Source organism: Bacteroides sp. 4_1_36 (assembly GCF_003466325.1).
Taxonomy (GTDB): Bacteria; Bacteroidota; Bacteroidia; order Bacteroidales; family Bacteroidaceae; genus Bacteroides; species Bacteroides uniformis.
In genome coordinates this window covers 1-57,671 of sequence record NZ_QSOX01000001.1, presented here as the reverse complement: position 1 = coordinate 57,671, position 57,671 = coordinate 1, and the positions used below count along the sequence as shown (strand labels likewise).

The window sequence follows — 57,671 nt, the reverse complement described above, 5'->3', positions numbered from 1 at the left end:
TTCCGTCTGTCGCCATAGGTATTGGGGGAGCATGCCGGGCCGGAAAGCTTTGGGCGAGCCAGTTCTCTGATGTTGTGCCATTCCCTATAGGCGGATATATTCTTGTAGGTTGTCTGTTGCTGTTGTTTATCGTTGCTACCGTGGTATTGAAGGCATGGTGCATTGCCAATGAAAATCCGGTAAAGAGCATCAAGAGCGAATAAAGTTGCCGCAACATACATCATGCGTTTGGGGTAGACAGACCATCTGTTTGGGGCGAATAGATGATGTGTTTGGGCTGAATGAATGATATATTTTCGAACAATTTGTTTGTTATAACATAAAATGCAATATTTGCAGTAGAATAAATCACTTTCACCTCGCTTTTTCGGTAATTCCTGTGGGTAATCTCTTTACATATATCCACAATGCCACCGCTGCCGTTACAAAAGCAAAGAAGTCCGATACCGGCATACATATCCAGATGCCGTCCAGCCCAAAGTAATGCGGGAATATCAGTAGTCCCGGCAACAGATACAGTAATTGGCGTGTCAGCGACAAGAAGATACTGATTTTCGCCTTCCCGATGCTTTGGAAGAAATTGCCGATGACAATCTGTGCACCTACCAGCGGGAATATGGCTACGGCAATGCGTACGCCTCTGGAAGCAATATCTATCAACTCTTCATCACTGGTAAAGATGGCAGATATGGCATGGGGGAACAATTCGCAGATAAGGAAGCCGGTACTGGTGATACATACTCCGGCAATGATGGTCAGGCGCAGGGTAGCCTTCACACGGTCGTGCTTTTGCGCACCGAAGTTATAGCCTACAATCGGTTGCATTCCCATCGTCAGCCCCAATACAATCATTACATAGAGTACCAGCAGTCGGTTGATAATGCCATATGCCCCGATGGCCATATCGCCTCCGTACTGTTGGAGGCTGTTGTTTACGATAATCACAATGACACATGCCGTGACGTTCATCAGGAACGGTGACATACCGATGGATAATATACTGCTGATGATGCGTTTCTTCATCTTCCAGAACCCCCGTTCCAGACGTACCACACTTGTCTTTTGCAGGAAATGGCTCACTACCCACACCATGCCGATGAACTGCGAGATGACCGTTGCCGTTGCAGCTCCCCGTATTCCCCAGTCAAATTGGAAGATGAAAATGGGAGCGAGGATTATGTTGCAGACTACCGTTACCATAGACGTGAGCATCGCTTTCTTGGGATATCCCGTGGCACGCATGATATTGTTTAGGCCAATCATGGTATAAGTGACGGGGGTACCCAGTAATATCACCTGCATAAAGTCGCGGGCATATGGCAACGTATCATTGCTGGCACCGAAGAAGCGCAGGATGTCATCCAGGAATATAAATGAGATGCCGCCGAATATGAATGCATTGACCAGGCAGAACATCAGTGTGTTTCCCAGGACTTCGGTAGCCCCGTCCAGGTCTTTCTGTCCCAACCGGATGGACGAAATGGTGGAACCGCCTGCCGATACCATCGTACAGAAAGCCACGACCAGGTTCATCAGAGGGAAGGTGATGGCAAGTCCGGCAATGCCCATAGGACCTACGCCATGACCGATGAAAATGCTGTCGATGATGTTGTACAACGAAGTAATCGTCATGCCTATAATGGCCGGAATGGAGTACTGCACAAGCAGTTTGCCAATACGTTCGGTTCCTAATATATGCGCGTTGTTCATTTGATATGAGTCAATTAAGGAGCACAAAGGTAAGAAATATTTGTTTGATTCGCAGATTATTCCCACCTTTGTACACTATAATGTTTTGGTATTAACAGATTTAGGTAAAAGAAAGTTTATGGACACAACAAAAGCAACCGCCGTACTTTTTGATTTTGACGGCGTGGTGGTAGACACGGAGACACAGTACAGTCACTTCTGGCATGAAATGGGAAAGCAGTATTTGGGTATGGATGATATTGAAGGCAGGGTGAAGGGCCAGACGCTGGTCTATATTTATGATACCTTTTTTCCGGGCATGGCGAAGGAACAGGCCGAAATTACCGAACGGCTGAACCGCTTTGAACAGGAAATGTCATTCGACTTTATTCCCGGAGTGCTTGACTTCATTGCCGACCTACACCGGAATGGGGTGAAGACTGCCGTAGTGACCAGCTCCAACGAAGCGAAGATGGCAGCTGTCTATCGGGTTCATCCCGAAATAAAGACTCTTTTCGACCGTATCCTTACGGCCGAGATGTTTACGGCTTCCAAGCCTGCACCGGATTGTTTTCTGTTGGGTATGGAGGTTTTCGGCACAACTCCCGACACCACATATGTATTCGAGGATTCCTTCAACGGGCTGAAAGCCGGCATGGCTTCAGGAGCTACCGTTATAGGGTTGGCAACCACCAATTCCCGTGAAGACATAGCTCCGTTGTGTCATTATGTATTGGATGACTTTCAGGGATTCACTTACGATAAATTAACTCAATTGTACAAGTAATCAGAAAAAGGATTACCTTTGCGCCGAAAATTAAATTGAGTAATTGTAAATACTATCATGGGTTATATTTCAGACGACACTCGTAAAGTGACTACACATCGCCTTATCGAAATGAAACAGAGAGGCGAAAAAATATCAATGTTGACATCATACGACTATACTATGGCGCAGATTGTGGACGGTGCCGGGGTAGACGTGATTCTGGTGGGAGATTCCGCTTCCAATGTAATGGCAGGCAATGTCACCACGCTTCCCATCACGCTCGACCAGATGATTTATCATGGCAAATCCGTGGTTCGCGGTGTGAAGCGTGCCATGGTCATTGTCGACATGCCTTTCGGCTCTTATCAGGGCAACGAACTGGAGGGATTGGCTTCCGCTATCCGTATTATGAAAGAAAGCCATGCCGACGCCCTCAAACTGGAGGGAGGCGAGGAAATCATCGGTACGGTGAAGCGTATCCTCAGCGCCGGTATTCCCATCATGGGACATCTCGGACTGATGCCCCAATCCATCAACAAGTATGGAACATATACGGTCCGTGCCAAGGATGATGCCGAAGCCGAGAAACTGGTACGCGATGCGCATTTGCTGGAAGAAGCCGGATGCTTCGGACTGGTATTGGAGAAGATTCCTGCCGCATTGGCTGCCCGCGTGGCAAGCGAGCTGACTATACCCGTTATAGGCATCGGTGCCGGTGGCGATGTGGACGGCCAGGTGTTGGTGGTTCAGGATATGCTGGGTATGAATAACGGTTTTCGTCCCCGTTTCCTGCGTCGCTATGCCGACCTGCATACAGTGATGACGGATGCCATCAGCCGTTATGTTTCCGATGTGAAGAATTTAGATTTCCCGAATGAGAAAGAACAGTACTAACAAACTCATGACACTCAATTTTTGGCGGATGTGTACGGCAAATCTGTTGCTGTTCATATCCGTCTATATGCTTTTCCCTTTGCTTCCTTTTGTGATGGGAGAGCAGTTGGGTGTTTCCGTCGGGCAGGCGGGCAGCATGTTTCTGGTCTTTGCGGTGGCCATGTTTGCTGTCGGTCCTTTCCATGCCTATCTGGTCGATGAATATAAAAGGAAACACGTGCTCCTTTACTCCGCACTCATTATGCTGGCGGCTGTTCTGGGATATGCCTTTGTGGATGGTTATACGAAATTTCTGCTGCTTGCCGCTGTGCAGGGAGCATGTTTCGGGCTGGCAACCACAGCGGGCATTACGGTGGCCATCGACATAACGACTTCCGCGCGCCGCAGCGCAGGAAACATGGTATATGCATGGGCTGCACGCTTGGGCATGCTGGTGGGTGTTGTGTTGGGCATTGGAATGTATAAGATGTATGGTTTCCGTATGGTGACCTATCTGTCCGTAGCGGCCGGACTGGCTAGCATATTTTTCGCATCGAGGGTATATGTGGCTTTCCGTGCTCCGATAGGCGTGTCGTTGTGCAATATGGACCGCTTCTTATTGCCGCGTGCATGGGTACCTGCCATCAATATGCAGTTGATTGCTTTTGTACCGGGAGCGTTGCTGCCACTGATGTTTGTGGGCGATTACTGGTCATTGGCGGCATTGGCTGTATTGGTGTTCATTACAGTCCCGTTCATGAAGATGTTCGTCAAGCTGTCGCACCATTGCCAGCGTGGAACGGCAAACACCACTTGCCATTTGTTCATGGAGGCAGGGCTGCTGGTGGGCATGGCTGTGGCTTGCCACCTGATGGACAAAGCGCAGATATACCATGTGGCGTCTGTTGCTGCTATGCTTGCCGTATTTTTCTTTGTACTTCTGACCTATCCTTATTATAAGAAGAAGCGGGTGAGGTAAGGGATAAATACAATCAATCCTATAATGGCCGCCGTTGCAGCACATACCAGTACTGCTCCGGCGGCTATGTCTTTTACTTGCCCTGCCACGGGATGCTGTTGGGGAGACACCAGGTCGACCAGCTTCTCAATGGCGGTATTGAACAGTTCGGCTGCTATCACCACTCCGATGCAGAGAATGATTATCATCCACTCCATGCGGGTAATGCCTAAAACGAATCCTGCAATGACTACCACAGCCGTAACTATCAGATGGAAGCTCAGGTTCTGTTCTTTTCCTATGCAACACCGGATACCTTTCCAAGCATATCCGAAACTGCGCAACTGCTTTTTAAAGTCGTACTTCATGGATTATAGTTGTTGCTTAATTCCTTGAAACCTGTTTCACTCCCTTTACTGTTCTCAGTTTCTTGACGAGCGCTTCCAGATGTCCCGTATCGCTCACCATGATGGTCAGTGTTCCGGAGAACAGCCCGTCATGCGAGTCAATGCCGATGCTTCTCAAAGTAATGCCCGTTTCTTTGGAAATGATGGAAGTGATGTTGGTCACGATGCCGATGTCATCGTGTCCAACTACGCGCAGGGTGATGGGGTACTGTGTACCTTGTGACTTTCCGGCCCAGCGTGCCTTCACGATACGGTAGCCGAAACGTGAGTGCAAATCACTGGCATTGGGACAATCGCAACGGTGTATCTTGATACCTCCCGTCACACTGACAAAGCCGAATACATCATCTCCATAGATGGGATTGCAGCAGCGTGCCAACTTGAAATCCAATCCTTTCAGATTTTGATCAATGACCAGTACATCTTCTTTGGTACCTATCTCTTCCGGTATGCCTTGTTGAAGGTTATAGCCTTCAGCACTGCGGTAGACAATATCGTCGCGCGTATCATTTTCCCGTCTTTGCTGTTCCTGGTATTTGTCTATAATCTCGTTGACATCCAGTTCTTCATCGGCTATGGCTTGATAGAAGTCGGTCACTATCTTGAAACCGAGGCGCTTGATGAGGCGCATCATGGTTCCTTCATCATACTCTATCTTCCGGTTCTTGAACTTGCGTTCCAGGGTTTCCTTAGCGAAGGCGTGCTGGCGTGCAGCCATTTCCTTCAATGCCTGGCGTATTTTGGTGCGTGCCTTGGAGGTGGTTACGATGTTCAGCCAGTCCTGCTTGGGCGTCTGCGTATTCGATGTCATTATCTCCACCTGGTCACCGCTATGCAGCATTTGCTTCAGCTGTACATTCTTGCCGTTCACTTTTGCACCGATACATTTGCAGCCCAGTTTGCTATGGATGTGGAACGCAAAATCGAGCACGGTGGAGCCTTTGGCAAGTTTGAACAAATCACCTTTGGGAGTAAATACAAATACCTCGTCTTCGTACAAATCCAGTTTGAACTGGTCCATCGTTTCCAGTCCGTTGCTGTCCGAGCTCTCTAAGGCTTCGCGTACGGAAGTCAGCCATTCGTCAAGACCAGATTCACCTTTCACTCCTTTGTATCGCCAATGGGCGGCCAGGCCTCGTTCGGCAATATCATCCATGCGTTCGGTACGTATTTGTACTTCCACCCATTTGCCTTCGGGGCCCATCACGGTGATGTGCAGTGATTCATATCCGTTGCTTTTAGGTACGGACAGCCAGTCGCGTAGCCTTTTCGGGTTAGGCTGGTACATATCTGTTACGATGGAGTAGGCCTGCCAACATTCCAGTTTCTCCTTTTCCAGGCAAGAGTCCAGGATGACGCGGATGGCGAACAGGTCATACACGCCTTCGAAGGGGCATTTCTGCTTCTTCATTTTCTGGTAGATGGAGTGGATGGACTTGGTGCGTCCTTTGATATGGAACTTCAGTCCGGCTTCTTCGAGCTTCTTCTGTACCGGTGCAATGAAGGCGGCAATGTACTTGTCACGCGATGCCTTGGTCTCATTCAGTTTTTCCTTGATATGGTAGTAAACGTCCTTTTCTGTGTATTTCAATGAGAGGTCTTCCAGTTCCGACTTCAATTTGTACAGACCCAGCTTATGGGCAAGGGGCGCATAGAGATAAGCCGCTTCGTTGGCTACCTGCCGACGGGCTTCATCGTTCTTGCAATCCTTTATCTGCCGCATGATGTTTACGCGGTCGGCAATCATGATGAGAATGACACGCATGTCTTCGGCGAAAGTCAGCAACAAGTTGCGGAAATTCTCGGACTCGATGGTAGGGCTTTTGGAATAAAGTTCGTTTACACGTATCAATCCCCGGATGATGCCTGCCACATCCTCGCCATAGATTTGCTCCACTTCCAAAGCGGTGCAAGTGCCGCAGCGCACGGAGTCGTGCAGCATGAGCCCCAGGATAGAAGCACGCTTCATTCCGATTTCTTCCGCTACAATGACAGCCGTCTGCATATCTTTGATGACGGGATTCAAACCGAATATATCACGCTGGATACGGTTGTTCTGTATAGTATTGACAAGATGTGTTTTCAGCTTTTTGCAGTCCCCCTTCTGGAGGGTTTCTCCGGAAAGTTGCAACAGTTTGCGGTAGAGCGAGAAGAGTAAATCTTTCTCTTTGATAGTGAAAAATTCATCAGTTTCCATAATCGTCCGTATTTTATGCTTCAAAGGTAAGTTTTTTCTTCATTTTCTTGACGGCAGTTCTGCTTTTTTTGTATTTTTGGGCATGAATTAATAAAACAAGATATTATGATAACACCGCAAGACAAAGAGTTGCTCGAAAATAAAGGCATCTCCGAAGAACAAATAACCGAACAGTTGGCTTGTTTCGAAAAAGGTTTTCCATACTTGAAGCTGTCTGCCGCCGCTTCTGTAGAAAAGGGTATACTGGCTCCGAATACGGATGAACAGAAGAAATACCTGGATGCCTGGGAGGCATATACACAAACCGATAAAGTGGTGGTGAAGTTTGTGCCTGCTTCGGGTGCTGCCAGCCGTATGTTCAAGAACTTGTTTGAATTTCTCGGGGCAGACTATGACACTCCCCAGACAAACTTTGAAAAGACTTTCTTTGAGAAAATAGAGAAGTTTGCCTTCTATGATGACTTGAATACCGCTTGCCAGAGGACTGCCGGAAAGGATATACCGACTTTGGTTGCCGCTGGAAACTACAAGGCGGTTGTTGCTGCCTTACTCGAAGGGGCCGGACTGAACTATGGTGCTCTGCCCAAAGGATTGCTTAAGTTCCATAAGTATGAAGACGGTAGCCGCACGCCGCTGGAAGAGCACTTGGTAGAAGGAGCATTGTATGCTGCCAATAAGAACGGTAAGGTGAATGTGCATTTCACGGTTTCGCCCGAACATCGTGCCTTGTTCAAGGCTTTGGTAGACGAAAAGGCTGCCGCTTATGCAAAGAAGTATGGGGTGGATTATAACATCTCTTTTTCGGAACAGAAGCCGGGCACCGATACCATTGCCGCCGATATGGAAAACAAACCCTTCCGCGACAATGGCAAATTGTTGTTCCGTCCCGGCGGTCATGGCGCCTTGATTGAAAACTTGAATGACCTTGATGCGGATATTATCTTCATAAAGAATATAGACAATGTGGTACCCGACAAGCTGAAAGGTGACACCGTATTATATAAGAAACTGATTGCCGGTGTGCTGGTAGCGTTACAGCAGAGAGCGTTTGCTTATCTGCAGTTGCTTGACAGCGGGAAGTATACACACGAGCAAATTCTTGAAGTTCTGCAATTCCTGCAGAAACAACTCTATTGCAAGAATCCGGAGACAAAGAATCTGGAAGATGCCGAGTTGGTTATATATCTGAAAGAGAAGCTGAACCGTCCGATGCGTGTTTGCGGTATGGTGAAGAACGTAGGCGAACCGGGCGGAGGTCCGTTCTTGGCATACAACAGTGACGGTACTATCTCTCTGCAGATTCTGGAAAGTTCGCAGATTGATATGGACGACCCGGAAAAGAAGGAAATGTTTGAAAAAGGTACCCATTTCAATCCGGTGGATTTGGTTTGCGCCGTACGTGACTATAAAGGACATAAGTTCAATCTTGTGAAGTATGTGGATAAAGCGACGGGGTTCATCTCCTATAAGTCCAAGAACGGCAAGGACCTGAAAGCGCTTGAACTTCCCGGTTTGTGGAACGGAGCCATGAGTGATTGGAACACAGTATTTGTAGAAGTGCCTCTGACTACATTCAATCCGGTAAAGACGGTGAATGACTTGTTGAGAGACCAGCACCAATAAGAGGATTTACTATTAGACGATTTACGATGTACGATTGGGATTGCTTTGGCTTGTGGCGGTTTATTGTCTAAAGTAACTCTAATCGTACATCGTACGTCGTCAAATCGTAAATATATAAAATTGTAAATAAAAGAATTGATGAAAAAGATTTTATTGTTAGGTTCCGGTGAGTTGGGCAAGGAGTTTGTTATTTCCGCCCAACGTAAGGGCCAGTATATCATTGCTTGCGACTCGTATGCCGGAGCGCCTGCCATGCAAGTGGCAGATGAATGTGAGGTATTCAGCATGCTCGATGGAGATGCTTTGGAACGTGTAGTACGCAAACACCAGCCGGATATTATTGTTCCGGAAATTGAGGCTATCCGTACGGAACGTCTGTATGATTTCGAGAAAGAAGGCATTCAGGTAGTGCCCAGTGCACGCGCCGTGAACTTTACCATGAACCGTAAAGCCATACGTGACCTTGCAGCTAAAGAGCTGGGATTGAAGACTGCTAAATATTTTTATGCCAAATCTTTGGATGAACTGAAAGCTGCTGCTGAAAAGATAGGTTTCCCGTGTGTGGTGAAACCGCTGATGTCCTCTTCCGGTAAAGGCCAGTCTCTCGTAAAGAGTGCCGACGAACTGGAGCATGCCTGGGAGTATGGCTGTAATGGTAGCCGTGGAGACATCAAAGAACTTATCATTGAAGAGTTCATCAAGTTCGACAGTGAGATAACACTGCTCACCGTAACACAGAAGAATGGTCCGACCTTGTTCTGCCCGCCTATCGGCCATGTACAGAAGGGTGGGGACTATCGTGAAAGCTTCCAGCCTGCCCATATTGACCCTGCCCATCTAAGGGAGGCGCAGGATATGGCAGAGAAAGTGACCCGTGCCTTGACCGGTGCCGGATTGTGGGGAGTGGAATTCTTTCTCAGCCATGAGAACGGTGTCTATTTCTCCGAACTCTCTCCACGTCCGCACGATACGGGTATGGTAACCCTGGCCGGAACCCAGAATCTGAATGAGTTTGAATTGCACTGTCGTGCGGTGCTTGGTCTGCCTATCCCTGGCATCAAGCAGGAGCGTATAGGAGCCAGTGCTGTCATCCTTTCTCCGATAGCCAGTCAGGAACGTCCCAATTATCGTGGCATGGAAGAGGTTACGAAAGAAGAGGATACTTATCTGCGTATTTTTGGTAAGCCTACTACCCGCGTAAACCGCCGTATGGGTGTAGTGCTGTGTTATGCACCTCTTGACAGTGATCTTGACACGCTGCGCGACAAAGCGAAGCGTATTGCTGATAGGGTAGAGGTATATTAATGATTAGTGATGTATGATTGGTGATTTGTTGATGAATGGATATCATTAACAAATCACCAATCGTCAGTATTAATCATTGAAAAAGAGTCCGGGATAAATCTCTCCTCCAAGTTCTGTTACATCGAGGCTTTGTAATAGTTTTCCATCCGGAGCATAGAACAGTTGGAATTCTTCATCGGAATTGTATTGTTCCACCTCAATTATTATCACTGTGGGATGTTTGGGAAAGGTGATGATTCTTATATCCCTTAATCTCATGCCGGTCATTGTACTGCTCATGAATGCTTCTGCCACGGGAGCCGGCACTTTTTCCAGTGACTCTACATCCGTTTCAGTCATAACCCACTCCGCTTGTTTATTGAACCAGACATCAATTTCCTGACCATCTGCAATAAATTCTGCCACGTAGCAACCGGCCATTTGCTCCCATTCTACATCCGTTGCTTGAGGATAGAGCGTTTGAAAAGCTGTTTGTATATTTGCAGGAAGACGTCCTTCCGCAAAAGCGGACACCGACAGCAAGGCAAGTAGTCCTGCCAGAATACAGAATTTGAACTTTTTCATAATCAAGGTTGTTTTGAGTTTTCTGTAAGAACAACCTTGTTGTATTTTTGTTTCCGGAAATCAGTATATTGGTTGATACATTTTTAAATATCAGTGAACCGGCCTTTGTATACAAAAGCTTTTTCTCCGAAATCCACTTCCGGTAATACGGCATCTTCCTTGAATAATCCGTAAACAGATGACCCCGAACCACTCATGGAGGCATATACAGCTCCTTGCCGGTACATCTCTTCCTTGATTTCTCCAATAGCCGGGAATTGGGGGAATACGCTTTCTTCAAAGTCATTGACCATTCGTCCGTTCCATTCTTCTACGGGAAGTTGGGCAATTTCTTTCAGGGACATTTCCGGATGATGCGGTTTTATTTTTGCAAAGGCATCCCGTGTAGAGACGAAAATGTCCGGCTTCACCAACCATATCCGATATCCTTTCAGTGAGAGGGGAAGGGGAGAAAATATGTTTCCGATACCTTCTGCGTAAGTCGGACGGTTTTTGATGAAGAAGGCACAATCGGCACCCAGCTTGGCGGCATACTCTTCCAGAGTGTCATCCGGCAGTCCGAGTTCAAACTTATTATTCAGAAGCTTCAGCATGAAGGCTGCATCGGCCGAACCGCCACCCAGTCCGGCTCCCGAGGGAATATGCTTGAAGAGATGAATATCTACCGGAGGAAGGTTGAACCGGTCATCCAGTAACTTGTAGGCTTTCACTACCAGGTTACTCTCTGCTTCTCCCTCAATTTCCAGACCTGCTTGATGCAGACGGAACTTTCCGTTTCCTTCGTTCAAGATATTTATTTCCAAAGCATCTTCTATGGGAACCGGATAGAAAATGGTTTCCAGATTATGGTATCCGTCCGGACGCTTTTCTGTGATATTCAGTCCCAGGTTTATTTTGGCATTTGGAAAAGTCAGCATGGCGTTGAAAATTAAGAATTAATAATTTAAAATTAAAAGGAGAAGCTATTGGAGTGCAGCTTCCGAAGACAAAGTTAGTGATTTCTGTTCATAGTAGATTGAAAACTTAACAATGATTTATTTACTGCTTATAAATAAATTCGCTTATCTTTGCCATACGAGCGAAGATAGGCTGCACCTCAACATAACTTTTTCATGCAAGCATGAAAGTTATGTATTCGGTTTGCACTATCTTTGCTTTCCCTTTCTAAAAGGGAAATTCATTTAATTTTTAATTTTCAATTTTTAATTCTTAAAGTGGCAGAACAAAGAAGAACATCCCGTACTCCGAAAGGAAAGGCACCACAGCCCGTAACAGACTACGGACGTATCCAGCCGCAAGCGCCGGAGCTGGAAGAAGCTGTCTTGGGAGCCTTGATGATTGAGAAGGACGCTTATTCGCTGGTAAGTGAAATTCTTCGTCCGGAGTCATTCTATGAGCATAGACATCAGTTGATATATTCCGCTATTACCGATTTGGCCGTGAATCAGAAGCCGGTCGATATCCTCACCGTGAAGGAGCAACTTTCCAAGCGGGGAGAATTGGAGGAAGTGGGCGGCCCGTTCTATATTACCCAACTCAGCAGTAAGGTGGCATCTTCTGCACACATCGAATACCATGCACGTATCATTGCACAGAAAGCTTTGGCACGTGAACTGATTACTTTTACCAGCAATATCCAGAGCAAGGCTTTCGACGAGACGCTGGATGTGGACGACCTGATGCAGGAGGCCGAAGGAAAACTGTTCGAGATTTCCCAGCAGAACATGAAGAAGGATTATACACAAATTAATCCTGTCATTGCCGAAGCCTATGATTTGATTCAGAAAGCTGCTGCCCGTACCGATGGTTTGAGTGGCTTGGAAAGTGGGTATACCAAGCTGGACAAGATGACTTCCGGATGGCAGAAGTCCGACCTCATCATTATTGCAGCCCGTCCTGCCATGGGTAAAACGGCGTTCGTACTTTCCATGGCAAAAAACATTGCCGTGAATTTCCGCAATCCCGTAGCACTGTTCTCGCTTGAAATGAGTAACGTGCAGCTGGTGAACCGTCTGATATCCAACGTGTGCGAGATTCCGAGTGAGAAAATCAAGAGTGGCCAGTTGGCGGACTATGAATGGCAGCAGTTGGATTACAAACTGCGTGACTTGCTGGATGCTCCGCTTTATGTGGACGATACGCCTTCTTTGTCGGTATTTGAACTCCGTACGAAAGCACGGCGTCTGGTACGTGAGCACGGAGTGAAGATTATCATCATCGACTACCTTCAGCTGATGAATGCAAGCGGAATGTCTTTCGGTAGCCGTCAGGAAGAAGTTAGTACCATTTCGCGTTCATTGAAAGGTTTGGCCAAGGAGCTGAACATTCCTATCATCGCTCTGTCGCAGTTGAACCGTGGTGTGGAGAACCGTGAAGGCGAGGAAGGCAAGCGTCCCCAGTTGAGTGACCTTCGTGAATCCGGTGCCATCGAGCAGGATGCCGATATGGTGTGCTTCATTCACCGTCCCGAATATTACAAGATTTATACTTCTGCCGATGGCAGTGACTTGCGCGGTATGGCGGAAATCATCATAGCAAAGCACCGTAACGGTGCTGTGGGGGATGTGCGTCTGAGATTTATCGGACAGTACACCCGTTTCCAGAATCCGGAGGATGATATGGTTATCCCACCTCCGACGGAGGGTGGAGGAGCTACATTCGGTTCACGTATGAATGCGCCTATTGGAAGTACGGCAACACCGCCACCTCCATCGGCTGCTGATTTTCCGCCACAGACGGACAACCCGTTTGGAGGTGTGGGGTCGGACGGGCCATTACCTTTCTGATGTATTTTTATGGCTACACCCTTTGCCTTGAATGCCTATACCATCGTAGAGTGATGGCTACACCTTTAGGTACAAAGGGTGTAGCCATGTTAAATACTGTATTTGAGCCTATTTACTTATTCTAAAACCTTCAATGTGGACAGTAAGAACGTCAATTTTACTTTTGCTCCCTTTTCCGTTTTGATTGTGCCTCAGGCATCTGCTGTTCTGTGTTTATTTTATCAGTGGATAGAGTATCTTGTTTTATTTCTTGTTCCTTTCTCAGCCGGTTGAGTTTCCATCTGTTCCAGAAAAGGAGCTCACTCCATTTGTTGAAATCCTTTTTGAAGATAATGCCAATACCTTGTGTTGTCAGATTTGTCCGGGTGTAGTAGCGGTCGTTCGTTTCGTTGTACGCTTTCAGGCGGATGTCTCCGGAACGGTTGACGAGCCATTCCGCTTCAAAGTCTCCCACAAAATTGGTATTTGCCATCGGATTGTCACGATAGCCAAAATTACCATTGATAAGTAGTCGGTTATTCAATAATTGTCCCGAAAGCATGGTCTCGAACTCCATGTCTGTCCAGCCTCTTTCACCGGTACTGAAATTGGTGCCGAAGTTCCAGTTATTGACATCGAGAATGTTTGATAAAGCGTTATTCAACTGTCCGGAAAGGGTGGATGAAACAACACTGGACATCATATTCGAATTCTGGGTGGCTCCCAAGTTTTCCGGGGTATAGAACTTGCCGATAGCCAACAGATAGAGTATCTGCATGTTCATTTGCTCGTCAGTAGGAATATAGTTACGGACAATGGCCTGCACTTCATCGCGTTCGTTGGGCAGCTCGATGTCGAATTTTACATCGGGTGAAGTCAATTGTCCGGTAAGGTCCATCATACAGTTCACTTTTACATTTGTTTGGCTGATGTAGCCGGAGGTTGCCTCGTTGGGCATTAGGTCATTTAAGGATGCTGAGTTGACCGTATAGCCTGCTTTTATGTCCAGAGTGGCATCCAGCGGCGAACCGTTGAATGTAATGGTACTTCCATCCCTGATAATAAAGTCCTTTCGGATAACCTCTTGCAGACTGAATTTATAGACTCCCTGGCTTATCCGGTAACTGCCGAACATTTTTACATCTCCTTTATTGAAGAACTCAGTACGGATATTTCCGGTTCCCCGTCCACTGATATAGTCGCCGGCGATAGGGTCCATGATAATCTTCATGGTAGCGTCGGGGGTGGCGTCTACCAAGAGATTCAGCCGGATGTCAGTGTCGCTCTCTTTCTCTTCCTCGATTTCCTTTTGGGCAATCTCGTAGTCGGAAAGGCGAACAGAGTCTTGTACGGCACGGCGTGGCGTCTTGTCCACAAACTTGATGAACTGGTTGCTGACTGCTGTAGATACGTTATCCTTTATATAGGTAAAGGTGGTGTTACGATTGGTAGTCATTGCAACGTCAATGTTAACGCCATCTTGGGCATTACCGGCAATAGTGGCATTCCCCGTACCGTAGACGGTGCCGTAGAAGGGATAGTCCGGTGATTCTTTGGTATTCATCACCAGCATGTCGTTGACATTGAAATTGAAACGGTACTCCAGGTTCTTGAAATGCTGATAGTGCAGATAGCCGCTCATGCTGCCTTGATGCCCTTGCGTGTCGAAAATGCGGTTGTTGCGGAAGGTCAACCCGCCGGGCTCGATGTAGATGCTGTCTTTGACGGAGAAAGTGGTGTTGAGCACGTCTACCTTCATGGAAGCATCGCCGAATACACGCCCTTCCATGGTGAGAGCCTTGAATTTGCCATAGAAATGTACATGGCCGGTGGCACGTCCGTTGAATTCGGGCGTGATGCTGCTCATATAATGATGTATAAACTTCAAGTTGGTACCGCCCGCTTCAATTTGGAGATCCAATGAACTGGTGGGCTTCAAGGGATAGACATAGCCATACACATGGCTTTTGGCGATATCTTTCTCCCTGATATGGGCATCCAGATAGATGCCCTTCACGTCGTGGTGCCATTCTCCGTGTATGTTGGCATCACCCAGCAAGCCTTCGTTCAATCCGAGGTTGCGGATAAACAAGTCGGTGCTCATGACGGGGTTTTCCAGTACTCCGCTGGCGAAAGCCGGACCGGTGGCTTCTCCTTTGAAATTGACTCCGAGGTCTGCAATGTCGAACACATAACCGATGTTGATTTCCTTCAAATCCAGACGTACTGTATCTTCGGGATGTGGTGAAACGATGCCATTGATACGCAAGTGCCGGTCTTTATGGCTGAAGTAGAAATCATTGACATACACTTTGCCGGAGTCGAGTACTACCTGGGAAGGATGTATATCCCACAGTGTATCGTTCAGTATCACGTTGGTGGGCTGGACATCAATGACGGTTTTTAAGGGGGGAAGTTTCCTCTTGCTTTCATTCGCTTCTTTCTGTTCACGGATGAAGTGGGCGACGGCGGCGAGTTTCCCGCTGTAGGTTACAGTGCTGCTGTTACCCCAGTTCAGCGTGGTCTGTATGCTGTTGTTCTGGGCTTGCGCTTCTAAAGCTATATTGACAGCGCCGCTTGATTTGCGGTTGCTGAAGCGTAGGCGTGTATGGAACTGGTCACCGGGATTCTCGCAAAGGAACATTCCGGATTCGATGAATTTGTTTTCATAGCGGAGACGGGGAAAATAGCCTTCTACACGGAGTCGCTGTGCCTTGTCATTGAAGTATCCTTTAATGGTGGAATGGGTATATACTTTTACCGGAATCTGAAAGACGGTGGAGAGTAGTTCCGTATTGTAAATGTGCATGTCGAAATGGAAATTGTTCTCCGTCTCTATGGGTTTCTTGTCTGGCAGAATCAAGGCGGGGATATAACGACGCATGATATTCAGTACACTGGCAGGCAGGGTACGATAAGAATAATCGCCTTCTATGCGACCTTGGAGAAAGTTGGATTGGATGGTCAGCCGTTTCTGGTCTTCGCTTTCTCTGATGGCGGATATCTTCAGATTGTCCAGGAAGTATTGTGTTTCCGGAGCTGCGAACAGTAAGCTGTCAACGTTGATTTCACCGTTCATCTCGTCAATGGAACCGCCGGTGAAGTCAGCCTTGACTTTGACTGATATTTCCGTATCTTCATAGTTGGGTGTCAGATGTAGGGCATGAGGACGAAATTTGTCGATGCTTGCCTGAAAGTTGAAAGTCGGTACCCGACTGGCGGTATTGATGGTACCGTTCAAAATAACAGAACCATTGGTGTCATCCAAGGCGACTTTTCCCGTGAAGCCTCCCTGCTTGTATTCTCCATCCAGGGTGATATTTTCGTAATTGTAGTCGCTGTAATCAATGGAGGCAACCAGCCCTTTCAGCAGTACGGATGGGTATTGGTTTTCGTAATGGCTGCTGTTGACATCCAGATTGAAAGTTACTTTACCCAGTTTTTTGTTACCCAGCATCTTGCCCAGCTCAAACTCTTTGGTTTTCACTGCACCGGAATAGGCAAAATAACCTTTATCTTTGTTAGAACTTAGTTTTACGTCAGTTTGGATGGTTCCGATGTCAGTGCGTACTTGTCCGTAAGTTACGAGGTCTGTGAAGTAGCCCGATACTTCTCCACGGAAGGAAACCGTTCCTAAGTGTTGCAGGACGGGAGGTACTCCATTATAGTTCTTGCTGAAATTCCGGACAAAGAAGGCAATTCCTTCCGGGTCTGCGTACAAATTGGACAAATTGCCGAATATATAAGCATTTTCCGGATGGGAAAGGTCTTGTAGTGATACGTCTCCCCTCAGATAAAAATGATTTCCGACAGAGACGGAAAGGTGCGGGCAATTCAGTTGATTGACAGTGCCGTCCGTCTGTACCTCTACTTGCAATTTTTCCTTGAAGGAACCAAAAGCCGGAACAAAAGCCGATAAATCCTGCAAGGCGATTTGAGAGGGCAGCAAATGGAATGAGAAACGGACATCTTGGGCAAGATTGTCAAACGCCCCCAGACTGTCATAATCCATGTGTATAGTATCCATTGCCAAAGAGGTGTTGGGGAGGTCGATGGCGAAATTTTCGATTTTCATCCGTTGGTCATTGCCGATAACCTTTAGGCTTAGTTTCTTCAATTCAAATCCGGAATGTTCTTCTTCGATGCTCAGACGCTTGATGGCGGCATTGATAGAATCATTTTGCAATGCTTTTAGGGAGATGTTTGCAATAATGTTACGCAAGCGGAGATGCTGTGGATTGAACTTTCCCGGAGTCTCTTTCTCGGACAGCACATCATACGAAACCTTTCCGCGGCGTATCAGTAAGGAATTGATACGGAGATCCAGGTTGTTTTTCTTTTGAACCGTATCTTTGGATGCGAATGCGTCGAGTACAAACTGAAAATTAGGTTTATCCTTGGGAGTCTGCTTGTTCAGATTGATGTTAAAGCCGAACAATTGTATGTTACTGATGGATATTTTGCCGCTGAATAGGGGGAGAATATCGAATTTGGCAGAAAGACGGGTCACCTTCAGCATTTCCTTGCCAGACTGGTCGTCCAGGAGCAGGTCGTCGATGATGATGCGGTTCAGCAATCCTATGTTTATTCGCCCAATGGAAATCTTGCTGTCCAGTATGGAAGCCAGTTCATTGGCAACAAATACAGACATTTGTCGCTGAACGGATGGAATGTTCAGCAACAATATGGTACCGATATACAATCCCAATACAATACCGAGTACCCAGCGTACTGTTTTTTTTAGCTTTCTGATAGGCGGTTAATTTTTATAATCAGCCAACAAAAATATGAAATAATACGTTATGAATCGTACTTTTATCACTACTTTTGCAGCGTTTAAACGTAAATAAACATTATGAGTACAATAATCTTGGGAATAGAATCTTCTTGTGATGACACTTCTGCAGCTGTCATCAAAGATGGTTATCTGCTTTCGAATGTGGTGGCCAGCCAAGCTGTGCATGAAGCATACGGCGGGGTAGTGCCTGAACTGGCTTCCCGCGCGCACCAACAAAATATAGTTCCGGTAGTGCATGAGGCATTGAAACGCGCCGGAGTAACCAAAGAGGAATTGAGTGCTGTGGCTTTTACACGTGGACCGGGATTGATGGGGTCATTGTTGGTGGGGGTATCTTTCGCCAAAGGGTTCGCCCGTTCATTAGGTATTCCTATGATTGATGTTAATCATTTGACTGGTCATGTGTTAGCTCATTTCATTAAAGCAGAAGGTGAAGATAATGTGCAGCCGGAATTTCCTTTCCTCTGCTTGCTGGTTTCCGGTGGAAACTCACAGATTATCTTGGTGAAAGCCTATAACGATATGGAAATTTTGGGGCAGACCATTGATGATGCCGCCGGTGAAGCCATTGACAAATGCTCGAAGGTAATGGGATTGGGATATCCGGGTGGTCCGATTATTGACAAACTGGCTCGGCAAGGTAATCCTAAAGCCTTCTCGTTCAGCAAACCGCATATTCCAGGGTTGGATTATAGTTTCAGCGGACTTAAGACCTCGTTTCTTTACTCTCTGCGCGACTGGATGAAGGACGACCCCGATTTCATCGAACATCACAAGACGGATTTGGCGGCATCACTGGAAGCTACCGTTGTAGATATCTTGATGGATAAGTTGCGCAAAGCTGCCAAACAATATAAAATAAAGGAAGTGGCTGTTGCAGGAGGCGTTTCTGCCAATAACGGATTGCGTAATGCTTTCCGTGAGCATGCCGGGAAGTATGGTTGGAAAATATTTATTCCGAAGTTCAGCTACACAACGGATAACGCTGCCATGATTGCCATTACCGGATACTTCAAGTATGTGGATAAGGATTTTTGTCCGATGGAAGCACCTGCTTATTCACGCGTAACTTTAGGATAATATATAATAAGGTATGAAGTTGGAAGAAAAGGTAGGAGAGCTGCTGAAAGCAAAGAAATTGTCCCTTTCCACCGCAGAAAGTTGTACGGGTGGAGGGATTGCCGCTCTGATTACTTCCGTTCCCGGCAGTTCGGAATACTTTAATGGTAGTATAGTGGCGTATTCCAATGAAATAAAGATGTCTTTGCTGCATGTATCTGCCGAAACTTTGGAAAAACATGGAGCAGTAAGCCGCGAAACTGTTACAGAAATGGTGAAAGGTGCGATGAAAACGCTGAAAACAGATTGTGCAGTGGCTACTTCCGGTATTGCAGGTCCTGGAGGTGGGACTCCGGAAAAACCAGTGGGTACGGTGTGGATAGCTGCTGCCTATAAAAATGAAATAGTTGCCATGAAGCAGGAGGGGGACGAGGGAAGAAAGGGAAATGTGGAAAAAGCAATTCAAAATGCCCTTTTGTTGCTTTGTGAGAAGCTGAAATGAGGAAAAAATGCTATCATACAGTGAATTATTTTAAGAAAAACTTGTTTGGTAACGATAAAAGTGCTTACTTTGCGCTCTGTTTGAAATAGGCAAAAAAGAAAACTATAAAATTAAGATAGAAATGTCAAAGATTTGTCAAATTACCGGAAAGAAGGCCATGATTGGCAACAATGTTTCACACTCAAAGAGAAGAACAAAGAGAACCTTTGATTTGAACTTGTTTAACAAGAAGTTCTACTATGTAGAGCAGGATTGCTGGATCAGCCTTAGCATTTGCGCTAATGGTTTGCGCATTATTAATAAGAAAGGACTGGACGCTGCTTTGAAAGATGCGGTAGCTAAAGGTTATTGTGATTGGAAAAGCATTAAAGTTATTGGCTAAAGTAGAGGAGAATACTGATTATGGCAAAGAAAGCAAAAGGTAACAGAGTACAGGTGATTCTGGAATGCACAGAACACAAGGATAGCGGTATGCCGGGTACTTCTCGTTATATTACGACGAAGAACAGAAAGAATACCACAGAGAGATTGGAGTTGAAGAAATACAATCCGATTCTGAAGAGAGTGACAGTACATAAAGAAATTAAATAATAAATCTATAACTTATGGCAAAGAAAGCGGTAGCAACCTTGCACGAAGGAAGCAAAGAAGGACGTTCTTATACAAAGGTTATCAAAATGGTGAAGTCTCCTAAGACTGGTGCTTACATCTTTGATGAACAGATGGTCCGTAATGAAGATGTTCAGAACTTCTTTAAGAAATAAGATAAATACAGTGGCTGTAAAGCGCTGATGACTTATAAAGATCCCCCTTGTCGGTATTTCCGGTAAGGGGATTTCTTTTTAAAAAGAGGACGAAGTTTTTAATATTCGTCAGTTTTGTTATATCTTTGCTGAAAATGCGAAGATAGGCTGCACCTCAGCATAAAAAATGAACGGGTTCATTTTATTCTGCATCCGGTTTGCACTATCTTTGCAGGGAATGCGAAAACAGGTTGCATAAAAATAATTAGTGTATGGGATTTTTTAGTTTTTTCTCCAAGGAAAAAAAGGAAACATTAGATAAAGGATTATCTAAGACCAAAGAAAGTGTGTTTGGCAAGATTGCGCGTGCTGTGGCAGGAAAGTCAAAAGTTGATGATGAAGTATTGGATAATCTGGAAGAGGTGTTGATAACTTCGGATGTGGGCGTGGAAACGACACTGAAAATTATTGAACGTATCGAAAAGCGTGCAGCAGCCGACAAATATATGAATGCCACTGAGCTGAATCATATTTTACGTGATGAAATCGCAGCGTTGCTTACAGAGAATAATTCGGAGGATGTGGATGACTTTGAAGCACCGATTGCGAAGAAACCATACGTCATTATGGTAGTGGGCGTCAATGGTGTAGGGAAGACTACTACGATTGGCAAACTGGCTTATCAGTTCAAGAAAGCCGGAAAGTCTGTTTATCTGGGTGCTGCCGATACTTTCCGTGCTGCTGCTGTGGAGCAGTTGGTGATATGGGGTGAACGGGTAGGTGTGCCTGTTGTAAAGCAGAAAATGGGTGCTGACCCGGCTTCTGTCGCTTTTGACACACTGAGTTCCGCAACTGCCAATAATGCCGATGTGGTAATTATAGATACGGCAGGACGCCTTCATAATAAAGTCGGTTTGATGAATGAACTGACGAAAATCAAGAATGTGATGAAGAAGGTTGTTCCTGATGCTCCGAATGAGGTGTTGCTTGTGTTGGATGGCTCAACCGGACAGAATGCATTCGAACAAGCCAAGCAGTTCACTCTGGCAACGGAGGTTACGGCAATGGCTGTTACAAAGTTGGACGGAACAGCCAAGGGTGGCGTAGTCATCGGCATTTCAGACCAGTTTAAAATTCCGGTTAAATATATTGGATTGGGTGAAGGAATGGAAGATTTGCAGGTGTTCCGTAAAAAGGAATTTGTTGATTCACTGTTCGGGGAGAATGCATGAAACGGAAGACTATAGATATCATCACTTTAGGATGTTCTAAAAACCTGGTGGATTCGGAACATTTGATGCGTCAGTTGGAGGAAGTGGGATTCCATGTGACACATGATGCGGAAAGACCGAAGGGACAGATTGCCGTAATCAATACTTGCGGTTTCATCGGTGACGCCAAGGAGGAATCCATTAATATGATTCTGGAATTTGCGCAGGCCAAGGAGGAAGGAAACTTGGAGAAGCTTTATGTAATGGGTTGCCTTTCGGAACGTTATCTGAAGGAATTGGCCGTTGAAATTCCCCAGGTGGATAAATTCTATGGTAAATTCAATTGGAGAGAGTTGCTGCAGGATTTGGGAAAGGCCTATCATGACGAGCTGCACATAGAGCGCACATTGACCACTCCCAAGCATTATGCCTATTTGAAGATATCCGAAGGGTGTGACCGTAAATGTTCTTATTGCGCTATTCCCATCATTACGGGAAGGCATGTGTCGCGCCCGATGGAGGAAATACTTGACGAGGTGAAGTATCTGGTTGCACGGGGTGTAAAGGAATTCCAGGTTATAGCCCAGGAGTTGACCTATTACGGAGTAGATTTATATAAGAAGCAAATGTTGCCCGAGCTTGTTGAGCGGATTTCGGATATTCCCGGAGTGGAGTGGATACGCTTGCATTATGCCTATCCGGCACATTTTCCGACTGATTTATTCCGTGTGATGCGCGAGCGTGACAATGTATGCAAATATATGGATATTGCCCTGCAACATATCAGCGACAATATGCTGCAAAAGATGCGCCGCCATGTGACGAAGGATGAGACGTATAAGCTGATAGAACAATTCCGTGAGGAGGTTCCCGGTATCCATCTCCGTACTACACTGATGGTGGGGCATCCAGGAGAAACTGAAGCCGATTTTGAGGAGCTGAAAGAGTTTGTCCGTAAAGTGCGTTTCGATAGAATGGGGGCTTTTGCGTATTCGGAAGAAGAAGGGACGTATGCCGCTGCTGAATATGAGGATTCTATTCCCCAGGAAGTGAAACAAGCGCGCTTGGATGAGTTAATGTCTATTCAACAAGGCATTTCAGGGGAGTTGAGTGCGGAGAAAGTAGGCAGGCAGATGAAAGTAATCATTGACCGGCTGGAAGGCGAATATTATATTGGACGTACAGAATTTGATTCTCCCGAAGTGGATCCTGAGGTTTTGATTGAGCGTGGAGACAGGGCGTTGCATATAGGTAACTTTTACCACGTAGAGATAGTAAATTCCGATGATTTCGACCTTTTTGGACGAATAATTTAAAGATTTTTCCTTATCTTCTTGCATATGTGAAGAAGATTTGCTAATATAGCACCGTAGTTCAATTTAAAGGCTTACATTTTGAATAACAAAGAGTTTACTTCTGAATTATCGCGGAGGTTAGGATACACATTGAAAGATACTTCTGAGCTGGTTGCTTCATTGCTGTCGGATATGGCACGGCAGTTGGAGGAGGGGAATATTATCTCTATACAAGGGTTCGGTACATTCGAAGTGAAAAAGAAGGCAGAACGTATATCTGTGAATCCGACTACAAAGCAGCGTATGCTGGTACCTCCTAAATTGGTGTTGACTTATAAGCCGAGTACATTATTAAAGGATAAGTTTAAGTAACCGGCTTTTAAAAAAATCTCCCGTATTATGAATGAGAAACTGAACATACAAGACTTGATTGACACGCTGGCTGAAAGGCATGGCATGAGCAAGAAGAATGCGGATAGTTTTGTGAAAGAATTCTTTCAGCTGATTGAGGAGTCATTGGAGAAGGATAAGTATGTGAAGATACGAGGTTTGGGGACTTTCAAACTGATAGATGTCGGGAGTCGTGAAAGCGTTAATGTGAATACGGGGGAAAGGTTTGAGATACAAGGGCATACAAAAGTGTCGTTTACACCGGAACCGGCCTTGAAAGATATTATCAATAGACCATTTTCGCATTTTGAAACTGTAGTTTTGAATGACGCTACGGTACTTGAGGATACCCTGCAGGAAAATGACAGTGAAGATGATGAAGATACTGAAATCAAAACTCTGGAACAAGAGGTGGAGGAGAAGGTTACCTTAGTGGAAGAAGCTACGATAGAAGAACCTTTGGTGGAAACTGTAATAGAAGAGCCGTTAATTGAGCCCGAACCGGCAGTTGAAGAGGAGAAACCGGAAAAAACGGAACCTGAAGCAATGCCTGAAAATATAGTTGCTGTTGAGCCGGAACCGTCTGAGCCAGTGATAAAAGATATGGCAGATTCTTCGACTATGAAATATTTTATAGGCATCGTTGTTTTTGTAGTGTTGCTGTGTGGTGGTGCCGTAGCTTTCATGTATTATCCGGACTTGCTTGACGCACTTACTGCAAAGCCTCTTGTAGAAGAAGTTGCAGACTCGGATGTGAGGGAATCTGTTACTGAAAAGGTGGAGGTTCCTGCCGGTCAAGACAATATTGCCTTGACAGACAGTATTGTTTCAAAAGATGTTGTAGCTCCTGCTCGGATAGATACTGTGGCAGAAACTGTTGCTGCAACAACTCCTACGCTTAAAAAAACTCCAAAGGAAAATGTACAAGTACAGTCTCCCACTCCTAAAAAAGAGCAAAAAAAGACAGTTGTACCGTTTGAACCGGATTCTGTGGGGTATACGATTGTGGGAACAGAAACCACTTATACCATCAAGGAAGGGGAAACGCTGACTAGGGTAGCGCTTCGTTTTTATGGAACAAAAGCTCTTTGGCCTTATATCGTGAAGCATAATCCCGGTGTAATCAAGAATCCGGATAATGTGCCTTATGGTACTACTATCAAGATACCAAAATTGGCCAAGAAGCAGTAAAAAATTACTGCTTCTTTTTTTGTTAAATACTAAACTCTATGAAAGTAGTTTAATCTAAAGGTTTCGCATAGTTTTTTAATAAAAATTAGTTGGTATGGTTAATTTATTCCCGTACTTTTGGGAGCGAAAAAAATAATTACCGGTTCAAAACCGGATAAATGAGGAAATTAAACATTAAAAAAATAGAATGATTTATGGCTGAAACAATTGACATCCGCGAACTGAATGAGCGGATTGAAAGACAAAGTGCTTTCGTTACCAATCTTACCACAGGTATGGACCAGGTCATTGTAGGACAAAAGCATCTGGTAGAGTCGTTGTTAATTGGTTTGTTGTCCGATGGACACGTGTTGTTGGAAGGTGTGCCCGGTTTGGCAAAGACTTTAGCTATCAAGACGCTTGCTTCGTTGATTGATGCGCAATACAGCCGCATTCAGTTTACGCCAGACTTGTTGCCTGCCGACGTAATAGGTACAATGGTTTACAGCCAGAAGGATGAAACGTTCCAAGTAAAAAAAGGTCCGGTCTTCGCAAATTTTGTTTTGGCTGATGAAATCAACCGTGCTCCCGCCAAAGTACAGAGTGCTTTGCTGGAAGCCATGCAGGAACGTCAAGTTACTATCGGCAATGAAACTTTCGGGTTGCCCAAACCATTTTTGGTGCTTGCCACGCAGAATCCTATTGAGCAGGAAGGTACTTATCCGCTGCCCGAAGCGCAAGTGGACCGTTTCATGCTGAAAGTTGTAATTGACTATCCGAAGCAGGAAGAGGAGAAACTGATTATTCGCCAGAATATCAATGGAGAGAAGTTCAACGTGAAGCCAATCTTGAAGGCTGACGAGATTATCGAAGCCCGCAAGGTGGTTCGCCAGGTATATCTGGATGAGAAAATCGAAAAATATATTGTCGATATTGTATTTGCTACTCGTTATCCGGAAAAATACGATTTGAAAGAGCTGAAAGACATGATTGGTTTCGGCGGTTCGCCCCGTGCCTCCATCAACTTGGCCCTGGCTGCCCGTAGCTACGCGTTCATCAAGCGTCGCGGTTATGTCATTCCGGAGGATGTGCGCGCTGTGGCACACGACGTACTTCGCCACCGTATCGGCTTGACTTACGAGGCGGAAGCCAGCAATATGACATCTGATGAAATCGTCAGCAAGATACTGAACAAGGTTGAAGTGCCCTAACGCATAATAGAGGTTTTCGTAAACTTGAGGTTTACAATCCAATACCTGAGGTTAGCGTCGTAAACCTTAGGGTTGAGTACCGAAAACTTCACCCCTTTTCATAGGGAAGTTTCTGTTATAAACTAAATTGCGCTTGTGTGCTTAAATGAGATTATTAAAATAAATCAATGGAAACAACAGAACTTTTGAAGAAAGTCCGTCAGATTGAGATAAAGACGCGCGGACTGTCCAACAATATCTTTGCCGGGCAGTATCACTCTGCCTTCAAGGGTAGAGGTATGGCATTCTCCGAAGTGCGCGAGTATCAGTTTGGCGACGACATACGCGACATTGACTGGAATGTGACCGCCCGCTTCAACAAGCCTTACGTCAAGGTGTTTGAGGAGGAGCGCGAATTGACAGTGATGTTGTTGGTAGATGTTTCCGGTAGTTTGGAATTCGGTACGGTAAAGCAGATGAAGAAGGATATGGTGACGGAAATTGCCGCCACACTGGCATTCTCTGCCATTCAGAATAATGACAAGATTGGTGTCATCTTCTTTTCGGACCGGATTGAGAAGTTTATTCCGCCCAAGAAGGGACGTAAGCATATACTTTACATCATCCGCGAACTGATAGATTTTCATGCGGAAAGCCGGAGGACGAACATTCGTCTGGGCTTGGAGTATCTGACAAACGTAATGAAACGCCGTTGCACGGCATTTGTCTTGTCCGACTTCATCGACCAGGAAAGTTTCAAGAACGCCATGACCATTGCCAATCGTAAGCATGACCTGGTTGCCGTTCAGGTGTACGACCGTCGTGTGGAAGAATTGCCACCCGTAGGACTGATGAAGATTAGGGATGCCGAGACGGGACATGAGCAGTGGATTGACACCTCCTCGCGTGCCGTGCGCCGTGCCCATCATGATTGGTGGGTGAACAAGCAGGCGGAATTGAATGAAACGTTTACCAAGAGTAATGTCGACAATGTGTCGGTACGTACCGACCAGGATTATGTCAAGGCATTGATGAATTTGTTTGCGAAACGAAATTAATCGGAAAATGAAAAGATATTTATTTCTGATAGCGTTATTGATAGCATGGTCGGGAAGGGTAGTAGCCCAGTCGGTAACGGTAGATGCTACGATTGACTCTTTGCAGATTCTTATTGGAGAGCAGGCAAAGATAAAGCTTCAAGTATCTCTGGATGCCGATAAGCGTGCCATATTCCCGGTATATACCGATACGCTGGTGAATGGGGTTGAAATTATTGATGTGGCCAAGCCGGATACGCAACTGCTGAATGATGGCCGGCGTGCATTGATAACTCAAGAGTATACAGTTACCTCTTTCGACTCGGCTCTTTATTATCTGCCGCCTATGGAAGTGACAGTGGATAATGAGAAGTATCGCTCCAAAGCGTTGGCCTTGAAAGTATATTCGGTGAATGTCCCGTTAGACCCGGAGAATCCGGAACAGTTCTTCGGTCCCAAAACAGTGATGCAAGCGCCTTTTGCCTGGGAAGACTGGTATGGTCTTATGGCTTGTGGTGCGCTGATTATCCCGATAGGGATATTACTTGTCTATCTGATAATGCGCTTCTTCGACAATAAGCCTATTATCCGTAAGGTGAAGGTAGAACCTAAGCTGCCTCCCCATCAGTTGGCTATGCAGGAGATAGAACGTATCAAGAATGAGAAGGTATGGCAGAAAGGGGAACCGAAGGAATATTATACGGAATTGACTGATGCTCTTCGTACATATATAAAAGACCGTTTTGGTTTCAATGCTTTGGAAATGACTTCTACGGAAATCATAGACAAGTTGCTGGAAATGAAAGATAAGGAAGCAATATCGGATTTGCGTGAATTGTTCCAGACTGCTGATTTGGTGAAATTTGCCAAGCATAATCCATTGATGAACGAAAATGACGCTAACCTGATTAATGCCATTGACTTTATTAATGAAACCAAGGAGAAAGAAGAGGAGAATGCCAAGCCGCAGCCTACGGAGATTACCATTATCGAGAAACGTTCTTTGCGTACCAAGGTTTTGCTGGGAACGGGTATTGTAGTGTTGGCTGTAGCCCTTGTCAGTTCATTGATATATATCGGATTGGAGTTGTATAATTATTTTGCTTAATACAGGAAAAGTGACTTCAATCGGATATACATGAGTGAAAAGTGAGGGATGTTTGGAGCGAAGCTGAATTGTAAATCGTTAAATCGTACATAAATATGGTTTTTGCCAATATTGAATATTTATTTTTGCTGCTGTTGCTTATACCTTATATAGTATGGTATATTATGAAGCGGAAGAATAGTGAAGCTACGCTTCAGATTTCGGATGCCCGTGTGTATGCCCATACCCCTAAAAGCTATAAGAACTATTTGTTGCATGTACCGTTTGTATTGCGGATAATTGCCTTGATACTGATTATTCTTGTTTTGGCACGTCCGCAAACCACCGATAGCTGGCAGAACAGTGAGATTGAGGGTATTGATATCATGCTTGCTATGGACGTTTCTACCAGTATGCTGGCCGAAGACCTGAAACCTAACCGGTTGGAAGCGGCGAAGGATGTGGCGGCAGAGTTTATTAACGGACGTCCGAATGACAATATAGGTATAACTTTGTTTGCTGGAGAAAGCTTTACGCAATGTCCGTTGACAGTAGACCATGCCGTATTGTTGAACTTGCTTAAAGATATGAAGTGCGGGCTGATTGAAGACGGAACGGCAATCGGTATGGGTATTGCCAATGCCGTTACCCGTTTGAAGGATAGCAAGGCAAAGTCGAAAGTCATTATTCTGCTGACGGACGGTGTCAATAATAAAGGTGATATTTCTCCTTTGACGGCTGCTGAAATAGCCAAGAGTTTTGGCATTCGCGTTTATACTATTGGGGTAGGAACCAATGGTATGGCTCCTTATCCTTATCCGGTAGGCGGAACAGTGCAATATGTCAATATGCCCGTCGAAATTGATGAAAAGACTTTGACACAGATTGCCGGAACAACGGAAGGTAACTATTTCCGTGCCACCAGCAACTCGAAGTTGAAGGAAGTGTACGAGGAGATAGACAAGCTGGAGAAAACAAAATTGAATGTAAAAGAATACAGCAAGCGCCAGGAAGAGTACCGCTGGTTTGCGTTGGCTGCTTTCTTGTGCGTATTACTGGAGGTACTGTTACGCAACTCTATATTGAAGAAGATACCGTAAAAACGGAGAATGTCTTTTAGTGTATCAGTCATTGCGTAGCCAAATTGTAAATTGTAAATTGCTAAATTGTAAATAAAAAGATGTTTCGATTTGAAGAACCTGCATATTTGTACTTGTTGCTGCTGCTGCCTTTATTGGCGGCCTTCTACTTGTACTCCAATTATCGGAGGAGGAAAGCCATTCGTAAATTTGGTGACCCTATACTGATGGCACAGCTAATGCCGGATGTTTCCAAATACCGTCCGGATGTGAAGTTTTGGTTGGTTTTTGCGGCTATCGGGTTGTTCACGGTACTGCTGGCACGTCCGCAGTTTGGTTCCAAACTGGAGACGGTAAAACGCCAGGGAGTGGAAGTGATGATTGCGTTGGATATATCCAATTCCATGCTGGCACAAGACGTACAGCCAAGCCGCTTGCAGAAGGCAAAACGGCTGGTGGCGCAGTTGGTAGATAAGATGCAGAATGACAAGGTCGGTATGATTGTTTTTGCAGGTGACGCATTTACCCAGTTGCCTATTACGAGTGATTATATTTCTGCCAAGATGTTTTTGGAGTCCATCGACCCTTCGCTGATTTCCAAGCAAGGTACGGCAATTGGAGCTGCAATAAATCTGGCTGCCCGGAGTTTTACACCTCAAGAAGGAGTGGGACGTACTGTTATTGTCATCACCGACGGTGAAAACCATGAAGGTGGTGCCGTAGAAGCAGCTAAGGCTGCTGCAGAGAAAGGTATCCAGGTCAATGTATTAGGGGTAGGTATGCCTGAGGGTGCCCCTATTCCAATAGAGGGTACTAATGATTATCGTCGTGACCGTGAAGGTAATGTAATCGTTACTCGCTTGAATGAGCAGATGTGTCAGGAAATTGCTCAGGCAGGAAATGGTATTTATGTGCGCGTAGACAATACCAACGGTGCACAGAAAGCGATTAGTCAGGAAATCAACAAGATGGCAAAGGCAGATGTGGAAACACAGGTGTACACGGAATTCAATGAACAGTTTCAGGCAGTGGCATGGATTATTCTGCTGTTGTTACTGGCTGAGATGTTGATATTGGAGCGCAAGAATCCTCTGTTCCGCAACATTCATTTATTCTCTAATAAGAAATGATGCGTATGTTACAGAAAAAATATATTGGAATAGTTTTGCTGCTGTTAGTGGCAGTTTCAGCTTCTGCACAGAAGGCGGAACGCGATTATATCCGTAAGGGAAACCGTTTTTTTAAGGATAGCGTATATGTGGATGCAGAAGTGAACTATCGGAAGGCTTTGGAGGTAAACCCGAAGTCAACGGTTTCCATGTTCAACCTGGGAAATACATTGACCCAGCAGAACAAGCTGCAGGAAGCGATGGAGCAATATGTGGGAGCTACCAAGATAGAAAAGGACAAATCGAACTTAGCACAGATTTATCATAATATGGGAGTCATCTTTCATTCTCAGAAGGATTATGCAAAGGCGGTAGAAGCCTATAAGGAGTCGTTACGCAATAATCCGAAAGATGATGAAACGCGCTATAACCTTGCTTTGGCACAGAAACAGTTGCAAGACCAGCAGCAGAACCAGGATCAGAATCAAGATCAGGATAAACAGGACCAACAGAAGGAGCAGGATAAACAGCAGGATCAGCAGAAAGACCAGCAACAGAATCAAGACCAGCAACAACAACCTTCTCAGCCGGAAAAAAAAGATAATGAGATGTCTAAGGAAAATGCAGAACAGCTATTGAACTCTGTCATGCAAGACGAGAAGGATGTGCAGGATAAAGTGAAAAAGCAGCAGGTACTTCAAGGAGGTCGTCTGGAAAAAGATTGGTAACAAACATAATAGGAAATAATATATGAGAAAAATAGTTTTCTTATGGATAGCACTGATTGCAGTCGGTATGAATGTCTTTGCCGATGGCAAGGTATCGTTTACTGCGTCTGCTCCTGACGCTGTGGCGGTAGGAGACCAGTTCAGACTGTCGTATACGGTGACTACACAAAAGGTAAGGGATTTTCGTGCTCCTTCTATGAAGGGATTTGATGTGTTGATGGGGCCCAGCCGCTCGCAACAGAGTAGCGTGCAGATGATTAATGGGCAGACGACTTCAACCAGCAGTATTACATTCACTTATATTTTAATGGCGACTGCAGAAGGTGATTTTACCATTCCAGGAGCCACTATCACTGCTGATGGTAACCAAATGGTTTCGAATTCTGTACAAGTAAGGGTTCTTCCGGCAGATCAGGCTGCTAATGGAGCTTCTGGAAATGGTGGCAAACAGAGTGAGGGCACTGCCAGCCGCGCTTCTTCCGGGACATCTGTATCGAATAGTGATTTGTTTATTACAGCTACTGCCAGTAAGATGACGGTGTATGAACAAGAGGCTTTTCTGCTGACATACAAGATATATACCTTGGTGGACTTACGTATGTTTGATAATGTGAAATTGCCTGACTTCAAAGGATTCCATTCTCAGGAAGTAGAATTGCCTAATGACAGAAGATGGGGATTGGAGCATTATAAAGGTAGAAATTATCAGTCTACAATCTATCGTCAGTTTGTGTTGTTCCCGCAACAAGCCGGTAAGCTGACAATTGATGCTGCACGCTTTGATGCTTCCATTGCAAAGGCTACACAAGTTGCTGATCCGTTCGAGGCATTTTTCAATGGAGGAAGCAATTACGTAGAAGTTAAAAAGACAATTTTGACTCCGCAACTGACAATTGACGTAAAGCCCTTGCCGGCAGGTAAGCCAGCCGATTTTTCGGGAGGAGTGGGAGAGTTCAATATAACTTCTTCTATCAATAGTACAAATGTCAAGACCAATGATGCTGTTACTGTCAAACTTGTCATTTCTGGTACCGGTAATCTGAAATTGCTTTCTAATCCGGAAGTTAAATTCCCCGAGGATTTTGAAGTATATGATCCGAAGGTGGACAATAAATTCCGTCTGACAAATTCGGGCCTCTCCGGTAGTAAGGTCATTGAGTATCTGGCAATTCCTCGTAATGCTGGAACTTATAAGATTCCTGCCGTAAAGTTCAGTTATTTTGATATTAATTCCCGTTCGTATAAGACGTTGACTACGGAGGAGTATGAATTGCATGTGGAAAAGGGAGTAGGTAATGCTGCTCAGACTATTGCAAACTTTACAAGCAAGGAAGAGTTGAAAGTATTGAACGAGGATATTCGTTTTATCAAGCAGAATAATGTAACTCTGTCTCCCAAAGGTGATTTCTTCTTCGGTTCGTTGACGTATTGGTTGCTTTATTTGATACCGGGTATTGCATTCATTACATTCTTTGTCATCTATCGTAAGCAAATAGCAGCCAATGCAAATGTAGCAAAGATGCGTACCAAGAAAGCCAATAAAGTGGCGGTGAAACGTATGAAACAAGCTGGTAAATTATTGGCTGAGAATAAGAAAGATGCGTTTTATGATGAGGTTTTGAAAGCTCTTTGGGGGTATATCAGTGATAAACTGAACATTCCGGTATCCCGTTTGTCTAAGGATAATATCGAAGAGGAACTTCGTAATTATGGTGTGAATGATGCGTTGATAAAGGAATTCCTCGATGCATTGAATAACTGTGAGTTTGCCCGCTTTGCTCCGGGTGATGATAACCAGGCTATGGATAAGGTATATTCAGCTTCTTTGGAAGTTATCAGTAAAATGGAAAACTCGATAAAACATTAATCAGGAGGAAATGGTAATGAATAAAATATTGTTTTTTACTCTTAGTCTAGTGATGGCAATTACTGCCTATGGGCAGAATTCTGCATCTGTAGATACATTACAGACTGCTAGTGACTCTACATCCGTCGGTTCACATGCGGAATTCTCTGCTGCAAGGCAAGAAAGCAATGTGACAAAGGCTGAAGGTGACAGCGCTTATATACGGAATGATTATGCTTCTGCCATTCAAATATATGAGAATCTGTTAAAGAAGGGAGAGGCTGCAGAGGTCTATTATAATCTTGGCAACAGTTATTATAAGGCAGATGATATAGCAAGAGCTATATTGAATTATGAGCGTGCCTTGTTGTTGGAACCTGGTAATGCTGATATTCGTGCAAATTTGGAGATAGCACGTTCTAAGACAATCGATAAGGTAATCCCAGTTCCTGAGGTTTTCTTTGTATCTTGGACTAAATCGTTGATTAATTGTCTTAGCGTAGACGCATGGGCTAAGTTGGGGATTGTGTTCTTTGTACTATTACTCGTTTCGTTCTATCTCTTTTTCTTTTCAAAACAGATTACGGGAAAGAAAGTGGGATTTATTGCAGGAATAGTATTCCTGGTTCTTGTTATATTGAGTAATGTGTTTGCTGCTCAGCAAAAAGGCGAACTGATGGAACGTAACGAAGCTATAGTGTTGGCACCTAGTGTCACAGTGCGTAGTACTCCCAGTGAAAGTGGTACAAGTCTGTTCATTCTTCATGAGGGACGTAAAGTTGAGATAAAAGACAACTCTATGCGTGAATGGAAAGAAATTCGTTTGGAAGATGGTAAAGTAGGGTGGGTTCCAGCTTCTGCCATAGAAGGTATTTAAATTTTCCCTGTATTCTAAAAACAGCTCGTATAAACCCGATAATTCTGCTTTATACGAGCTGTTTCTGTCTATTTTTAGGAGCTTTTTCTCTGTACTTATAATTCTGCATACTTGAAAATGATTATTTTTTGGAGAGGCAATATTCTTTTTGAAAAAAGATAAAGAAATAGTTTGTTTTATCCTTTTTTTTCCTTAAGTTTATAGCGTGATAATAAAAAGTACAGAGTATTAACCATTAAATTTATGAATATGAGAACAATAACATTTAATGAATTACGTAAGATTAAAGACTCATTGCCTAGTGGTAGTATGCATAGAATAGCCGATGAACTTGGACTGAATGTTGACACTGTAAGAAATTTTTTCGGTGGACACAATTTTAAGGAGGGGAAAAGTGTTGGGATTCACTTGGAACCTGGACCAGATGGTGGATTGGTTATGATTGATGATACTACTGTTTTAGAGCGAGCTTTAAAAATTTTAGATGAAATGGCAGGTAAGACTGAAGAAGCTGTTCGAGCTTAAGAAGAGAAAGTTAGATAGAATCCCAATTGCTGACAACAATTGGGATTTCTTGTTTGTTTTAATCTCAAAATCAATGATATATGGAAGATAAATTAGTTACTTTGGCAATCTTAACGTACGCGAAAGCTCAAATATTGAAAAATGTTCTTGAAAATGAAGGTATTGAGACTTATATTCACAATGTAAACCAGATACAACCGGTTGTTTCTTCTGGCGTACGTGTACGTATTAAGGAGAGTGACTTACCTCATGCTCTGAAAATTACTGAAAGCTCTGCGTGGTTATCTGAAGAGGTAGTGGGGGGGAAGTCACCTAAACTGGAGAAGGTTAGTAATAAAGTGCTGATTCCAGTGGATTTTTCCAATTATTCTTTGAAGGCTTGCGAGTTCGGTTTCAATTTCGCTCAGAATATAGGTGCAGAAGTTGTTTTGCTACATGTTTATTTTACTCCTATATATGCAACTTCTTTGCCATACGGAGACGTATTTAACTATCAGCTAAGTGATGAGGAGAATGTAAGGAGTATCTTACAAAAAGTTCATGCTGATTTGAATGCATTATCTGATAAAGTAAAAGAGAAGGTAGCTTCCGGCGAGTTTCCAGATATTAAATATACTTGTGTTTTGCGTGAAGGTATTCCTGAAGAAGAGGTACTCCGCTATACCAAGGAATATCGGCCACGCATTATCATAATGGGAACTCGTGGTAAAAGTCAGAAGGATATTGATTTGATCGGCAGTGTAACGGCTGAAGTGATTGAACGTAGCCGTGTACCGGTATTGGCCATTCCTGAAAATACTCCATTCAAGCAATTTTCTGAAGCTAAGCGTATTGCATTCATTACTAATTTTGATCAACGTGATTTAATAGCTTTTGATTCGCTAATAAATAATCTGAAATCATTTAAGTTTTCAGTGTCTCTGATACATCTTTCAGATGTTCAGAATACATGGAATGAAATAAAACTGGCTGGTATTAAGGAATATTTTCAAAAACAATATCCACAATTGGAAATATACTATGATGTGGTAAAGAACGATAATCTGCTTAGTAGTTTAGACAGTTATATCAAAAGTAATCATATTGATATTATAACATTAACTTCTTATAAAAGAAATATATTTTCGCGCTTATTTAACCCTGGCATTGCCAGAAAGATGATTTTCCATTCTGATACACCATTGTTGGTAATTTACGGAAGACCGAATTAGGTGTTGAATATAGGTATATATGGTTTCTATCCAATATCAGCATTATGTTTAATATGGCGCTGGAATAATTTAATCTAATTTTAATTTCTTCTCTCCCTCACTTAAGAAATAACATTCTTTACTTAATGATATAACAATAATAAAAGCCTAATTAATAATTTAATTAGGCTTTTATTATTATGAAAGTATTACATCAACTTTTCAATTTCTTCGAATTCAGGGCCCATTTGCAAATTATAATACACTCTATATAGACCATTTAACCACAAATCTTTTTGATCAGGTTTCAGTTCTCTTGCCTTTTCATAATAAGGTTTTGCCTTTTCATAGAAAGTCTTCAGAGTAGCCTGGTCTTCTTTATACTTCGGATCATTAATATCTGTAGTTGCTTTTTCTGAGAAATCTTGTGCTTGTAAGCAGTAAATCAAGCCTAAATTAGAGTATGCTTCTGCATAATTAGGATCTACTTCTATAGTTTTTTTATAGAATTCAATAGCTTTATCATAGTCCTTCATATTGTGATAAAGGTAGCCTTTTACATACAAATAGAATGTATTGTTAGGATCTTTAGCCAACATATCATCAGCAAACTGCATAGCTTCGTCATATTTGTTGTTATTGCTATAATAATCAATCAAGTGACCGAAGAAGAATGAATGTTCAGGATATTTCTGGATACCTTCTTTTAAAGAAGCAATCCATTTAACAGTATCACCTTCAGCTTTCAATGCAGTAGAGATAAATTCCATTGCGTATTTCCCAACTTCTTTATCATCTTGCGCATAAGGAGCATACTTCAAAATACTAGGATAATCTTCCATCTTAGCAGCTGCTAAACTTGCATAATATGCTATTTGGGGTAATACAGTATCTGTTTGTAATAGATTTTCCTTTTCAAACATCGGGTTGATAGCAATATCAATGTATGTTGCAAAGAAATCTAATGCTTTTTTATTGTCTTCATTGGCTGCATCGCCTTCTTTCTGTGAGGCCAAATTAAAGAATTGGATACCGCCATTGATCAGATTACCGCGTTCTGCTAAAATTGTAGCAGAATTAGATTTTCTATATTTATTCTTGATTTTGCCCTTTTCATTGGGAATTTGTGCCAATTCGTCACATTTGAAGTAGAATTTACACATGTTCAATGCGCTATTATATACCTGAAGAGTGTCATAAGGTTTTCTCAGATAGGCATTTTCCATTTCTTTCTCACTTCTTTTTCTTTGGATAAGACCTGCTACATCCCACGTTTCGGCATTGTCCTTTGTTTCGGGATTGGTTAAAGCCTGATTTATCAGTTCCTCTGCTTTGGCAAAGTCAGGATTTACTCCGTTAGCAATACTTTTAGCCTCTTTTACGTTCTTTTCTTGGGCGAAAGTAAAGCTTGCGACAAGTAGTAAAACCATTGAAAATAATACTCTTTTCATGATTGTAGAAAATTTAAATTAATATTATGTCTATTCTTCATTTTCATTGTTTACCTCGTTCTGAGGGCTTTCAAGGGTATTTTCTTCCCCCTCCTCTATAAGTTCCTCTTCATTTTCTGAAGTGACTTTACATACAGAGCCGATTTCGTCATTACGTTTCTCAAGGTTGATTAGACGCACACCTTGTGTAGCACGTCCCATGATACGAACATCGGCGACTTTCAGACGGATGGTAATACCGGATTTATTAATAATCATCAAGTCATTTTCATCTGTAACAGACTTGATAGTTACTAATTTACCCGTTTTATCGGTGATATTCATTGTTTTCACACCTTTACCTCCACGATTGGTCTTGCGATAATCTTCAATATCCGAACGTTTGCCATATCCTTGTTCCGATACAACCATAATTGTTTCCGCTTCAGGATCTTTGATGCATATCATACCTACTACTTCGTCTTGACCGTCTTCATCCAATGTCATACCACGTACACCGGTGGCAGTACGTCCCATAACGCGCACAGCACTTTCATGGAAACGAATGGCACGTCCGTTACGGTTGGCAATGATGATTTCATTGTCGCCGTTTGTCATACGCACTTCGATTACACGGTCGTCTTCACGGATAGTGATAGCATTTACACCATTTTGGCGAGGACGTGAATACTGCTCAAGCAATGTTTTCTTAATGACACCATTCTTAGTACAGAACAATACATAATGGCTGTTGATAAATTCTTGGTCGTTCAGGTTCTTCACGCGCAAATAGGCGTTTACAGCATCGTCAGAGTCGATATTCAACAAATTCTGGATGGCACGACCTTTCGAATTCTTAGTACCTTCGGGGATTTCGTATACCTTCAGCCAGTAACACTTACCTTTCTGTGTAAAGAACATCATGGTATTATGCATGGTTGCAGGATAAATATGCTCTACAAAGTCTGCATCGCGGGTTTCGGTACCTTTGGAGCCTACCCCACCACGGTTTTGCGCACGGAATTCGCTCAGCGGTGTGCGTTTGATGTATCCCATGTGCGAGATGGTGATAATCATTTCATCATCTGCATAGAAGTCTTCCGGATTGAATTCTTCTGATGAATAGACAATTTCCGAGCGACGTTCGTCACCATACTTCTCTTTTACTTCAATCAGTTCATCTTTAATGACTTTGCGGCAGAGTTCGTCATTGACAAGGATTTCTTCCAAATAAGCAATCTGCTTCTGAATTTCCTCATATTCGGCGTGCAGCTGGTCTTGCATCAATCCTGTGAGCTGACGCAAACGCATTTCAACAATGGCACGTGACTGAATTTCACTGAGTTGGAATCGCTCCATCAAACCTGATATAGCATCATTCGGGGTTTTAGCAGCACGGATAATCTTGATTACTTCGTCGATATTATCAGATGCAATGATTAATCCTTCCAGAATATGTGCACGTTCTTTGGCCTTGCGCAAATCATACTGAGTACGGCGGATGACTACGTCGTGTCTGTGCTCAACGAAGTGTTTTATCAAATCTTTCAGATTCAACAGACGTGGACGGCCATGTACCAATGCAACATTGTTCACACCAAAAGATGTCTGCAGCATTGTCATCTTGTAGAGCTTGTTGAGTACAATGCTGGCATTTGCATCACGTTTTACATCAATAACGATACGCATACCTTCACGGTCGGATTCGTCATTAGCATTGGCAATACCTTCAATTTTCTTTTCGTTGGCCAGATCGGCTATATTCTTAATCAATTCAGCTTTGTTGACACCATAGGGAATTTCTGTCACAACGATTTTATCGTGCGTCGAACCAGTCTCAATTTCGGCTCTAGCACGCATTATGACACGTCCGCGTCCCGTGAGATAGGCTTCGCGAACACCGCTCATACCGTATATATAGCCTCCGGTCGGGAAATCAGGAGCTTTGACATACGTCATCAGCTCTTCTATATCGATGTCATTGTTTTCAATGTATGCAATACAAGCGTCAATAACCTCAGATAGATTATGGGTCGGCATATTGGTAGCCATACCTACGGCAATACCAGATGCACCATTTACCAAAAGATTCGGAATACGGGCCGGCATGACGGTAGGCTCTTGCAAAGAGTCATCGAAATTGTTCTGCATGTCAACAGTCTCTTTCTCAAGGTCTGTCATCATGTCTTCACCAATTTTTCGCAAACGACACTCTGTATAACGCATGGCAGCAGCACTGTCACCGTCTACTGAACCGTAGTTACCTTGTCCATCTACCAACATGTAACGCATTGCCCAAGGCTGAGCCATACGTACAAGAGCTCCGTAAACGGACGAGTCGCCATGAGGGTGATATTTACCTAATACTTCACCTACAACTCTGGCTGATTTTTTATAAGGTTTGTCGGAGGTATTTCCTAATCCCATCATTCCGAAAAGAATTCTTCGGTGAACGGGTTTAAAACCATCTCTAACATCCGGAAGGGCACGTGAAACAATGACCGACATAGAGTAGTCAATGTACGATGACTTCATTTCCTCCTCGATGTTAATCTTTATAATTCTGTCTTGTTCAAGCATTTAAAAAGATTATTAATTATACATTTTCGGGTTCGTGAAAAACCACGCTAAAGTACTGCTTTTTTACGATATACAAAAGTTTTCCTCCATAAACTTTGTTGCCTGCAACATAAATATGGAAGTACTCCCTCCCTTCCTCACCAAATTGCTATTAATATATAAGGTATAAAGTGGAAAAACAGATTTGAAATTTATGGCACGGGATTTGTATACTATTAAATCAGTTAAATATGATACGCTGAATTAATAAATGCGTATCTTTGTCGTGGATAACCTTTTTAATTGAGGAGAATTATAAAATATGAACAATCAATTTTCACAAAGAGTTTCAGACATAATTACTTATAGCAAGGAAGAAGCCAATCGATTGAGAAATCGCTATATTGGTCCGGAACACCTTCTGCTCGGCATGCTGCGTGATGGCGGAGGAAAAGCTATTGAAATATTGTTGAAACTTGATATAGATTTAAAACGAGTAAAAAGTCGTCTGGAGGGTTTCCTAAAGGATGCCGAGGACGATACTCTCTTGCCGGACGCTGAAGTGCCCTTGTCCCCGATGACGGCTAAGATATTGAAGATGTGTATGCTTGAAGCGCGTTTGCTGAAAAGTGCAACTGCCGATACGGAACATGTATTGCTGGCTATCTTGAAAGATGGCGACAATCTTGCTGCAACTGTTTTGGAAGAACACCGGGTGGATTATCAGGCTGTATTTGAACAGCTTTCGATGAAATCGACCAATCCGAATGCGGGAATGGGATTCACCGAGGATGATGAAGAGGATGAAGAAGATATGAATATGTCCCGCTCCTCCCGTACTGGGGGAGCTGGTTCGGCTTCGGCTGCACAGGCTGCATCCAGAAAGCCGTCCAATGATACTCCTGTGCTGGACAATTTCGGCGTAGACATGACGCGGGCTGCCGAAGAAGGCAAGCTGGACCCGGTTGTGGGTCGCGAACGCGAGATTGAACGTCTGGCGCAAATCTTGAGCCGCCGTAAGAAGAACAATCCGGTGCTTATCGGTGAACCTGGAGTCGGAAAATCTGCCATCGTAGAGGGTTTGGCATTGCGTATTGTGCAAAAGAAAGTTTCGCGCATTTTGTTTGAAAAGCGCGTGGTGATGCTTGATATGGCCTCTGTGGTGGCGGGAACAAAATACCGTGGTCAGTTTGAGGAACGTATCCGCTCTATCATCAACGAGTTGCAGAAAAATCCGAATGTCATCCTTTTCATCGATGAAATCCATACGATTGTAGGTGCCGGTGCTGCTGCCGGTTCCATGGATGCTGCCAATATGCTGAAACCAGCTTTAGCGCGTGGTGAAATACAGTGTATTGGAGCTACCACTCTCGATGAATACAGAAAGAATATCGAGAAAGACGGTGCTTTGGAACGTCGTTTCCAAAAGGTGATTGTAGAGCCTACCACAGCTGAAGAAACGCTTCAGATATTGAAGAATATCAAGGAGAAGTATGAAGACCATCATAACGTGAGCTACACGGATGAAGCCTTGGAAGCATGTGTCAAGTTGTCAGCACGCTATATAACCGACCGCAACTTCCCGGATAAAGCTATTGATGCTTTGGACGAGGCGGGTTCGCGTGTGCATTTGACGAATATTAATGTTCCGAAAGAAATTGAGGAACAGGAAAAGCTGATTGAAGAGGCACGTAGCCTGAAGGCTGAAGCTGTAAAGTCACAGAATTTTGAGCTGGCTGCCAGCTACCGCGACCGTGAGAAGGAACTTTCTGTCCGCTTGGAGGAGATGAAGGTTGAGTGGGAAGCCCGTTTGAAGGATGACCGCCAAACGGTAGGTGAAGAGGAAATAGCCAATGTTATTTCAATGATGTCCGGTGTACCCGTACAGCGCATGGCGCAGGCAGAAGGACTTAAACTGGCCGGAATGAAGGAAGAACTACAGGCGAAGGTGATAGCTCAAGATGCTGCGATAGAGAAACTTACCAAAGCAATCTTGCGTAGCCGTGTAGGGTTGAAAGACCCGAACCATCCCATCGGAACTTTTATGTTCCTTGGCCCTACTGGTGTGGGTAAGACGCATTTGGCAAAGCAATTGGCAAAATATATGTTTGGCTCTGCCGATGCCTTGATACGTATCGATATGAGCGAGTATATGGAGAAATACACCGTATCTCGTATGATTGGTGCCGCTCCGGGATATGTGGGCTATGAGGAAGGCGGCCAGTTGACTGAAAAGGTGCGTCGCAAGCCGTATTCCATTGTCTTGCTGGATGAGATTGAGAAAGCCCATCCGGACGTGTTCAACATCTTGCTCCAGGTACTGGATGAAGGTCGTTTGACTGACAATTATGGCAGAACCATCGATTTCAAGAATACGGTTATCATTATGACCTCCAATATCGGTACGCGGCAGTTGAAGGAGTTTGGCCGTGGCGTAGGTTTTGCGGCGCAAAACCGCACGGATGACAATGAACATTCGCGCAGTGTGATACAAAAGGCTCTGAACAAGACTTTTGCTCCCGAATTTTTGAATCGTTTGGATGAAATCATTACTTTCGACCAGCTCTCCTTGGAGGCTATCACAAAGATTGTGGACATTGAGCTGAAAGGCTTGTACGAACGGGTTGAAGCAATTGGTTACAAGCTGGTTGTGGAGGATGATGCAAAGACATTCCTTGCTTCGAAAGGGTACGATGTACAGTTTGGTGCGCGCCCATTGAAGCGTGCCATTCAGAACCACTTGGAGGATGGACTTTCCGAGCTGATAGTGGCGGCAGAGTTACAGCCGGGTGATACGGTAAATGTATCAGTAGACAAAGAAAAAGATGAGCTGAGCATCAAGAAGGCATAAGCAGTTCTTTATAAAAACCGTCAAAATGTCAGTCCTTATGGGCTGGCATTTTTTTTGTGCTATATCTGCCGGAATAATTAAAAATATAAATCTAAAAAATATAAATGTAGTATGCAAAAAGGTAATATTGGGGTAACTACTGAGAATATCTTCCCCGTCATTAAAAAATTCTTGTATAGTGATCATGAAATTTTTCTCCGTGAGTTGGTTTCTAACGCGGTTGATGCTACACAGAAGCTGAAAACACTCTCCTCTATCGGTGAGTTCAAGGGTGAAGTTGGCGATTTAACCGTACATGTTTCGCTGGGAAAAGATACCATTACGGTGTCCGATCATGGTATTGGGCTTACGGCTGAAGAAATAGACAAGTATATTAACCAGATAGCTTTCTCTGGTGCCAATGACTTCCTTGAGAAATATAAAAACGATGCCAATGCCATCATCGGTCATTTTGGATTGGGGTTCTATTCGGCTTTTATGGTTGCCAAGAAAGTCGAAATCATCACTAAGTCCTATCAGGAAGGCGCCCAGGCTGTAAAGTGGACTTGCGATGGCAGTCCGGAGTTTACGATTGAAGACACTGATAAGGCTGAACGTGGTACGGATATCGTTCTCTATATAGACGATGACTGCAAGGAGTTCCTTGAAGAAGCGCGCATTTCTTCTTTGTTGAAGAAGTATTGCAGCTTCCTCCCTATTCCGGTTGCATTCGGCAAGAAGAAAGAATGGAAAGACGGCAAGCAGGTTGAAACTGCCGAGGATAATATCATCAATGACTCCAACCCGTTGTGGACGCTGAAACCCAGCGAATTGAAAGATGAAGATTACAAGAAGTTCTACCGTGACCTTTATCCTATGTCCGACGAACCTTTATTCTGGATTCATCTGAATGTGGATTATCCGTTCCACCTTACCGGTATTCTGTACTTCCCCAAAGTGAAAAGCAACATCGAGTTGAACAAGAATAAGATTCAGCTTTATTGCAACCAGGTATATGTGACGGATTCGGTAGAAGGTATTGTTCCCGACTTCTTGACCCTGCTGCATGGTGTGCTCGATTCACCGGACATTCCATTGAACGTTTCCCGTTCTTATTTGCAGAGCGATGCCAACGTGAAGAAAATTTCTACATATATCACGAAAAAAGTGTCAGACCGTTTGCAGTCTATCTTCAAGAATGACCGTAAACAATTTGAGGAAAAGTGGAATGACTTGAAAATCTTCATCAACTACGGAATGCTTACGCAGGAAGATTTCTATGATAGAGCCAAGGATTTTACCCTTTTCACCGATACAGACAGCAAATATTATACTTTCGAAGAGTATAAGACGTTGATTAAAGATAACCAGACGGATAAGGATGGAAATCTGATTTATCTGTATGCCAACAATAAAGATGAACAATACAGCTACATAGAGGCCGCTACGAATAAAGGATACAATGTGCTGTTGATGGATGGGCAGCTGGACATTGCGGTGGTGAGCATGTTGGAACAGAAGTTCGAAAAGGTTCGCTTCACTCGTGTAGACAGCGATATTATTGATAATCTGATTGTCAAGGAAGACAAGAAGAATGAAGCGTTGGAAACCGGCAAGCAGGAAGTTCTTTCTTCCATCTTCAAGAGCCAGTTGCCCAAGATGGATAAGACGGAGTTCAACATCACGGCGCAGGCTTTGGGCGAAAATGCCACTCCTATCATGATAACTCAGAGCGAGTACATGCGCCGTATGAAGGAAATGGCGAATATCCAGGCTGGAATGAGCTTCTATGGCGAAATGCCGGATATGTTTAACCTGGTATTGAATTCAGACCATAAGCTGGTAAAAGAAGTTCTGGCAGATGAAGATAAGGAATGTGCTGCTGCCGTTGCTCCGGTTCAGGCAGAGATGGATGAAGTGAACAAGCAGCGTACTGACCTGAAAAAGAAGCAGGAAGGCAAGAAAGATGAGGATATACCGACTGCCGAAAAGGATAAAGTGAATGAGTTGGATAAGAAGTGGGACGAACTGAAAACACAGAAAGAAGGCATCTTCGCCGATTATGCTGCCAAGAATAAGGTTGTCCGTCAACTGATAGATTTGGCACTGCTGCAGAATGGTATGTTGAAAGGTGAAGCTTTGAACAACTTTGTCAAGAGAAGCATTGACCTGATAAAATAAGCCCCTTTAAATTTGCATTTAATATATGCAAGGGTATTGTGATTCTTCGGAGTCGCAATACCCTTTTTTTATTCATTTTCACCAATTAGGGTGTGATTTTCTTCGTTGAATACGGCATTTTTAGAAACTATTGTTTATATTTGGGGCAATGAACATTTATCTTACTCGGAATAGCATAGTTATGAAAAGAGTTTTATTGTTTTTTTCGTTTCTTCTATGTGGCTTTATTTTACAAGCTCAGAAAGTGGGGCTTGTACTGAGTGGCGGTGGAGCAAAAGGCATGACTCATATAGGCATTATCCGGGCTTTGGAAGAGAATAATATCCCCATTGATTATATAACCGGAACCTCTATGGGAGCTATCATCGGTTCTCTGTATGCTATGGGGTATTCCCCGGACGATATGGAGGCGCTGTTGCGCTCTCCCGACTTTAAGCGTTGGTATTCGGGCAAAGTGGAGCCTAAATACGAGTATTATTTTAAGAAGAATCGTCCTTCACCGGAATTTTTTAATATCCGTTTTGCTTTTAGGGACTCGCTGCATATAAAGCCCCAGATACTTCCCACAAGCATGGTCAACCCCATACAGATGAACCTGGTATTTGTGGAATTGTTTGCACGTGCTACGGCTGCATGTGGCGGTAATTTCAACAAACTGTTTGTTCCTTTTCGCTGTATAGCATCCGATGTGTACAATAAAAAGCCATTGGTATTGAGTAAAGGGGATTTGGGAGATGCGGTACGTGCTTCCATGAGCTTTCCATTTGTCTTCAAACCGATAGAAATAGACAGTACGCTTGCTTATGATGGCGGCATTTACAATAATTTCCCTACGGATGTGATGCGGGAGGATTTTCATCCGGATGTCATTATTGGCAGTGTGGTAGCGGCCAATCCCGGTAAGCCGAAGGAGAATGACCTGATGAGCCAATTGGAGAATATGATTATGCAGAAGACCGATTACTCCATTCCGGACTCGTTGGGTATAGTCATGACCTTCAAATATGATGATGTCAACTTGCTGGATTTTGACCGTCTGCAGGAATTGCACGATATAGGTTACAATCGTACCCTTAATATGATGGATTCCATCAAAAGCCGTGTTCATCGTAGGGTGAATGCTGATAATGTGCGTTTGAGGCGTCTTGTCTTCCGGAGTAACCTGCCTCAATTCCGTTTTCGGGATATCATTATTGAAGGGGCGAATGCCCAACAGCAAGCCTACATCAAAAAAGAGTTCCATGATGAAGAGCATGAAGTCTTTACTTATGAAGACTTGAAGCGCGGGTATTTTCGTTTGCTGGCAGATAATATGATTTCGGAAATAGTTCCTCATGCTGTGTATGATTCGGAATCCGATTTGTATGAGCTGCATTTGAAGGTGAAGATGGAGGATAATTTTTCCGTGCGTCTGGGGGGCAGTGTCTCTACCACGAGCTCAAATCAAATCTATTTGGGAATAGGATATCAGAACTTGAATTATTATTCCAAGGAAATCACTTTTGACGGTCAGTTGGGTAAGATTTATAATAATGCCCAGTTGATGGGTAAGATTGATTTGCCTACCCACATATCTACGTCCTTTCGTTTTATTGCTTCAATCAGTACCTTCGATTACTACAAGAAGGACAAGCTGTTTTCCAGGAATGACAAACCTTCATTCAATTCAAAGGACGAACGTTTTGTGAAGTTGATGGTTGCCTTGCCGTTTTTGGCCAATAAGCGTGCGGAGTTCAGTCTGGGATATGGCCAACTGGAAGATAACTACTTTCAATCCAGCGTAATAGATTTCGATAAGGACCGTTCGGACAGAAGTACCTACAAACTTTTGGGAGGTTCCATCGGTTTCTATGGGAGCACCCTAAATACGCGGCAATACGCGACAAAAGGTTATCTGGAGAAACTGATAGCCCAGGTATTTACCGGGAGGGAAAGATTTGAACCGGGGAATCCGCAAGAAGGGTACAGTCCTTCTCCGCAAGAGCGGCAATCATGGTTACAAATCTCTTATATGAAAGAGGCATATCACACTATGGGGCCGAAATTCACCCTGGGATGGATGGCAGAAGCACTGTATTCATCGAAGAATTTCTCTGAGAATTATACGGCAACCATGATGCAGGCAGGAGAATTTGCACCGACTCCGCATAGTAAACTGATGTACAATGAAGCTTTTCGTGCCAACCAGTATGTGGCTGCCGGTATCAAACCCATATATGTTTTGAACGACATGTTCCAGTTCCGGACAGAATTTTATGGCTTTACACCGATTTTTCCGATAAAAAAGAATGCATTGAATAAAGCATATTATGGAAAAGCATTCTCCCGCTTTGAGTATATGGGAGAAGTTTCTGTTATTTGTCATTTGCCCTTCGGAGCCATCTCTGCTTATGTAAATCATTATAGCTCACCGAGAAGGGAGTGGAATGTGGGGATGACCATTGGCTGGCAGTTGTTTAATTATCGCTTTGTCGAATAAATTTCTTCAAAAAAAGTTTGTATATCGTTTGCTAATTCGGAAAAAGTACGTATCTTTGCACCCGTTAAACAAAGAGGCCGCGTAGCTCAACTGAATAGAGTAGCTGACTACGGATCAGCCGGTTACAGGTTTGAATCCTGTCGCGGTCACAAGTTTTCATAATTTTTTTAAGGGTCGCGTAGCTCAACTGAATAGAGTAGCTGACTACGGATCAGCCGGTTACAGGTTTGAATCCTGTCGCGGTCACAAGATTTCATAATTTTTTTAAGGGTCGCGTAGCTCAACTGAATAGAGTAGCTGACTACGGATCAGCCGGTTACAGGTTTGAATCCTGTCGCGATCACAAAGAACCTCCGCAAGAAAACTTGCGGAGGTTCTTTGTTTTTACAGCAATGGCATATAGTTGATGTTCTCCCCTTGTATGGCACTGGCGCGTGTTCTCTATAATGAAACAAACTGTTTCCCTTAACTAAACACTTTGTTTCATTATGGAGAACACTTTGTTTCCCTTGACAGAACACTTTGTTCCATCATATAAAAACAAAGTGTTTTTCTCTGCTGAAACAAAGTGTTCAATGTTGTGAACTAATAGATTAGCTGAAATAATAGTCTTGTCTTGATTGAGCTAGAGATGTCTTTTTCTCGATTTAACCAGATGTCTTTTTGCTTTATAACGTAATCAGTAGACTGTTTTGGGATTATTGTACTGATAAATATAGTCACATAGGAAAAAAAGAAGGAGTTAATTCCGTGTTTCCACAAAACTAACTCCTTGCATATCTGATATTAATATGTTGTATACTGGAAATTAATATCCTATAGGGGCGGTATAAGGCCTTAGCATTTGATGTTCAATTCATCCAGAATCTTGCGCATGGCTTCGAAAGTAGTGATTCTGGTCGGCACCAATGGCAGGCGGAGCTTGTTCTCAATCATTCCCATTACATTCAGCATGGCTTTTACTCCGGCAGGGTTGCCGTCTACAAACAGAAGCTTGAATAATTCGGCAAATTTGTGGTGAATGGTCAATGCATTGGCATAGTCCCCTTGCAGTGCCAGACGTACCATACGGCTGAACTCACGTGGGAACGCGTTTCCGATGACCGAGATAATGCCGACGGCCCCCAGGGTAATCAGAGGGAAGGTGATGCCGTCATCGCCCGAAATAACGTCGAAATTGGCCGGTTTGTTTTTGATGATGTCATCCATCTGCGTGATGTCGCCCGAAGCTTCTTTGACGGCTATCACATTCTTGAAATCACGTGCAATGCGCAGGGTTGTTTCTGCCTTCATGTTCACGCCGGTACGACCGGGGACATTATAAAGCACAATCGGCAAATCCGTTGCTTCAGAAATGGCCTTATAATGCTGATATATACCTTCTTGCGATGGCTTGTTGTAATATGGAACGACGGATAGAATGGCATCTACTCCGGTGAAATCGTCATTTTTCAGTGTTTCCACTATGGCCCGGGTGTTGTTTCCACCTACGCCCAGCAGGATAGGAATTCTTCCGTTCACTCGCTCGATGACCATTTTCTTGATTTTCTTTTTCTCTTCTTCAGTCAGAGTCGGAGTTTCTGCCGTGGTGCCGAGCACACATAAAAAGTCGGTATTGTTTTGAAGTTGATAGTCTACCAAACGCATCAACGCATCGTAATCAACGCTTTCATCCTCTTTAAATGGAGTAATCAGCGCTACCCCCATTCCTTTCAATCTTGTCTGTATCATGAGTATTATAAAGTAATCTCTAATTAAATGACTCGCAAAAGTACGAATTTTTTCGATTTACCCTACAAATATAAGCCATAAAAAAGCTTTTTGTGGAAATTTGTTAGGATATCAATGCCAAAAACTCATCTTCGCTCATAATCTTTACTCCCAGTTTCTGCGCTTTCTCCAGTTTGGCAGGTCCCATATTTTCTCCGGCCAGGATAAAGCTGGTTTTGGAGGAGATACTGCCGACGTTTTTTCCACCGTTCTTTTCAATCATCTCTTTGTATTCGTCCCGTGAGTGGTGGGTGAATACGCCGCTGATGACGATGGACTGGCCCGCCAGTTTGTCGGTGTATCCGCTGAGGTCTTCTTCTGTCCGGTGGAGTTGCAGACCGTTCGATTTCAGCCGTTCCACCAGCTCTCTGTTGACAGGATTGGAGAAGTAGGTTATAATGCTCTGCGCTATTTTTTCACCGATTTCATCGATGTTTTTCAGCTTTTCGAGGTCTGCGTTTTCCAGCTCTTCGATGTCCGTAAAGGACTTGGCTATTTTCTTGGCAACCGTTTCTCCCACGAAGCGTATGCCCAGTGCAAAGAGCACTCTTTCGAATGGCACTTCTTTACTTGCCGCAATACCGTTGACTATGTTTTCTGCCGATTTTTCGCCCATCCGTTCCAGGTTCTTGATGTCATCGGTTTTGAGCTGGTATAAATCTGCAGTATCCTTTATCAGCCCCAATCGGTAGAACATATCTACTGTTTCAGGTCCCAGTCCGTCTATATTCATGGCTTTGCGGCTGATGAAATGCTCTATTTTCCCTTTAATCTGCGGAGGACAAGCGGTTTCATTGGGGCAATAGTGGGCTGCTTCTCCTTCAAAACGTATCAGTTTGCTGCCGCATTCGGGACAATGGGTGATGAACTTCACTTTTTCACCGATAAGCATACTGCGGGCATCCTTATCGACACCGGTTATTTTGGGGATGATTTCACCGCCTTTTTCCACATACACCATGTCGCCTATATGCAGGTCCAGCCCCTCGATAATATCTGCATTGTGCAGGGAGGCACGTTTCACAATGGTGCCGGACAGTTGTACGGGGTCCAGATTGGCAACCGGAGTGACTGTGCCGGTACGTCCTACTTGGTAGGTAACCCTATTCAAGCGTGTCAGTGCACGTTCTGCCTGGAATTTGTATGCGATGGCCCACCGGGGGGACTTGGCTGTGAATCCCAAATTCTTTTGTTGTCTCAAGCTGTTGACTTTTAGTACAATACCATCAGTAGCTACCGGAAGGTTCTTACGCTCCGTGTCCCAATAATTGATGTATTCGAAGACTTCCTCCAGGCTGTGGGCTTTTCTGGTGTGCTCTGATGTTTTAAATCCCCAGCTGGCGGCGGCTTGCAGATTCTCGTAATGGCCGTCGCAGGGCAATTCCTCTCCCAATAGATAGTAGAGATAAGCATCCAGCTTTCTGGATGCTACGATGGCGGAATTCTGCAACTTCAAGGTACCGGAAGCAGCGTTGCGCGGATTGGCGAAAAGCGGTTCCTCACGTGCTTCCTTTTCCCGGTTCAGTTCTTCGAAAACCACCCAGGGCATCAGGATTTCCCCTCTGATTTCGAATGATTTAGGATAATTCCCATGGAGGACCAGTGGAATCGTTCGGATTGTCTTTACATTGTCCGTCACGTCATCACCCTTTTCGCCGTCGCCACGGGTGACGGCACGCACCAGTTTGCCATCCTCGTAAGTCAGCGAGATGGAAGTACCGTCATACTTCAGCTCGCAGCAGATTTCAAAATCCTCATTCAACGCTTTCTTTACCCGTTCGTAAAAGTCGGTCACTTCGTTTTCAGAATAGGTGTTTCCCAATGAAAGCATGGGATATTTGTGTGCCACTTGTGTGAAGTTCTTATTCAAATCACTCCCTACACGCATCGTGGGCGAATTATCATCTTGGTATTCAGGATGTTCTTTCTCTAAGTCTTGTAGCTCGTGCATCAGGTCGTCAAACTCCTTGTCGGATATTTCAGGAGCATTCAGCACATAATAATTGTAGTTGTGCTGGTGTAATTCCGCACGGAGCTGGTCTATTTTTTCTTTTACAGTCATAGGGTTTTCGGATTGTTTGAACGCAAAAATACGGGTTTCTCCCCGAATATTTGTACTTTTGCAGCTTGAAATAGCTAAAATAAAGTTATATGCGCATTGACATTATCACAGTTTTGCCGGAGATGATTGAGGGATTCTTTAACTGCTCCATTATGAAACGTGCTCAAAATAAAGGGCTTGCAGAGATACATATCCATAATCTTCGTGATTATACGGAAGATAAGTACCGTCGTGTAGACGATTATCCGTTTGGCGGCTTTGCCGGAATGGTCATGAAGATAGAGCCGATAGAGCGGTGTATCAACGCCTTGAAGGCCGAGCGGGATTACGACGAGGTTATCTTTACGACCCCCGATGGTGAGCAGTTCAATCAGCCGATGGCAAATACTCTTTCCCTTGCCCAGAATCTCATCATTCTCTGCGGGCATTTCAAAGGGATAGATTACCGGATTCGCGAGCATCTCATCACCAAGGAAATCAGTATCGGCGACTATGTGTTGACTGGCGGAGAACTGGCGGCGGCTGTCATGGCAGATGCCATCATCCGTATCATTCCGGGAGTGATTTCTGATGAGCAGTCTGCACTTTCAGATTCTTTTCAGGACAATCTGCTGGCCGCACCGGTCTATACACGTCCCGCTGATTACAATGGATGGAAGGTTCCGGATATTTTACTCTCCGGACATGAGGCCAAGATTAAGGAATGGGAGCTGCAACAGTCGTTGGAAAGGACCCGTAGATTGCGTCCGGATTTGTTGGGAGAGTAAGTTTACTGATGTAAATAAAAAGAAAAAGGACATTCGTCAATGAATGTCCTTTTTTATGAATATATATTGCGAATGGCAATCTCTTGTTATTCTTTATACCTCGAGTGCACCGATAATATCCTTTATAGACTGATAACCGTGTCTGTCAAGATAGTCATTTATTCCTTCTACCACTTTCACTGTAACCGCCGGATCAATGAAGTTTGCCGTACCAATCTGGATGGCAGAGGCACCTGCAAGCATGAATTCCACAGCATCTTTCCAGTTCATGATACCTCCCAAGCCTATGACGGGGATTTTTACCGCTTTGGCTACTTGCCATACCATACGTAAGGCAATGGGTTTCACGGCCGCACCGGACATGCCACCGGTTACAGTGGAGAGTATCGGACGCCTGCGTTCCGCGTCTATAGCCATTCCCAGCAGGGTATTGATGAGGGAAACACTGTCTGCACCGCCATTTTCGGCTGCGCGGGCTATTTCAGTGATGTCGGTAACGTTCGGGGAGAGCTTTACGATAAGTGTCTTTTTGTAAACTGAGCGCACGGCTTTCACCACTTCTTCGGCGCCCTTGGCGGTAACACCGAATGCCATTCCTCCTTGCTTCACGTTGGGGCAAGAGATGTTCAATTCTATGGCAGGAATTTTGTCAAGTTCATTAATGATTGCGGCTGTTTCGGCATAGTCTTCGATGGCAGAACCCGAAACATTCACAATCATGTTGGTCTGAATGTCCTTGATGCGGGGATAGATGTGTTCAACAAAGTAATGAACACCCTTATTTTGCAGTCCCACAGCGTTTAACATACCCGAAGGAGTCTCTGCCATGCGCGGATATGGATTGCCTTCACGTTTGTGAAGAGTGGTTCCCTTTACAATAATACCGCCTATTCGCGATAGTTCGATGAAATCGGCGAATTCTTCACCATATCCGAATGTTCCGGATGCAGTCATCACCGGATTATTCATTTGTAATTCACCAATATTTACACTTAAATCTGCCATAATAGTTTGTTTATATTAAAAACCGGACCTTCTTTACATACGCACAAATGACCTTCCGTGGTATTTTCTACACAGCATAGACAAGCGCCTATGCCACACGCCATCATATTTTCCAAAGATACTTCGCAACTGATGCCTTTACTTTTGGCATACTTTGCTACTGCCATCATCATCGGTTTGGGGCCGCAAGTATATATCTGCTCAAAGCACACCTTATTTAATATGGAGTGTTGTGTTACGTATCCCTTCTCTCCGTGGCTGCCATCTTCGGTGGTGGTATACACCTCGCCATAGGCGGCAAATTGTTCCAATTGAAGCAAATCTTTGTCACTTCTGGCACCCAGCAGGAATGTTGGCTTGCAACCTTTCTTGGCGAGCTGTTCGCCTAAATATAACATAGGAGCTGTACCTACACCTCCACCTACCAATAAGAGCTTGTCTGAGGGCTTTTCAGGCATTGTGAAGCAGTTTCCCAACGGAAGCACTACATTGATTATATCGCCTGCTTTTGCTTCTCCTAATCGCTTGGTTCCGTCGCCTACAAGTTGGATTAAGAACCAGACCTCGTTCCGTTGTCTATCTACATAATTGATGGAGATGGGGCGGCGCAAAAAAGTGGTAGGCGAGCCGTCCACGCGAATCTCTGCAAATTGTCCCGGAAGCATTTCCGGAAGTGGGGATGGAGAAGTCAGCTTCAACAACACGTAGTTGGCATGCAAGCGGAGGTTCTCTGTCACTGTCAGATCTAAAATATACTTTTTCATATCTATAAAGAGGGATGTTTTTCTTTCGGGTGCAAAGATAGTGTAAACCGAGTGCAGAATAAAATGAACCCGTTTCTTTTTTATGCCGGGGCGTTAGTCTATTTCCATTCTCATTCCTTAATTTTCCGGTTTGAAAGTCTCGTAGGTATTGTCATCAAAGAAAATTCTTATTTCTGTGATTTTTCTGGGAGGTCTTTCTTTGTAGATAATCTCTTGTTTTACAATCTCTTTAGGCGATTTTAGGGCTGTCTCTAATGCAATTTCCTTGCGATTTTTAGATTCTTCCGGCCCGTTGGACAGATTTTCCGGATTCTCGGCGAATAAAGGATAGTCGAATCCATCGTTTTCGGGTGAATCCGGATTATTACTCATATTACCTTTTCCGGTAAGCAGCCACTCCAAGTTTATGTCGTTGTATCGTTGATGCAATCGGAGAATGACTTCCGTACTTGGATATTTGTTACGCGGACCCAAGATGTGAGAAATGGTGGCTTGGGCCACGCCGATACTCTCGGCAAAAGCTCCTGCTGTCAGTTTCTCCCGGTCCATAACCATTTTGAACCTGTCTTTTATACTCATGGTTTATGTGTTATTACAATTGTACATGTTATTTATTGGATTACAAAAGTAAAAAAACGACATCACAAAAGCAAATTAAAAATGTGATATTTTAAAGTTTACAGATGAAATGTTATTATTACAATATTCATCATTACAAATGCTATAATACAAATTACGAGTAAAATAGGTGTTTATCGTAAGTTTAATAAAATAATATATTTGTCTAATTATTAGCATATTATATAGTTATTTTTTGATGGTAAATGCTGTATTACATTTGTTTGTCGCTCATTTTATATAATATATAATTTAATGATTTGATTAATTATCGTATATAATTGATATATACATATTTATCGATTATAATTACATGGGTTAACCCCTACTCTATTATTTTTGTAAACCATCAGTTTGCGATATTAAATATTACTTATTACATTTGTGTTTTCAAATATAATATCACATATGTTATAGTACACCCGTCATATAGATATTTATGTAATGTATTAAATTCACAATAGTCAATTATCCTAGTTGTGTATTACAACTATTGTACTCTTGAAAAGTGTAACAGATTTCATATATGACGATTTAAAGCTGAATTGCTCCATCTCTTCTTTTTACTAAAGGAGAAAAGATGTGACATAAATAAGAAAATAAGATGCTTTATTTATTTTCTAGTCTTCAAGACTTAAATCCTTGCTTTATTTCTGTATAATTGGTCGATTCGTTATAAAAACACGATTCTCAGAGCTTATAAATGAACGTAATTTGCTGTAAATATGATTATTATCTCCTATTTTACTGTCTATGCTAAGGGCCGAAATAGAAAAAAGGGGGATAAATCCCCCTAAAAATGACATAATGATATCAAATCAGTCTGTTTTATGCTTTTCCCTTTTTATGGAAAAGTATGCTGTATGGAAGTTAATGTAGAATCTTAAAGACCAATTCCCGGAGGATATCTCCATCGCTTAGGGAGGAATTTCCTACTCCTTTGGATTTGGCATCTGCATATCGAATTTCTCCGATTATCTGCATGGTCTTTACTCCGCTGTAACGGCGCATGGCACTTAGGTATTCGCGCGACTGCCAGGGAGTCTTTAATCCTATGAAACTGGCAATACCCTGCTCCGTCTTTTCGGGTGCATAATAAGCCAACATCAAGTTGGAGAAGAAGCCGAAAAGTAAAGATAAAGTCATCTGGATAGGGTTTGTTTTCGGATTTTCTTCAAAATATTTTATTATTTTATTGGCCTTTAGTATGTCTTTTTCTACAATGGCACTGCGAAGTTCAAAGTTATTATAATCCTTACTGATTCCGATGTTACGTTCTATCTGTTCGGGGGTGACGCGTGTCTGACCTTTTGGAAGAGTTATAATCAGTTTTTCCAGTTCTCCTGTAAGGCGGCTGAGGTCCGTACCTACGAAATCGGCAAGCATGGAGGTGGCTTTAGGATCCAAGTCTACACCTTTGCGCTTCATGTATGAGGTGATGAATGCCGGTAACTGGGCATCCTTCACCTTCTTGGATTCGAATAGAACTCCCACCTTCTCTATTTCGGCCGCCAGCTTCTTTCTTCTGTCCAGCACCCCATGTTTGTGGCATAGAACAAGAATGGTGGAGTTCAACGGTTTTTGCAGGTAGTATGAAAGCTCCTCCATGTTGCGGATGGCCTGCGCTTCCTTTACGACTACGACCTGGCGTTCGGACATCATCGGATAGCGCTTGGCCGCATTGATGACAGTGGCTATATCGACATCTGCACCATAGACTACGGTCAGGTTGAATTCCTTTTCGGTGTCAGTGAGAACGTTGTCTACAATATAGTCGGAGATGAGGTCTATGTAATACGATTCCTCGCCCATGAGATAGTAGACGGGGCGGTATTGCTTGGCTCTCAACTCTTTTAGAATATCATCACAGGTTGTTTCTTGTTTTGCCATATAATAAAGTAAGTGCTATACGAGGGATGTCCCGTAACGGATTACCAGTCGAACTTCAAGTGTTTTACGGTTTTCTTTTCATCAATAATCATGCGCAAGGATGCGATGCCGATTTCAACATGCTCCTTTACATAATTCTGGGTCACCAGATTGTCGCTTTTATCGGTTTTTACACCTTCCGGAATCATCGGTTGGTCTGAAACCAGCAGAAGAGCTCCCGTGGGAATATGATTGGCAAAACCGCAGCTGAATAGGGTTGCCGTTTCCATATCGACAGCCATGGCACGGGTTTTCTTCAGATATTCTTTGAATTCCTCGTCATGTTCCCAAATGCGGCGGTTGGTGGTGTATACGGTACCGGTCCAGTAGTCACGGGCATAATCGCGGATGGCAGAAGAAACGGCACGTTGCAGCATAAATGCCGGGAGTGACGGGACTTCAGGTGGGAAGTAGTCGTTGGAGGTACCCTCGCCACGGATGGCGGCAATGGGAAGGATGAGGTCCCCTATTCTATTTTTCTTGTCTATACCGCCGCACTTACCCAGAAACAGACATGCCTTGGGCTTGATAGCACTCAGCAAGTCCATGATAATGGCGGCATTAGGACTTCCCATACCAAAATTAATGATGGTCATTCCTTCTGCACTGGCAGATATCATGTTGGCATCTTTACCGAGAATGGGAACATTGAACTTTTCTGCGAAAATCTCTACGTACTTGTTGAAGTTGGTCAACAGAATGTACTCTCCAAAATCCTCCAGGTTACGCTTTGTGTAACGGGGCAGCCAATTGGCTACGATTTCTTCTTTTGTTTTCATAAGATTTCATTAAATTTGTGTTCCCAAAAGACGGGAACCATTATTTAACTTACAAATGTAGTAAATGTTATCGTTAAACCTACCAGCATTCGATGCTAAAATTGCCGCAAGGAACGGAAAAAATGTTATTTTCGATGTAATCCGTCGTCGTTATGTCGCCTTGACCCCTGAAGAATGGGTGCGGCAGCACTTCGTCCACTTTCTTCTTGCTCACAAGGGGTATCCGCAGGCGCTTATGGCAAATGAGGTGCAGGTACAGCTGAACGGTACAAAGAAACGCTGTGATACAGTGCTCTATCGACGCGACCTTACCGCCCGGATGATTGTGGAATACAAGGCGCCTGAAATAGAAATCACCCAAAAGGTTTTCGACCAGATTACCCGCTACAACATGGTGCTGAAAGTGGATTATCTGATTGTCAGCAACGGGCTTCAGCATTATTGTTGCCGCATAGATTACGAGCACAACAGCTATACTTTTCTGCAGGATATACCCGAGTATCAAAACTTATAGGAGGAGCTACCAATAGCCCCCTTGCCTCTCTCATCTCATCGCATCATATACCATGCGTGATATGCGGGCGATGATGTTCGCATTGTCCTCATCCGTCTCGTATGAGTCCATGACGAAGGCGGCAATGTAGTATTTCCGGCCGTCGGGAAGGATAACGAGGCCGGCATCATTATCTGCAGTTTTCATACCGTCGGCATTGCGGTCGGAAGAGCCGGTCTTGTGTCCTACTACGGTTTTGGCTGGCAACATACCTTTCAGTTTGTTGGCACCGGTTTCAGTATCTATCATGGTCTGCCACAAGAAGTCTTTCAGCTCCTTGTTGGAGAACAACTCTTTTTCATCAGCCGTTCTCAGTAGTCGGACCATAGCGGAAGGAGTACTCCAGTTGCGGTATACAGCCTCGAAGCTGGAGTGCATGCCGTCTTCTGTTTCCGAGAGGTTGAAGGAGTCGATACTCAACCGGTGGATATAGTCATTGATATGTTTGATGCCTCCTGCATATTCTATCAAGATGTCGCAGGCATTGTTGTCGCTTTGGGAAATGCTGTATTGCATCAGTTCCCTAAGCGTAATCGTGAAATCCTGGTCGGGAAACTTCTTCCGCAGGGGGCTGTAGGTATTGGGCGGCATTTGGGATGCCTTTATGGAAACAATGCTGTCCAGACTGATGCTTTGCTTATCCATCTTGTCCAGTACGGCCAGTGCCACATGGAATTTGAATACACTGAGCAAGGGGAAGTGTACATGGTCGTTATACCGGAGCATGTCTCCTTTGTCTGTCCATACGGCTATACCAACGGTGGCTTTCTTGCCATTGAGCAGACTGTCAATCCGGTTTTCAAGTTCAGACATTTGCTGCGCCCGGACGACGGTAGCTATACAAGTGAATAAGGTAAGTATGGCGATGAAATATGCTTTCATAACTTCAATTTCTTTAAGACCTTAATTCCGCAACACTATTATAAAATATTTTTTTTAAGTACCTGAGCAACAAAAAG

Annotated in this window: 47 protein-coding genes and 3 tRNA genes (1 of these 50 running past the window's edge); 34 read left to right on the top strand and 16 right to left on the bottom strand. The window is 43.9% G+C overall.

Annotated features, from left to right (window positions below; all coding sequences use genetic code 11):
* On the top strand, positions 1 to 203 hold the final stretch of the coding sequence (locus DXD65_RS00250; RefSeq protein WP_005827699.1) for an ABC transporter permease. It extends 2,101 nt beyond the left edge of the window; only the last 203 of its 2,304 coding nucleotides appear in the window; the start codon falls outside the window, past its left edge; the stop codon is at positions 201 to 203.
* A 151-nt stretch (positions 204 to 354) separates the two neighbouring features.
* Here the strand turns inward: DXD65_RS00250 and DXD65_RS00245 are convergent, their stop codons facing one another.
* Positions 355 to 1,710: an MATE family efflux transporter gene (locus tag DXD65_RS00245; protein ID WP_117887239.1), complete on the bottom strand. Its 1,356-nt coding sequence runs from the start codon at positions 1,708 to 1,710 to the stop codon at positions 355 to 357.
* Between the two features lie 118 nt (positions 1,711 to 1,828).
* On the opposite strand from DXD65_RS00245, the gene DXD65_RS00240 reads away from it, so the two are divergent.
* The 3 genes from DXD65_RS00240 to DXD65_RS00230 are packed head-to-tail and all read left to right on the top strand — an operon-like array spanning position 1,829 to position 4,310.
* On the top strand, positions 1,829 to 2,476 hold the full coding sequence (locus tag DXD65_RS00240) for an HAD family hydrolase (RefSeq protein ID WP_005837215.1): 648 nt from the start codon (positions 1,829 to 1,831) through the stop codon (positions 2,474 to 2,476).
* Between the two features lie 54 nt (positions 2,477 to 2,530).
* Entirely contained in the window at positions 2,531 to 3,352 is an 822-nt protein-coding gene (gene panB, locus DXD65_RS00235) for a 3-methyl-2-oxobutanoate hydroxymethyltransferase (RefSeq protein WP_034523185.1), read from the top strand.
* Positions 3,333 to 4,310: an MFS transporter gene (locus DXD65_RS00230; protein WP_009038365.1), complete on the top strand. Its 978-nt coding sequence runs from the start codon at positions 3,333 to 3,335 to the stop codon at positions 4,308 to 4,310. The genes panB and DXD65_RS00230 overlap by 20 nt, the downstream gene beginning before the upstream one ends.
* On the opposite strand, the gene DXD65_RS00225 is transcribed toward DXD65_RS00230, so the two are convergent.
* Positions 4,286 to 4,657 carry a diacylglycerol kinase family protein gene (locus DXD65_RS00225; RefSeq protein ID WP_008664485.1) on the bottom strand — a complete coding sequence of 124 codons (372 nt, stop codon included), beginning with the start codon at positions 4,655 to 4,657 and terminating at the stop codon, positions 4,286 to 4,288. The two genes, DXD65_RS00230 and DXD65_RS00225, sit on opposite strands and share 25 nt — an antisense overlap.
* A gap of 16 nt (positions 4,658 to 4,673) precedes the next feature.
* Positions 4,674 to 6,893: a RelA/SpoT family protein gene (locus DXD65_RS00220; RefSeq protein ID WP_008664486.1), complete on the bottom strand. Its 2,220-nt coding sequence runs from the start codon at positions 6,891 to 6,893 to the stop codon at positions 4,674 to 4,676.
* Between the two features lie 105 nt (positions 6,894 to 6,998).
* Between DXD65_RS00220 and DXD65_RS00215 the strand changes: the two genes are divergently transcribed.
* Together DXD65_RS00215 and purT are read left to right on the top strand one after the other, a co-directional pair.
* A complete protein-coding gene (locus DXD65_RS00215; RefSeq protein ID WP_117887238.1) occupies positions 6,999 to 8,516 on the top strand; it encodes a DUF4301 family protein in 1,518 nt (505 codons plus the stop codon).
* A 138-nt stretch (positions 8,517 to 8,654) separates the two neighbouring features.
* The gene (gene purT / locus DXD65_RS00210) at positions 8,655 to 9,821 is read left to right on the top strand and encodes a formate-dependent phosphoribosylglycinamide formyltransferase (RefSeq protein ID WP_005827720.1); all 1,167 of its coding nucleotides are present in this window, start codon (positions 8,655 to 8,657) and stop codon (positions 9,819 to 9,821) included.
* A 69-nt stretch (positions 9,822 to 9,890) separates the two neighbouring features.
* On the opposite strand, the gene DXD65_RS00205 is transcribed toward purT, so the two are convergent.
* Entirely contained in the window at positions 9,891 to 10,385 is a 495-nt protein-coding gene (locus DXD65_RS00205; protein ID WP_005827722.1) for a PepSY-like domain-containing protein, read from the bottom strand.
* Positions 10,386 to 10,468: 83 nt separating this feature from the next.
* Entirely contained in the window at positions 10,469 to 11,302 is an 834-nt protein-coding gene (gene ispE / locus DXD65_RS00200) for a 4-(cytidine 5'-diphospho)-2-C-methyl-D-erythritol kinase (RefSeq protein ID WP_009038366.1), read from the bottom strand.
* A gap of 297 nt (positions 11,303 to 11,599) precedes the next feature.
* On the opposite strand from ispE, the gene dnaB reads away from it, so the two are divergent.
* On the top strand, positions 11,600 to 13,171 hold the full coding sequence (gene dnaB / locus DXD65_RS00195) for a replicative DNA helicase (protein ID WP_008664493.1): 1,572 nt from the start codon (positions 11,600 to 11,602) through the stop codon (positions 13,169 to 13,171).
* A gap of 157 nt (positions 13,172 to 13,328) precedes the next feature.
* Here dnaB and DXD65_RS00190 read toward each other — a convergent pair whose 3' ends face one another.
* Complete coding sequence (locus DXD65_RS00190; RefSeq protein WP_117713684.1) at positions 13,329 to 17,801, bottom strand: translocation/assembly module TamB domain-containing protein; 4,473 nt, start codon at positions 17,799 to 17,801, stop codon at positions 13,329 to 13,331.
* Between the two features lie 204 nt (positions 17,802 to 18,005).
* Here DXD65_RS00190 and tsaD point away from each other — a divergent pair, with 204 nt between their 5' ends.
* The 19 genes from tsaD (at position 18,006) to DXD65_RS00095 (ending at position 35,007) form a co-directional block, all read left to right on the top strand.
* Positions 18,006 to 19,028, top strand: coding sequence for a tRNA (adenosine(37)-N6)-threonylcarbamoyltransferase complex transferase subunit TsaD (gene tsaD / locus DXD65_RS00185; protein ID WP_117713683.1), 1,023 nt, complete (start codon positions 18,006 to 18,008; stop codon positions 19,026 to 19,028).
* A gap of 13 nt (positions 19,029 to 19,041) precedes the next feature.
* The gene (locus tag DXD65_RS00180) at positions 19,042 to 19,509 is read left to right on the top strand and encodes a CinA family protein (protein ID WP_009038369.1); all 468 of its coding nucleotides are present in this window, start codon (positions 19,042 to 19,044) and stop codon (positions 19,507 to 19,509) included.
* A 121-nt stretch (positions 19,510 to 19,630) separates the two neighbouring features.
* Complete coding sequence (gene rpmB, locus DXD65_RS00175; RefSeq protein ID WP_004291052.1) at positions 19,631 to 19,891, top strand: 50S ribosomal protein L28; 261 nt, start codon at positions 19,631 to 19,633, stop codon at positions 19,889 to 19,891.
* Positions 19,892 to 19,911: 20 nt separating this feature from the next.
* Complete coding sequence (gene rpmG / locus DXD65_RS00170; RefSeq protein ID WP_002560155.1) at positions 19,912 to 20,100, top strand: 50S ribosomal protein L33; 189 nt, start codon at positions 19,912 to 19,914, stop codon at positions 20,098 to 20,100.
* A gap of 14 nt (positions 20,101 to 20,114) precedes the next feature.
* Positions 20,115 to 20,273: a DUF4295 domain-containing protein gene (locus tag DXD65_RS00165; protein WP_005827735.1), complete on the top strand. Its 159-nt coding sequence runs from the start codon at positions 20,115 to 20,117 to the stop codon at positions 20,271 to 20,273.
* Positions 20,274 to 20,524: 251 nt separating this feature from the next.
* Complete coding sequence (gene ftsY, locus DXD65_RS00160; protein WP_005827738.1) at positions 20,525 to 21,484, top strand: signal recognition particle-docking protein FtsY; 960 nt, start codon at positions 20,525 to 20,527, stop codon at positions 21,482 to 21,484.
* Positions 21,481 to 22,779 carry a 30S ribosomal protein S12 methylthiotransferase RimO gene (rimO, locus tag DXD65_RS00155; RefSeq protein WP_009038370.1) on the top strand — a complete coding sequence of 433 codons (1,299 nt, stop codon included), beginning with the start codon at positions 21,481 to 21,483 and terminating at the stop codon, positions 22,777 to 22,779. Before ftsY ends, rimO begins: the two co-directional genes overlap by 4 nt.
* A gap of 78 nt (positions 22,780 to 22,857) precedes the next feature.
* On the top strand, positions 22,858 to 23,130 hold the full coding sequence (locus DXD65_RS00150; RefSeq protein ID WP_117600868.1) for an HU family DNA-binding protein: 273 nt from the start codon (positions 22,858 to 22,860) through the stop codon (positions 23,128 to 23,130).
* 27 nt (positions 23,131 to 23,157) lie between these two features.
* Positions 23,158 to 24,339, top strand: coding sequence for an HU family DNA-binding protein (locus DXD65_RS00145; RefSeq protein WP_117600867.1), 1,182 nt, complete (start codon positions 23,158 to 23,160; stop codon positions 24,337 to 24,339).
* A gap of 194 nt (positions 24,340 to 24,533) precedes the next feature.
* On the top strand, positions 24,534 to 25,529 hold the full coding sequence (locus DXD65_RS00140) for an AAA family ATPase (RefSeq protein ID WP_057256497.1): 996 nt from the start codon (positions 24,534 to 24,536) through the stop codon (positions 25,527 to 25,529).
* Between the two features lie 167 nt (positions 25,530 to 25,696).
* Entirely contained in the window at positions 25,697 to 26,566 is an 870-nt protein-coding gene (locus DXD65_RS00135; protein ID WP_005827747.1) for a DUF58 domain-containing protein, read from the top strand.
* Positions 26,567 to 26,573: 7 nt separating this feature from the next.
* The gene (locus DXD65_RS00130; RefSeq protein WP_005827749.1) at positions 26,574 to 27,653 is read left to right on the top strand and encodes a hypothetical protein; all 1,080 of its coding nucleotides are present in this window, start codon (positions 26,574 to 26,576) and stop codon (positions 27,651 to 27,653) included.
* Positions 27,654 to 27,748: 95 nt separating this feature from the next.
* A complete protein-coding gene (locus DXD65_RS00125) occupies positions 27,749 to 28,732 on the top strand; it encodes a vWA domain-containing protein (protein WP_005827750.1) in 984 nt (327 codons plus the stop codon).
* Between the two features lie 80 nt (positions 28,733 to 28,812).
* Positions 28,813 to 29,841, top strand: a complete 1,029-nt coding sequence (locus DXD65_RS00120) for a VWA domain-containing protein (protein ID WP_005827751.1) — start codon at positions 28,813 to 28,815, stop codon at positions 29,839 to 29,841.
* A complete protein-coding gene (locus DXD65_RS00115) occupies positions 29,838 to 30,548 on the top strand; it encodes a tetratricopeptide repeat protein (protein WP_008664501.1) in 711 nt (236 codons plus the stop codon). Before DXD65_RS00120 ends, DXD65_RS00115 begins: the two co-directional genes overlap by 4 nt.
* 22 nt (positions 30,549 to 30,570) lie before the next feature.
* On the top strand, positions 30,571 to 32,415 hold the full coding sequence (locus DXD65_RS00110; protein WP_005827753.1) for a BatD family protein: 1,845 nt from the start codon (positions 30,571 to 30,573) through the stop codon (positions 32,413 to 32,415).
* A 10-nt stretch (positions 32,416 to 32,425) separates the two neighbouring features.
* Positions 32,426 to 33,271 carry a tetratricopeptide repeat protein gene (locus DXD65_RS00105; protein ID WP_005827754.1) on the top strand — a complete coding sequence of 282 codons (846 nt, stop codon included), beginning with the start codon at positions 32,426 to 32,428 and terminating at the stop codon, positions 33,269 to 33,271.
* Between the two features lie 249 nt (positions 33,272 to 33,520).
* Positions 33,521 to 33,796, top strand: coding sequence for a DNA-binding protein (locus DXD65_RS00100; protein WP_085929906.1), 276 nt, complete (start codon positions 33,521 to 33,523; stop codon positions 33,794 to 33,796).
* 80 nt (positions 33,797 to 33,876) lie between these two features.
* The gene (locus DXD65_RS00095; RefSeq protein ID WP_005827758.1) at positions 33,877 to 35,007 is read left to right on the top strand and encodes a universal stress protein; all 1,131 of its coding nucleotides are present in this window, start codon (positions 33,877 to 33,879) and stop codon (positions 35,005 to 35,007) included.
* Between the two features lie 188 nt (positions 35,008 to 35,195).
* Here DXD65_RS00095 and DXD65_RS00090 read toward each other — a convergent pair whose 3' ends face one another.
* Positions 35,196 to 36,437, bottom strand: a complete 1,242-nt coding sequence (locus DXD65_RS00090) for a tetratricopeptide repeat protein (RefSeq protein WP_005837195.1) — start codon at positions 36,435 to 36,437, stop codon at positions 35,196 to 35,198.
* 30 nt (positions 36,438 to 36,467) lie between these two features.
* Positions 36,468 to 38,996 (bottom strand): DNA gyrase subunit A, encoded by a 2,529-nt coding sequence (gene gyrA, locus DXD65_RS00085; RefSeq protein WP_005827761.1) that lies wholly within the window; start codon positions 38,994 to 38,996, stop codon positions 36,468 to 36,470.
* A 301-nt stretch (positions 38,997 to 39,297) separates the two neighbouring features.
* Here gyrA and DXD65_RS00080 point away from each other — a divergent pair, with 301 nt between their 5' ends.
* The 6 genes from DXD65_RS00080 (at position 39,298) to DXD65_RS00055 (ending at position 46,808) form a co-directional block, all read left to right on the top strand.
* Positions 39,298 to 41,826: an ATP-dependent Clp protease ATP-binding subunit gene (locus DXD65_RS00080; protein ID WP_005827762.1), complete on the top strand. Its 2,529-nt coding sequence runs from the start codon at positions 39,298 to 39,300 to the stop codon at positions 41,824 to 41,826.
* Positions 41,827 to 41,937: 111 nt separating this feature from the next.
* Positions 41,938 to 43,986 carry a molecular chaperone HtpG gene (htpG, locus tag DXD65_RS00075; protein WP_117887237.1) on the top strand — a complete coding sequence of 683 codons (2,049 nt, stop codon included), beginning with the start codon at positions 41,938 to 41,940 and terminating at the stop codon, positions 43,984 to 43,986.
* A 181-nt stretch (positions 43,987 to 44,167) separates the two neighbouring features.
* Positions 44,168 to 46,465, top strand: coding sequence for a patatin-like phospholipase family protein (locus DXD65_RS00070; protein WP_008664510.1), 2,298 nt, complete (start codon positions 44,168 to 44,170; stop codon positions 46,463 to 46,465).
* Between the two features lie 75 nt (positions 46,466 to 46,540).
* A tRNA-Arg gene (locus DXD65_RS00065) sits at positions 46,541 to 46,614 on the top strand.
* 23 nt (positions 46,615 to 46,637) lie between these two features.
* Positions 46,638 to 46,711: transfer RNA gene (locus tag DXD65_RS00060), tRNA-Arg, on the top strand.
* A 23-nt stretch (positions 46,712 to 46,734) separates the two neighbouring features.
* Positions 46,735 to 46,808 (top strand) — tRNA-Arg (locus DXD65_RS00055).
* A 494-nt stretch (positions 46,809 to 47,302) separates the two neighbouring features.
* On the opposite strand, the gene dapA is transcribed toward DXD65_RS00055, so the two are convergent.
* A complete protein-coding gene (dapA, locus tag DXD65_RS00050) occupies positions 47,303 to 48,196 on the bottom strand; it encodes a 4-hydroxy-tetrahydrodipicolinate synthase (RefSeq protein WP_005827769.1) in 894 nt (297 codons plus the stop codon).
* 103 nt (positions 48,197 to 48,299) lie between these two features.
* Complete coding sequence (gene ligA / locus DXD65_RS00045; protein ID WP_117887236.1) at positions 48,300 to 50,297, bottom strand: NAD-dependent DNA ligase LigA; 1,998 nt, start codon at positions 50,295 to 50,297, stop codon at positions 48,300 to 48,302.
* An 89-nt stretch (positions 50,298 to 50,386) separates the two neighbouring features.
* On the opposite strand from ligA, the gene trmD reads away from it, so the two are divergent.
* On the top strand, positions 50,387 to 51,064 hold the full coding sequence (gene trmD, locus DXD65_RS00040) for a tRNA (guanosine(37)-N1)-methyltransferase TrmD (RefSeq protein WP_005827773.1): 678 nt from the start codon (positions 50,387 to 50,389) through the stop codon (positions 51,062 to 51,064).
* Between the two features lie 93 nt (positions 51,065 to 51,157).
* Here the strand turns inward: trmD and DXD65_RS00035 are convergent, their stop codons facing one another.
* The 5 genes from DXD65_RS00035 to DXD65_RS00015 form a co-directional block, all read right to left on the bottom strand.
* Entirely contained in the window at positions 51,158 to 52,069 is a 912-nt protein-coding gene (locus tag DXD65_RS00035; protein ID WP_009038379.1) for a dihydroorotate dehydrogenase, read from the bottom strand.
* Positions 52,057 to 52,833, bottom strand: a complete 777-nt coding sequence (locus tag DXD65_RS00030) for a dihydroorotate dehydrogenase electron transfer subunit (RefSeq protein ID WP_005827777.1) — start codon at positions 52,831 to 52,833, stop codon at positions 52,057 to 52,059. The genes DXD65_RS00035 and DXD65_RS00030 overlap by 13 nt, the downstream gene beginning before the upstream one ends.
* Positions 52,834 to 52,950: 117 nt before the next feature.
* On the bottom strand, positions 52,951 to 53,412 hold the full coding sequence (locus tag DXD65_RS00025; protein ID WP_005827779.1) for a helix-turn-helix domain-containing protein: 462 nt from the start codon (positions 53,410 to 53,412) through the stop codon (positions 52,951 to 52,953).
* Positions 53,413 to 54,321: 909 nt separating this feature from the next.
* Positions 54,322 to 55,341 carry a DNA polymerase III subunit delta gene (gene holA / locus DXD65_RS00020; protein WP_005837183.1) on the bottom strand — a complete coding sequence of 340 codons (1,020 nt, stop codon included), beginning with the start codon at positions 55,339 to 55,341 and terminating at the stop codon, positions 54,322 to 54,324.
* Positions 55,342 to 55,382: 41 nt separating this feature from the next.
* Positions 55,383 to 56,159: an AMP nucleosidase gene (locus DXD65_RS00015; RefSeq protein WP_005827785.1), complete on the bottom strand. Its 777-nt coding sequence runs from the start codon at positions 56,157 to 56,159 to the stop codon at positions 55,383 to 55,385.
* 64 nt (positions 56,160 to 56,223) lie between these two features.
* Here DXD65_RS00015 and DXD65_RS00010 point away from each other — a divergent pair, with 64 nt between their 5' ends.
* On the top strand, positions 56,224 to 56,673 hold the full coding sequence (locus tag DXD65_RS00010) for a type I restriction enzyme HsdR N-terminal domain-containing protein (protein WP_005827787.1): 450 nt from the start codon (positions 56,224 to 56,226) through the stop codon (positions 56,671 to 56,673).
* A 30-nt stretch (positions 56,674 to 56,703) separates the two neighbouring features.
* Here DXD65_RS00010 and DXD65_RS00005 read toward each other — a convergent pair whose 3' ends face one another.
* Positions 56,704 to 57,594, bottom strand: a complete 891-nt coding sequence (locus DXD65_RS00005) for a CblA family class A beta-lactamase (RefSeq protein ID WP_005827792.1) — start codon at positions 57,592 to 57,594, stop codon at positions 56,704 to 56,706.
* Positions 57,595 to 57,671 lie beyond the last annotated feature (77 nt).

What these genes read in the sequence shown, in the direction of transcription:
- holA (WP_005837183.1), bottom strand. Translation starts at nt 55,341, where the DNA reads ATGGCAAAACAAGAAACAACCTGTGATGATATTCTAAAAGAGTTGAGA.
- rimO (WP_009038370.1), top strand. Translation starts at nt 21,481, where the DNA reads ATGAAACGGAAGACTATAGATATCATCACTTTAGGATGTTCTAAAAAC.
- purT (WP_005827720.1), top strand. Translation starts at nt 8,655, where the DNA reads ATGAAAAAGATTTTATTGTTAGGTTCCGGTGAGTTGGGCAAGGAGTTT.
- DXD65_RS00100 (WP_085929906.1), top strand. Translation starts at nt 33,521, where the DNA reads ATGAGAACAATAACATTTAATGAATTACGTAAGATTAAAGACTCATTG.
- DXD65_RS00090 (WP_005837195.1), bottom strand. Translation starts at nt 36,437, where the DNA reads ATGAAAAGAGTATTATTTTCAATGGTTTTACTACTTGTCGCAAGCTTT.
- rpmB (WP_004291052.1), top strand. Translation starts at nt 19,631, where the DNA reads ATGTCAAAGATTTGTCAAATTACCGGAAAGAAGGCCATGATTGGCAAC.
- DXD65_RS00215 (WP_117887238.1), top strand. Translation starts at nt 6,999, where the DNA reads ATGATAACACCGCAAGACAAAGAGTTGCTCGAAAATAAAGGCATCTCC.
- DXD65_RS00095 (WP_005827758.1), top strand. Translation starts at nt 33,877, where the DNA reads ATGGAAGATAAATTAGTTACTTTGGCAATCTTAACGTACGCGAAAGCT.
- ligA (WP_117887236.1), bottom strand. Translation starts at nt 50,297, where the DNA reads ATGACTGTAAAAGAAAAAATAGACCAGCTCCGTGCGGAATTACACCAG.
- tsaD (WP_117713683.1), top strand. Translation starts at nt 18,006, where the DNA reads ATGAGTACAATAATCTTGGGAATAGAATCTTCTTGTGATGACACTTCT.
- DXD65_RS00245 (WP_117887239.1), bottom strand. Translation starts at nt 1,710, where the DNA reads ATGAACAACGCGCATATATTAGGAACCGAACGTATTGGCAAACTGCTT.
- rpmG (WP_002560155.1), top strand. Translation starts at nt 19,912, where the DNA reads ATGGCAAAGAAAGCAAAAGGTAACAGAGTACAGGTGATTCTGGAATGC.
- DXD65_RS00035 (WP_009038379.1), bottom strand. Translation starts at nt 52,069, where the DNA reads ATGGCAGATTTAAGTGTAAATATTGGTGAATTACAAATGAATAATCCG.
- ispE (WP_009038366.1), bottom strand. Translation starts at nt 11,302, where the DNA reads ATGCTGACTTTTCCAAATGCCAAAATAAACCTGGGACTGAATATCACA.
- DXD65_RS00130 (WP_005827749.1), top strand. Translation starts at nt 26,574, where the DNA reads ATGAAAAGATATTTATTTCTGATAGCGTTATTGATAGCATGGTCGGGA.
- DXD65_RS00205 (WP_005827722.1), bottom strand. Translation starts at nt 10,385, where the DNA reads ATGAAAAAGTTCAAATTCTGTATTCTGGCAGGACTACTTGCCTTGCTG.
- dapA (WP_005827769.1), bottom strand. Translation starts at nt 48,196, where the DNA reads ATGATACAGACAAGATTGAAAGGAATGGGGGTAGCGCTGATTACTCCA.
- DXD65_RS00140 (WP_057256497.1), top strand. Translation starts at nt 24,534, where the DNA reads ATGGCTGAAACAATTGACATCCGCGAACTGAATGAGCGGATTGAAAGA.
- DXD65_RS00240 (WP_005837215.1), top strand. Translation starts at nt 1,829, where the DNA reads ATGGACACAACAAAAGCAACCGCCGTACTTTTTGATTTTGACGGCGTG.
- DXD65_RS00025 (WP_005827779.1), bottom strand. Translation starts at nt 53,412, where the DNA reads ATGAGTATAAAAGACAGGTTCAAAATGGTTATGGACCGGGAGAAACTG.
- DXD65_RS00230 (WP_009038365.1), top strand. Translation starts at nt 3,333, where the DNA reads ATGAGAAAGAACAGTACTAACAAACTCATGACACTCAATTTTTGGCGG.
- DXD65_RS00145 (WP_117600867.1), top strand. Translation starts at nt 23,158, where the DNA reads ATGAATGAGAAACTGAACATACAAGACTTGATTGACACGCTGGCTGAA.
- DXD65_RS00105 (WP_005827754.1), top strand. Translation starts at nt 32,426, where the DNA reads ATGGTAATGAATAAAATATTGTTTTTTACTCTTAGTCTAGTGATGGCA.
- DXD65_RS00080 (WP_005827762.1), top strand. Translation starts at nt 39,298, where the DNA reads ATGAACAATCAATTTTCACAAAGAGTTTCAGACATAATTACTTATAGC.
- DXD65_RS00190 (WP_117713684.1), bottom strand. Translation starts at nt 17,801, where the DNA reads ATGTCTGTATTTGTTGCCAATGAACTGGCTTCCATACTGGACAGCAAG.
- DXD65_RS00125 (WP_005827750.1), top strand. Translation starts at nt 27,749, where the DNA reads ATGGTTTTTGCCAATATTGAATATTTATTTTTGCTGCTGTTGCTTATA.
- DXD65_RS00070 (WP_008664510.1), top strand. Translation starts at nt 44,168, where the DNA reads ATGAAAAGAGTTTTATTGTTTTTTTCGTTTCTTCTATGTGGCTTTATT.
- DXD65_RS00165 (WP_005827735.1), top strand. Translation starts at nt 20,115, where the DNA reads ATGGCAAAGAAAGCGGTAGCAACCTTGCACGAAGGAAGCAAAGAAGGA.
- trmD (WP_005827773.1), top strand. Translation starts at nt 50,387, where the DNA reads ATGCGCATTGACATTATCACAGTTTTGCCGGAGATGATTGAGGGATTC.
- DXD65_RS00135 (WP_005827747.1), top strand. Translation starts at nt 25,697, where the DNA reads ATGGAAACAACAGAACTTTTGAAGAAAGTCCGTCAGATTGAGATAAAG.
- DXD65_RS00010 (WP_005827787.1), top strand. Translation starts at nt 56,224, where the DNA reads ATGTTATCGTTAAACCTACCAGCATTCGATGCTAAAATTGCCGCAAGG.
- DXD65_RS00030 (WP_005827777.1), bottom strand. Translation starts at nt 52,833, where the DNA reads ATGAAAAAGTATATTTTAGATCTGACAGTGACAGAGAACCTCCGCTTG.
- DXD65_RS00005 (WP_005827792.1), bottom strand. Translation starts at nt 57,594, where the DNA reads ATGAAAGCATATTTCATCGCCATACTTACCTTATTCACTTGTATAGCT.
- DXD65_RS00220 (WP_008664486.1), bottom strand. Translation starts at nt 6,893, where the DNA reads ATGGAAACTGATGAATTTTTCACTATCAAAGAGAAAGATTTACTCTTC.
- DXD65_RS00180 (WP_009038369.1), top strand. Translation starts at nt 19,042, where the DNA reads ATGAAGTTGGAAGAAAAGGTAGGAGAGCTGCTGAAAGCAAAGAAATTG.
- gyrA (WP_005827761.1), bottom strand. Translation starts at nt 38,996, where the DNA reads ATGCTTGAACAAGACAGAATTATAAAGATTAACATCGAGGAGGAAATG.
- DXD65_RS00115 (WP_008664501.1), top strand. Translation starts at nt 29,838, where the DNA reads ATGATGCGTATGTTACAGAAAAAATATATTGGAATAGTTTTGCTGCTG.
- DXD65_RS00015 (WP_005827785.1), bottom strand. Translation starts at nt 56,159, where the DNA reads ATGAAAACAAAAGAAGAAATCGTAGCCAATTGGCTGCCCCGTTACACA.
- DXD65_RS00225 (WP_008664485.1), bottom strand. Translation starts at nt 4,657, where the DNA reads ATGAAGTACGACTTTAAAAAGCAGTTGCGCAGTTTCGGATATGCTTGG.
- DXD65_RS00110 (WP_005827753.1), top strand. Translation starts at nt 30,571, where the DNA reads ATGAGAAAAATAGTTTTCTTATGGATAGCACTGATTGCAGTCGGTATG.
- htpG (WP_117887237.1), top strand. Translation starts at nt 41,938, where the DNA reads ATGCAAAAAGGTAATATTGGGGTAACTACTGAGAATATCTTCCCCGTC.
- ftsY (WP_005827738.1), top strand. Translation starts at nt 20,525, where the DNA reads ATGGGATTTTTTAGTTTTTTCTCCAAGGAAAAAAAGGAAACATTAGAT.
- DXD65_RS00120 (WP_005827751.1), top strand. Translation starts at nt 28,813, where the DNA reads ATGTTTCGATTTGAAGAACCTGCATATTTGTACTTGTTGCTGCTGCTG.